Genomic DNA, 57,127 nt, shown 5'->3' with positions numbered 1-57,127 from the left:
AGTGCCCGGAGGGACGTGCCTTCACATGCTCGGCGACCAGCGGCTCCTTGAGCAGGACGTTGTCCCGCAAGTGCAGCTGGCAGACCGAGGCGTAGACGGTCGCCCGCCACAGAGCATCGGCCAGAAGGGCGGTCTCGGTCACCGCGCACCGACCAGGAGCTCTTCAGCGAAGGTGAAGTACCACAGGGGCCGGTAGCACTCCCATGCGGCGGGCCGCAGCCCAGTGGGACCCATGATGTCCTCGATCACCACGCGGGCCTGCAAGTAGTGCTCCAGGTCCTGGGCTCCGGGGGTACGCAGGCCGGCCATGACTGAGTTGTGGGCCTGGTAGACCTGGAAGTTGGGGAACTCGGAGACGTATGGAGCCAGCGCACCGACGCCCGCGTGCAGAGCCTCAAGTCCGTCCAACCCCACGATGTAGGTGAACGAGGTGCCGTGACCGGCTTCCAACGCGCGCCGGAGCACTCCCGGCATCTGCGATGCGACGAGTACGGCCTTGCTGGCCTTCAGCAGCAGATCCCGGCGAGTGAAGCACTCAGCGGTGAGCCGCAGAACGAAGGGTGTCACGTCCTGGGCGAGTTGATCAAAGGCGTACCTGGATCCCAGCACTGAGGTCAGGAAGCCGATTCGTGCTTTGACACCATGTTCGTCGAGCACAGACCGCAGAGTGCGAAGGTGATACACCGCCGCCGCCTCCCGTTCGAAGCAACCCGTTGAAACGGTCACCTCACGCAGTTCCGTCAGGTCTCGGCGCGGGTGCTGCTCCCGCAGAGCGGAGAGGAGCTCCCGCAGGTCCCGCTCCTCCGAGAGCCGAGGGTCAGCGGCGGCTTCAAGGGTGTTCGGGCAGAAGGCACACCCCACACAACGGCTGCGAGCATTCGGGTTGAGGGTGAGAGCCACGCCGCCATCGCGGAAGTACCCGCCGACCGCCTCGTCCGCATCGATGCGCTCAACGGTTCCGACTGGCGCGCCGCCCAGCGTGAGGCGCTCGCCCCTGAGCCGGAACGGAGAGTCCGTGACGTTCAAGGGGACTATGAGCTGCCAGGGCACCGATGGCGCGCTCAACAGTCGGACCTGGACGCGGGCCCGGTGGCGCGGCAGATCGGAGTCGATGCCGTGCAGATTGACCGCGATGAGCAGCGCGTCCTCGACGGGCACGCGGTACTTGGCTGCGAGCCGTTCCACCGCTCTGAGCGTGGAGGTCGTGCTGGTCTGTCCGCTGAGTAGTGCCGTCATGCGCGTGCTCCGTCCAGTCAGCCGGAGGGGGTGATGCGCCGGCGGCCCGTGGAGAGGTCAGCTGCCGACGACACGCAGAGACTGTCGTGGAACACGAGGACGCCGAACGCCGTCCTGGGACCTCTCGGGGACGTCCTGGGACGTTTTCAGTCGCTGCCCTCGGCCAGCGAGCGCAGATGACTCACCAGAGCGGCGACACCCCGCAGATCAGAGAGAACCACCGCTGCCCCGGCGGCCCTCAGCTCTTCGACGCTGTGGATGCCAGACGCCACGGCGACGACATGAGCCTCGGAGTCGAGGGCGGCCTGGACGTCGCGAGGGGTGTCACCGATCAGCACGACGGGCGTGTCTTGCGGAAGGCCATGGGTCTGCTGAATGTGCTCTCGAGCCACCTTCACGAGGGCGGCACGGTCCTCCGAGTGTTCTCCGTACGCACCGCACTCCATGTCCAGGAGCACATCGAGCCCAAAGGCGCGCAGCTTCACACGGGCGTTGGCGGCAATGTTCCCTGTGAGCACCGAGGAGATCATGTCCGGTTCCGCGGCCACCGCCGCGAGCGCCTCCCGCACACCGGGAAGAGCGGAGCCACGCGCCGAGAGCTCCGCTCCGCGCCTCGCGCCCGCGGCCTCCAGGGCGAGCGCGATCCGCTCCCAGGCCGGTGGTTCCAACCCGTGGTCCCGGAACATGTCGGCGAGGATCAAGCGGTCCGTCCGCCCTTCCGTACGGGCGGGACGGTCAGGCGCGCGGCCGGCGACCGTCGCGAAAGCCGCCGCGTAGATTTCCTTGCTGACGCCCGAGTTTTCGATGAGCGTGTGGTCGATGTCCCAAAGCACGATGAGTGGCACACCACCAGCGTAGGCAGACGCGCAGCCCCCGCCGTTCCACGGTGATGTCGGAAGATGCTCTTGCCGCGGGCAGTGCGGTCCGGTTGGCTTACCTGAGTGAATGAGCGACTTCGTTCCGCACTCGTGCAACGCAGCCTTACCGTGGATGAGGTGGCCGAAGCCTGCTCCGTCGACCCCAAGACCGCAAGTCGCTGGGTCAGCGGCCGGGTCCCTCACCGTCGACACCGCTGGGCCGTCGCCAACCTGTTACGGGTGGACGAGACGTACCTGTGGCCCGAGGCAGGCGAGAAGACGTCTCGCTTCGGTGCCGCGCAGTCCGAGATCGCGGACACGTACCCAAACCGCGCGAGCGTCCCCCGCGATGTCTGGATCTCCCTGCTGCTAGGGGCCATGAAGCAGATCGACGTCCTGGTCTTCTCCGGCACCTTCTTCGCACAGAGCAACCCTCACATCGCTCGCATGCTCCAGGAACGTGCCCAGGCCGGCGTGCGTGTGCGGCTTTGCTTCGGCGATCCGGCAGGAGAAGCAGTACGCGTCCGCGGTAACGAGGAAGGTATCGGCGACACCCTGGCCGCCAAGGGCAGGGCTTCACTCACCTACTACCGCACTCTCGTCGGCCACCCGGGATGCGAGGTACGCCTGCACGACACGACGCTCTACAACTCCCTTTTCCGCTATGACGACCACCTTCTGGTCAACACCCACATCTGGGGTCAGCCGGCCAGCGCGAACCCGCTCTTCCAGCTCCGCCGCACCGCCAACGCAGAATGGTTCGACCGGTACGACGAGAGCTTCGAAGCGGTCTGGAAGACAGCGCGCCCTTGGGCGCCCGACAGGCAGGAGCACCACCGCAGTGGGCAGGACTGAGTACTACTACGACCCCAAGGCTCCCAAGGCCAACACTCTGATCCCCGCCAGCAACCTGCTCGTCGTGAACGACGACGGGGAGATCCTCCTGCAGCGACGCCGCGACACCGGCCAGTGGGCCCTGCCCGGAGGCGCCCAGGACATCGGCGAGAGCCCCGCCCAGTGCGCGGTACGCGAATGCGAGGAGGAGACCGGCATCGTCGCGGAGGTCACCGGATTCCTCGGCGTCTACTCGAACCCGTCGCACATCGTCGCGTACAGCGACGGAGAGACCCGCCAGCAGTTCGAGGTCGCGTACATAGGACGCCCCACCGGTGGCACCCCCACGGTCAACGACGAGGCGGACGGAGTGCGTTGGGTACACCCAGATGACCTCGGCGCCCTCGACATCCACCCGAGCATGCACGAACAGATCGGCCACTACCTGGCCGGCACCTACCCCTACCTCGGATAGCCGTTCAGAGCACGAGGCCCACTTCATCCGCTGCGGCCCGGACCCTCCCGACACTGGCGTGGATCTCAGGCGCGGCCCGGCGGATGAACCGTCCCACGATGCTGTCCGCGCCGTAGCGGCCCAGGATCTCGCCCACCCGCTCCTCGGACGTCGTACGTCCGCCGTCCGGCGTCGTGGTCATGTCGCAGTACACCAACGCGTCCACCAGCAGGGGCTCGTCGAGCAACGGGAACTCGTCGGCTAGATCTTCCCTCAGCCCGCGCTCCTCAGCCTCTAGGAGCGCGAAGGAGTGGTTCGCCACCAGACGTACGACTCGATCGCCGACCGCGTCGAGCGCCCGTAGATGGCGTGCACCATCGAGTGGGTGGAAGCCGGTGTCGACAAGGGACGGCGCGTACCCGATGTCATGCAACACGGCCGCCGCCTCCAGGACCCCGGCTCCTTCGTCCAGCAGGGGCGCGAGCTCCCTGGCGCAGGCAGCCACACCCTGCGTGTGTGCCCACCTTCTCGGCAGGCTCTCACGCAGCAGCGCTCCCGCCAGCTCGTACGTGTACCCGACTGTCGTCACGCGGGGAGGATACGGCTGAAGCAGCGCGCGGCGATACAGCAAGTCGACACGGCTCCGGCGTCGGCAGGTAGAAGGGCGTGGGGGCTCAGTGGCCGAGGTGGCGCAGGCCCTCTTCGAGGGTGGGGTGATAGCGGTCGACCGGGCCGGAGTTGCGGTTGTACCAGGCCGCGTCCAGGCTCGATTCCTTGGTCTCGTGGCCGGCCCGGCAGCGCAGCCATACCGAGTCGTCGCGCATGCAGAAGACGATCCAGTCCCGGTACGCGCCACACTGCGGGCATGTACGGACCTCCTCGTCGATGACGAGCGGCTGGTCCCAGCGCATCATGAACCCGTCGACGTCCTGACGAGAGGGTGCTCGCAGCTCGACTGGGAGGTAGTCCGATACGACCGCCTCGGAGTCCAGTCCGTCTGGCGCAGGCGCCTCGGCCTGGACGGTCTCGAACGGCGACGGCTCCTGAGCAAGCTGCTGCAGCAGCGCGAATCCCTCACGCTGGGCCTCCCGGAACTCGCGGTCGGCGCGAGCACGGCGTCGGAAGAACATGCAGACTCCATTTCTCTCATCAGGCGGGCGTCGAGAACGGACACCCCGGGGAAAGCCAGCCACGAGCAGCACAACGGCGGCCCCTCGTGGTGTGTCAGCTGCGGTGGACGACAGTGAGCTGGCCCTCTGCGCTCTTGGGCAGAGTGCGGCGGGGCACCGGGACCAATGAGGCAAGCGAGGAGGCGAACGCCGCGACCAGGTCGTGGGGGACGCTGGCGCTGAAGCTGGCGCACCACAGATACGGGGCGCCGAGCACGGGTTCCGCCCACGCCTGCCAACCCACCAGGTCAGGGTGTGGATCGGCGTCCTGAACGAGTGACGGCAGCAACTCCAGGGAGAAGCTGGCGGAGAAAGTGGGGCCCATGGCGGTGGTGCGAGGCCGGTCCGCGTCACGGAGCCAGCCCCGGGCACCGAGCGCGGTCAGGACCCTCTCGGGTTCCTCGAAGCCGGCGTCGGGTGCCTCACGGGCGCCGATCGCGACGAGGAGATCGGCGAGCGCCTCGTGCGGGACACCGGCGGTGAAGTACGCGTTCCACTCGGTCATGGCAGAGGCGGCATGCTGGCGGGCGCTGAGCTGCCAGGCGACAGGCAGACCGCCCAGCTCGAACGAGTAGGCCGCGAGGATCCACTCGGCACCGCGCAGCTCGTCCGGGCTCGATACAGCACGGTGTTGCGGGAAGTCGGCCACATGCGCCAGCCGAGGCCGGCCAGGACATCACCCATCCGCTCGGCTAGATCGCCGTCGTCACCGGCCAGGTGGCGCGGGGTGACCCAATACACCGGGTCCTGCGCGTCGGGACAGGAGGGCTCGATGGGATGGTACGGGTACAGGGGCGCCTCCGTGGGTTCGGGGCTGGTTCTCCAGCAGGGCGTTGTACATTCACATGCGTTGCGGCCGCGCACCAGCCCCTTCCGGGATCTTTCCTGTCTGCCCCCGGCGAACTGGCGTCTGCCGTACGGGGGAACACACGCCGAGCACCGCCCTCAATCGCACGGCCTCTGGCCAACCAGTCGCGACAATCGCGCTCATGACATCGATGACGGAGACCTTCCGCCAGGCCCTGCAAAATGCGCTGGCCGGTCGGAACACAGTCAGCATCCGCAGCATCCTGATCGAGGTGTTGGAGCGGGACCCCTCCAAGGGAGAAATCTCGGCAGCCAACAAAGCGGCCCGAAGGATCGCCGAGGACGGAGACGCGGTACTCATCTCGTTGCTTCCTGACCAGGCCGGCACTGACGCCTACGTGCCCACGGCCCGTGGGACCGTGAGGCGGGCGTCGAACTATCTGACCGTGGACGAGGAGATCATCAAGGACTTGCCCTGCCGCGTCGAGCTCGCCACGAAGAAGTGGGACGCGCTCATCGACGAAGGCATGCGGCTTACCCAGCAAAAGATCGAAAGCGACCCGATGCTGTCGGCGCTCCTGCCGGGCTGGAAGGCCGAACCGCGTGCTGAGAAGCGGGCTCGCGTCACGGCAGAGGCAGCAGCCAGCTGACTCAGCTTTCAACACAGCCAGCGCACAAGGCTGGGAGCGTGGCGGCCCCGACGGTTCTTGGACATGCTCGCCGGGAACGTTGCGACACACGTATATTTCGTTGTTCGATTGCATCTGACGTTGCGACCGAGCAAAATCATTCTGCGCTGGAGTGCCCACCCGGGGCTCTGGCGCTGGCTCAGTAGGGTGGGGGGGCATGGGCACGGATAGCCGGACTTTTGGATCTTGGCGCTTGCGAGGCGGACGTTACGAGCGAGCGGGCCTGCCCGTTGAAGTCCTGGCGGAGTTCGCTAGGTACGAGCGCTTGGTTGTGGACGTGGCCCGAGGTCTCTATAAGCAGCGCCATGCGGCGCGCCAACGCGTCCCCAGGGGGTTCGCCTCGTCCTTTTCGCTTCGCCTATCCGACATTCAGCGTGGCAGCGTCATTCCCGTTCTAGAGCGGACCGTTGTCGACGCGGATGCCCTCTTTGACGATCGCGATGCGGGCATCTTCGAAGAAGCCAGGGTGGTAATTCAGGATGCACTCCGTTCGATCCAGGAAGGGTTCGGCATTCCTCGAACCTTCCCCCCGCACGCGCTGCGCGAGTTTTCCAGTTTCGGGAGAACTCTACAAGGCGACGAGTTCATCGAGTTCGATAGCGGAACCCCTAATTCCGTAATCTACTCACAGTCCGTTCGCCGCAAGATCCAGGAACAAGCGCGCCTCGAAAGATTCGAAATTGAGACGCTCGTCTTGGGGCAAATCACCGGCGTTAGCGCGGATAGAGGCACCTTTGAATTCCGTTTGACTCGGGGCGATAAGGCAATCCTTGGTCGTTTTTCTTCAGATGACATCGTCGCGGATCTGAGGCAGTATCTTGATCGCTCGACAATGGCGCCTACCGTGGCTATCAGCGCTGTGGCTATTCAGTCCATGGACGAAGAGATCATCGAGATCCAGGATGTTCTTTCTATTGAACCCGTGCTACCCGCCGATTGGTCCGATCGCCTTAGTGAGCTGCACGACCTTGAGGCAGGATGGCTAGACGGAGTCGGGCGACAGGTAAGTCGGAAAGTTCTTCGTGAGGTTGAGTCGCTCCTGCTCGAATTTCTCGATGCGCAGGTGCAGCGCCCTTACATCTACCCGACGGAAGATGGTGGCGTACAGCTTGAGTGGCCCTACTCCGCAGGCGAAGTAACGCTGACCGTCACGGCGGATGAAAAAATCGAAGCTTACGCATTCTCGAAGTCGAATGACCAAGAAGATGATAAGACGTATCACTGGCGGCAGCTGAGCGAGATTACAGAGTTCGTGATCGGGGGGATCGCAAGGTATGCCGACTGATGGCTCGAACCTTCGACCTAGTGAATTCGAGATAACGGATCAGGAAGAGAGGCTTTGGCGCCAAGTTCACCCGATCTGGATTCATGAAGGTCGCGTCACCAGTCAACTCTTCAGCCCCACACCGAAGGACTCAGGTGAGGTATCTGTAACCAGAGCTTCGCTCGTTAGTCCCGAAGACGCCCACCAGTATCACACCGAGACGCTAGAACTGAAGTCGATTGGCGTTTATTGCGTCGCCGTCACAGAGGTTCAAGAGGTAGACCTCAGAGCCGTTGACGATTCCCAAGTTGAGGACGGCGAAGAGCGGCCACCGGCACATGCCTTCGTTGACTTCAAGGCCGTTGCGAGTCCCAAGCAGCGGAAGAAGCGCGCGAGTCTCTTGCGCGACAAGGCTGAGAAGCACGGATGGCAGTACGGGCCGACAGCCTGAGGACAGTTCCTCGGCGACCTGCCGACGGTCCCGAGTCATGCCCGCGCCTTAGCCTCCTGGCACGGCCGCGGGGGGGCCATCGGTCGCGCAGCGTCTCTGTCTGCTCTCACTCTTCGCTTCTCGACACCATCTTGGTTAACCGCCGCGGGGCCTGGAGGACTGGGCCAGCCGTAGCTTGTGGTCTCACTTCTGGTCTCATTCGTCTCCGTCCAGCCCCGTCCGTGCGGAGGCACCCCGAACACTTCGCCACAGGTCAGGACCCTTACAGCCCACCCGGCCGCCGACTCTCGTCGTGGCCAGTCACCTCGTGTACGTCTTCTGCCTGCTGCACCACCAGGACAAGCAGACTCTCGATCCCCTGGACCTCGACCAGTGGACCTTCTACGTCCTGCCCACCCGCGTCCTGGACGAACACTGCCCGAGCCGGCGAACCATCAGCCTCGCCAGCCTCCGCTGCCTCGACCCACTGGAGACCGGCTTCTCCGGCCTGCGGAAGGCAGTCGCCTCATGCGCCGAAGGAACCGCATAGCCCTCAAGGGATATGCGGTTCCTTCGAGATGGCGATCAAGACGAGGCCGTTCGCCCCGTGCGACCATCGCTGCGACACCCCGACACGGGGCACCGAGAGCAGGGCCCGTCGGGTTTCTCGGCCGGCCAGGACGGGCGTGGGCGTGTGATCTCACGGGCTGCCGGAGTCGGAGATGTTCTCGACGTCGCCCAGGACATTGACGATTTCTGGCTGAACTCGGTCGGTGCGATCAGTACGCCGAAGACCAGCACGATCGACACGGTCAGCCACTGGTTGGCCTTGCTCTGGAACTGGCCTTTGCGGCCTATTCGGAAGTAGATGAGCACGGCCAGCAGGACCGCCACGCTGAGCGTCAGGGTCACTGGACCAACTTCCCCTCCTGATCAGGACAGTGCCGTCGGTCGACGCGGCGGCGGTAGGCGGTTGAGCAGGTCCCACAGCGGCCGTGATCCAGCAGCCCATTCGCCCAGGGCGCGGCGGTCGACGAGGTGGATTCGGTGTTCCCTGCCCCAGGGGATCGCCTTCGAGGAAACGACCGTTGGTGAGCACGACCGCGATGTCCGCGCCGTGGACCTGCCGGGCGGCGCCGTTGACCTGCTGCAGCACGCCCACGCCGATGGCCGAGCCGCGGCCGCCATCGCGACGGTGCTTGCACTGGATCGCCCAGACGCGGCCCGCTGGGTCGGTGGCCCGTACGTCGCAGGCGTTGTCGCCAGCGCCGCCGATCCGCTCTGCCGTGCAGCCGTCGCGGCGCATCAAGTCCCGTATGGAGAACTCGAATGCGCGGTGGTCCGGTGCGTCAATTTCTGCGATGCGCAGCCTCAGGGCCTGAGTCCGGACGCGTTTCCACTCGGCTCGCTGCCGGGCCTGCTGGAGCCAGAAGCCACCCGCGACCGAGGCGACCACGGCCGCGAGGACGAGGAGCCACCAGTGAGCGAGCAGCCACTGCACGGCGGCGATCACCAGGCCAGCCGCTACCACGGCACCGACCAGCAGAGCGATCTGCTCGTCGTGCTTCTGGCATCGGCCGCGTAACCAGGCGCACCGGCTCTTCATCCACCCGCCACAACCCGAACTCCAGCGGCACCGTGTACGCCCCAACCGATCCGACACACTCAGAAGGGCAAGCAGACCTTGCGGACAGCGAGGTCTTCAAGTCAGCCTCCGTGCCCCGCCCATGAGCGCGTCGTCGGTGGTTCACACCGTGCGGAGGCCAATGGAGTCGCACCCTGCCCGCCGCCCTCCGCCGAGGGTGCCAGTGGCACAGTGAGCGCATGCGACCGCCTGCCTGGGCGGGGAACGTGGATACCCCGCTATCCGCACCCGACGCCTTCGACGTCCCCGTGTTCCTCCGCCGTAGCTCACCACTGGCCCCCGCGCCGCGGCCCACTCCCGTGATGGTGGCTTTGGCCCACCAACCATTGCCCCAGGGCGCTGGCATACCTGCAGACGGCGCGTATCTGGTCGGCACGACGTGGCGTGCGCTCCTGGATGCCACGATCGCGGTGGGACGGGACATCAGCTCCTGGATCACCGCTACGCCCCGTCTCGCACGCCACGAGATCAAGGCACGCCGGTACCCCCTCTCCGCCTACCTGGTACGGGCCGGGCGCGAGGTCGTACCCAGCGTCGTCTACACCCACGGAACGGAGAGCTCGACCCGTACCGCCTTCGGCTATCACGTGGGCATGACGATGGCCCAGTGGGCCTGTCAGACGATGGGGCTCGGCCCCACCACACACGCTGAGAGCGCGATTCCACAAGGCGCGGCGCCCGGCTGGGACAAGACGCGCAGTCTGCCGGACCTGTTCGGCACGCACCCGGCCACGTCCGAGCTGTGGCTGATCGAGGCAAAGGGGAGCCGTCGGCTCGGCATGGGGCCCAGGATCAAGGGGGCGCAGCAATTGGACGTCGGCGCTCTCGTCCCCGTTGCGCATCAGAAGGTGCTGTGCGGGACCAGTTTGGAGCGGCGCCTGTTCATGATGATCGACGTCGAGGGTGACCCGCCGGCCGGGGACCCCAGCAACACCTCCGACGAGGAAACGCTGCAGCAGGACGACGAGGCTCTCCTGGAGCTCGCTCGATCGCGCATGCTGACGTATCTGGCACTTTCGTCGTTGCCGCGGGACGGGTTGCGCGTCACGGCGATCGGCAGGCCCGAGGAGGAGGCAGCAACGCGAAGGGTCCCGATCCGACTGTTGGAGAGCGACGGGCCCACAGCCGAGCTGCGTCGCCAAGTCGCACCAGATTCCAGGGACGCGGACATCAGGCAACAGCACGGCCTGGACATGCTGACGGGACGGATTCCGGGCACGGATCTGATGCTGGGGATGTCCCGACGTCTGTACGGCGCGTGCCGCGAGCTGGCCTATGCAGAGCGTCGCGTCATCGCGCGGGTCCGGGAAGAACGACCCATGTACATGGACGAGCTGCCCCGTGCGGTTCAGCGCCCGGAGAACGCGGTAGCGCGGCGGCCCGAAGGGCAGATGAGCGATCGCGCGCGCGAGGAAAGAGCCGCTGCTGCTCAGGAGTACGCGCGCAGAGTTCGAGCGGAACAGCGAGACGATCAGCTCCGCTCCGTACGTGAAGGTTTCACGATGGGAGACAGCGGCTCCTGGATGCACCTCATCGATCTGGCTCCGCGTCTCGCGCTCCCCAGCGAGGAGGGTTTCCTGGAGGCAGCAACCTCGGACACCTACCTCGCGGTCGAAGAGGAGGCACTCGACCTGGATACCGACGTCGAGTAGCGATGGTCGACCAGAGCTGATGGGTCGGCCTCCAGCAGTGGTCCGGCGCGGACTGGCCATCGACTCGAACGACTCCCTCAGCGCGAAGCTTGGATGCCCCGATCAGCCGCGTTTCCTTGGTTGCAGTTCTGGTTGCATTCACCGGCGTACAGCACCGTTCAAAAGCCCCGCTCGACTTGGCTGCACCGCAGGTCAGGACGCCCACGTACGCACCAGAACCCCCAGACGAAGACTTGGAAAGCGTGTTATTCGAATCTCGTATCCTCCACACCCGCCCATCAGGACAAACGAAGGACCCAACCGCACTGCGGCCGGGTCCTTCGTCCTTCCGTGGTTGTAGTTACGACTATTACCCGTAGTCCCGCATCAGCTGGCCGTAGCCGTCGCACAGCCCGAGCCCCCACGGCGGGCATCCCAGTGCGGCGAAGGCAGCGCGCTCTACAGCGGTCATTCGCGTCGGGTCGAAGGAACGCCGGACTGGCCCGTGGGGCAAGGTGAAGCCGCCGGGCAGCTGGCCGAGATCAGAGGGACCGGACACCGCTGCCGCCCAGCCCTCTTCTCCCGCCCGGCAGGAGCGGTCGACCTGCTGTTCAGAGAGGGCGATCACGTTCGTCCTCGTCGTCGGCCGGAGCTACAGGGCGACGGGCCGTTCTCCACCGCGTTGACCGAGCTCCGGTGCGGCGCCGCCGGCGCTGAGGTGGTGGTACTGGAATCTCCCAGCCAATGGTGATGCCACCGTGCCCGGTGGCGTCGATGTCCGAGACGCTGCGGCGCTGCGTTCCCGAGCAAAGTGTCAGTGCCACCTGGAAGGATGTCTACGTGACACGCGACAACAAGGAAGCCCAGCGGGCTGAGCTGCACCGGACCATCTGGCGGATTGCTAACGACCTGCGCGGCAGCGTCGACGGCTGGGACTTCAAGGCCTACGTCCTGGGGATCCTGTTCTACCGATACGTCTCCGAGAACCTGACGGCCTACATCAACGAGCAGGAACGCCAGGCCACCGGAGATCCGGACTTCGACTATGCCGACCTGCACGACTCCGAGGCCGAGTTCGGCCGTGACGGGACGGTCGAGGAGAAGGGCTTCTACATCCTGCCCTCGGACCTGTTCGCCAACGTGCGTGCGCGTGCCGCCAAGGACGAGAACCTCAACAAAACCCTGTTCGAGGTCTTCAAGAACATCGAGGGTTCGGCCCAGGGCACCGCCAGCGAGGACGACCTCAAGGGCTTGTTCGCCGACCTAGACGTTAACAGCCCCAAGCTTGGCCCGACCGTGGCCAAGCGCAACGAGCAACTCCGCAAGCTCCTGAACGCCATTGGCAGCCTGAACCTCGGCTCGTTCGCCGACAACACCATCGACGCGTTCGGCGATGCATACGAGTACCTCATGATGATGTACGCCTCCAACGCGGGTAAGTCCGGCGGTGAGTTCTTCACCCCGCAGGAGGTCTCCGAGTTGTTGGCACGCATCACTGTGGTCGGCAAGAGAGAGGTCAACAAGGTCTACGACCCTGCCTGCGGATCCGGGTCACTCCTGCTTAAGTTTGCCAAGGTGCTCGGCAAGGACAACGTCCGCCAGGGATTCTACGGCCAGGAAATCAACCTGGCGACCTACAACTTGTGCCGGATCAACATGTTCCTGCACGACATCAACTACGAGAAATTCGACATCGCCCACGGCGACACTCTCATCGACCCCGCCCATATGGACGACGAGCCCTTCGAAGCTATCGTCTCCAACCCGCCTTACTCCACCAAGTGGGAGGGCGATTCCAACCCGCTGCTAATCAATGATGAGCGGTACAAACCAGCTGGCGTGCTGGCCCCCAAGTCGAAGGCCGACCTGGCCTTCACCATGCATATCCTGTCGTGGCTAGCCGAGAACGGCACCGCAGCGATCGTCGAGTACCCCGGAGTTCTCTACCGCGGCGGCGCAGAGAAGAAGATCCGCAAGTACCTCATCGACAACAACTTCGTCGACACGATCATCCAGCTGCCACCAGACCTCTTCTTTGGCACCACCATCAGCACCTGCATCATCGTGCTCAAAAAGGCCAAGACCGACAACAAGACGCTGTTCATCGACGCCTCCGCCGAGTTCGTGCGCCAGGGCAGCAAGAACAAGCTGTCCGAGGCCAACGGCATCAAGATCCTGCAGGCTTACGTCACGCGTCAGAACGTCGAGCACTTCGCCCGACTGGTCGACAATTCCAAGATCGCCGACCAGCATGACTACAACATCTCAGTGTCCTCATACGTCGAGGAGAAAGACACCCGCGAGGCTGTCGACGCCACAGCACTGAACGCCGAGATCCAGCAGATCGCGACCCGCCAGTCCGCCTTGCGCTCGCAGATCGACACCATCGTCGCCGACCTCGAGGGAACAGCCAAGTGAGCCGCATCGAAGAGCTGTTCAAGCAGCACTGCCCTGACGGAGTTGAGTACAGTCCGCTAGGTGAGGTCGGAGATTTCATTCGTGGACGCCGGTTCACCAAGAACGACTACGTCGAGTCGGGACTGGGGTGTATTCACTATGGGCAAATCTACACCGACTACGACACTGCAGCGAACTCGACGGTAACTTTCCTCAATCCAGACCTTCGAAATTCGCTCCGACTTGCCTGCAAGAACGACCTTGTCATTGCGGCAACTGGCGAGAATATTGAAGACGTCTGCAAGGCTGTGGCATGGCTCGGCGAGGAAGAGGTCGCAGTTCACGACGACTGCTACATCTACCGTCATTCTTTCGACCCGATGTTTGCCTCCTTCCTGTTCCAGTCTTCCACCTTCCAGGAACAGAAGGCCCGGTATGTAAGCGAGTCCAAGGTGGTCCGAGTATCTGGCACCAACTTGTCGAAGATCAGGGTCCCAGTTCCACCCCTGGAAGTTCAGCGCGAAATCGTTAAGGTTCTCACGCTGATGGCGTCGCTGAAGTCCGAGCTGGAGGCTGAACTGAGGGCAGAGCTGGAAGCTAGACAGCGTCAGTATGTGCATTATCGCGACGTCTTGCTTACCTTCCCCGAGACGGAGAAGTCCAAGCAGTTGACCTAGGCGAACTTGGTATAAAGCGCCGAAGTTTTTCCAGCCGATATCACCGCACGTCATCAGCACTTCCTTCCGTGACCACCTCCTGACCTAAGAGGGGAAGACCACAGCATGGCCACCCGACCTGGCACCGCTTGCAATATCGACCCGATCTCGGTAAGCGATGAATCGACCGTCGTCGCCGAGTATGAGCCTGATCCTGCAACCTCAGAGCGGTACCAGAGCGAGGCTGAGCTCGAGACGGAATTAATCACGCAGCTACGCGGGCAAGGGTATGAGCTTCTGACCATCACCAGCGAGGCCGACCTGGTGGCCAACCTGCGTGCCCAGCTGGAGGCGCTGAACGGGATCACGTTCACCGACGCGGAGTGGAAGAGATTCTTCTCCGAGCGGATTACCAGCGCCAACGACAGCATCGTGGCGAAGACAGCGCGCATCCAGGAGAATCACGTCCAGATCCTTAGCCGGGAGGACGGGTCCTTCGAGAACGTTGCGCTGATCGACAAATCCAATGTCCACAACAACCGGCTGCAGGTCATCAACCAGTACGAGTCCGAAGGCACCCGGGCTAACCGGTACGACGTGACGATCCTGGTCAACGGCCTGCCCGTGGTCCACGTCGAGCTCAAGCGGCGCGGTGTGGACATCCGCGAGGCGTTCAACCAGATCAACCGATACCAGCGAGATTCATTCTGGGCCGGCTCGGGCTTGTTCGAGTACGTGCAGTTGTTCGTCGTCAGCAACGGCACCTTGACGAAGTACTACTCGAACACCACTCGCGACCGGCACGTCGGCGAGGCGGCAGGTAGGCGCCGCCGCAAGCAGACATCGAACTCGTTCGAGTTCACCAGCTGGTGGGCCGACGCCAACAACAATCGGATCGCAGACCTACGCGGGTTCACCCGAACGTTCCTGTCCAAGCGCACCCTGCTGAACGTCCTGACCCGGTACTGCGTGCTCGACGTCGACCGCAACCTGCTGGTCATGCGGCCCTACCAGATTGTGGCCACCGAGCGGATTCTGCAGCGGATCGAAACGTCCACGAACTACCGGCGCACCGGCACCATCGACGCCGGCGGGTACGTGTGGCACACCACCGGGTCGGGCAAGACCCTGACCAGCTTCAAGACCGCGCAGCTGGCGACCCGCATGGACGGTGTCGACAAGGTCCTGTTCGTCGTGGACCGCAAGGACCTCGACTACCAGACCATGCGCGAGTACGAGCGCTTCCAGAAAGGCGCGGCCAACTCCAACGCATCCACCGCCGTGCTCAAGAAGCAGCTGGAGGACCCCGACTCCCGGATCATCATCACCACGATCCAGAAGCTGTCCAGCTTCGTGAAGCGCAATAGACAGCACCCGGTCTTTGGCAAGCACGTGGTGATCGTGTTCGACGAGTGCCACCGCTCTCAGTTCGGCGACATGCACACCATGATCACCAAAGCGTTCAAGCGCTACCACTTGTTCGGGTTCACCGGAACGCCGATCTTCGCCGACAACGCTGGCACCAGCGGCAACCCGAAGCGTCGCACCACCAGTCAGACCTTCGGGGACAAGCTGCACACGTACACGATCGTGGACGCCATCGGCGACAAGAACGTCCTGCCGTTCCGCATCGACTACGTCAACACCATCAAGGTCGCCCCTCAGGCCCCCGACAAACAGGTGACCGCGATCGACACCGAGTCCGCACTGCTACACCCCGATCGGGTGCGCATGGTGGCCGGGTACATCATGGAACATTTTGACCAGAAAACCCGACGTGGCGAGGGGTATGTCCTCAAGGACAAGCGCGTGCGCGGGTTCAATTCGATGTTCGCCACGGCTTCCATCGATGCCGCCAAGCGGTACTACAACGTCATCGAGAAGCTGCAGTGTGAGCGGGAGCAAGCAGCTCAGGCCGCGAGCAAGCGGTACGAGCGCCTCAAGGTCGCGCTGATCTACTCCTTCGCCCCCAACGAGGACGCGCCCGACGGTCTGCTGGGCGAGGAAGACTTCGAGCCCGACGGCCTGGATACGGCCTCGCGCGACTTCCTCGAGGACGCGATCCAGGATTACAACGACATGTTCGGCACCTCGTACGACACCTCGTCGGTGAAGTTCGAGAACTACTACAAGGACCTGTCCGGTCGGCTCAGGAACCGTGAGGTCGACCTGGTCATCGTGGTCAACATGTTCCTGACGGGCTTCGATGCCACCACCCTCAACACCCTGTGGGTGGACAAGAATCTCAAGCACCACGGCCTGATCCAGGCGTTCTCCCGCACCAACCGCATCCTCAACTCGGTCAAGAGCTACGGCAACATCGTCTGCTTCCGCGACCTTGAGGATGAGGTCGACGACGCCTTGGCGCTGTTCGGGAACAAGGACGCGGCGAGCATCGTCAAGATCGCTCCCTACGGGGAGCATTACGCTAAGTACCAGCAGAAGACCGCCGACCTACTCGACCGATTTCCTCTGGACAAGGAGATCGCTGGGGAACAGGCCCAGAAGGACTTCATCACCCTGTTCGGCGCGATCTTGAGCCTGCGTAACATCCTGGTCGTATTCGACGAGTTCGCTGGCCATGAGCTCCTCTCTCCGCGGCAGATGCAGGACTACCAGTCGGTCTACCTGGACCTGTACGAGGACTTCCGCCGAACCGCTGACGGGGACAAAGAGTCCATAGGTGAGGACGTCGTCTTCGAGATCGAGCTGGTCAAGCAAGTCGAGGTTGGCGTTGATTACATCCTGATGCTGGTGCGCGAGTACCAGAGTCAGAAGGGCAACGGCGTCAACAAGGAGCTCGAGGCCCGCGAGAACATTGCCCGCGCCCTGGACGCCAGCGCGTCACTGCGCAACAAGAAGGATCTGGTCATGGAGTTCGTCGACTCCATCTCCGCCGGCACCGACACCGACGACGCCTGGCAGGCCTACATCGCCCAGAAGAAGCACGACGAACTCGAGCGGATCATCGCCGAAGAGAACCTGAAGCCTGAGCCCGCCCGTTCCTTCATCGAAGGCGCCTTCCGCAACGGCGAGATCCCCACCAGCGGCACCGCGATCACCAAGATCCTGCCCCCGGTCTCCCGGTTCGCCCATGCCAACAACCACGGCACCAAGAAGGCGGTCGTGTTGGAGAAGCTCAAGGCCTTCTTCGACCGTTTCTCCAGCCTGTCGTGATCCTGCGCGTCCGACCTCCCGTGACGAGGGCCGCCGAAGACCATGCCTTCGGCGGTCGGAGAATCTTCAGGACTGTCCCCACGGAACCAGTCCCTCAGAGATGTAGGTGGCAGACGCCTGGAAGCAGGCTCAGAGTGGCGCGCACACGGCAGCGGCGCGGCGGCTTGGTCGAGGCCGCCGCGCCGCTGAGGCACGCTGGCTTCTCGGCTGACGTCGTGGTCCGCCACGGCCCCAGCCCCTGAGCTGGCCCTGGGGCCCTGGACCGGTTTCAGTTCCGGTCTTTCGTACCCCTCCAGGGCCATCCGGCGAAGCCTCCTTAGGTTCCTCCCCAGGTCAAGACAGGTACGACCCCAGCCGGACGGGCATACGAGGATTGGGAAAGCGCGTTGGGACAATCTCTGCGGAGATCCCGCCGCACGCCCTGTTGGCCATCGCTTCGATGGCCAACAGGGCGACAGAAGGCCGTCTCGTCAACTGACGGTCGAGGCTGTAGCCATGTCTCGCAGAGTTTCCCTCGGATGCTGTCCAAGCGACGGTGTCATGGGAGCAGCAAACTCGTTGCACGGAAAGGCGCTCAGGGTGTGCTCCGCAAGCGGAGCGCACCCTCGCCCATGCGCGTCTTCAAGACGCTATGCTTCGGTCAGGCGACCACGCTCGCCGTTACGTCGGACCTGGGTTCCTCCCGCAACTACCCAGGGGTGAGGGCGCAAAGTGCCGTCGGGCGCGCGTGATTGAAGACTGGCGTTTCTCCTATGGGGCGCAGTGGGCGGGAGCACTGAGGCACGCCCACCGGGAGCCGGACATGACGCTCGACAGGGATATCGCCACACTCGCACGCCGTATCCGACGCGAGTCCGGGGACATCATCCCCTTCCAACAGGCACGGTTGACCGCCGCGCGCGAGTTGGGCGGGTTGCCCGTCCACACCATGGCACCCGAGGAGCGCATCTCGCTCCGCGTCCAGTACACCGGGGAGAGCGAAGCCGCCGCCCGATCCGCGATCAGCAGCGACACCCGCGGACTGGGCCTGGACCACTGCTCGGACGACCAGCGCGCCTTCCGGGCCCTATTAGCACTCGCGCTTTTCAACGGCAGCGTGTACACCGGTCCGACGGCGAGGTGGAACTACTCGGTTGTCGCCTCGTATGACCCGGTGATGTCGCCCCGCAGGGAACAGTTGGTGATGGTGGCGGAGCGCGCCCCGGAGAACGTAGCCACCCGGCTGCTGGCTACCGAGGGGGTCGACTCACGCGGTGTCCCCGGACTACGACACGAGGTCAGCTACACATGCCATGGTCAGAGCTCCGTCTGTCTGCGCCATCTGCCCACCGGTGCGCTGCTGACCATCACCGGTGACCCGGCCGGATGCAAGCGCGGCAACAGGCGCAAGCACGTGCCCCGGCGCCCCTATCTCACGCTGGACACCGACCTCACCGCGCACGAGCGCCGCGCACTGGCAGCGGTGCCCCCGATCTCAAGGGAAGCAACCACTCTGCTGGCAGGTCTCGTTTCCCGCTACAACATGGTTGACCGGCGTGGCCACTGGGCGACCAGCCTGTCCTGGGACCCTCTGGAGCGCCCCGGGGTCGAACGCCGGAAGGAACCGGAAGTGATCCGGCACGGTGCTGTACATCGGCTCTGGGGCGTCGGCGACTCATGGGAGTTCCGCTGGACCGGCTATCCCGAACCCCGCGACCTGGCTCTGGCACTGACCCACCGGGAGGCCGGGGTCAAAGGCTCGGAATTTACCCGCCAGGGTGACACCTATCGGGTGCTGCTAGGCACCGCGTCGCTCGACCTGTGCGATAGGAAGGGCTGATCCATGCCGTTCCTCACCGACCATCCGGGGTCCATACCCGTGCTGGTGGCTGCCGTTGTCCTCGGAGCCCTCCGCTTCACGTTGCCGAAGGATTCTCGCCATCGCCTGGAACTGTGGAAGGCCGTCCTCGAACACCGACGTCAGCGTTGGCAGGTGACGGAGCACCGCCGCACGATTGCAAGGTCCGGCGAGACCGGCCAACCGGACCTCCCTGCTGAACCGGAGCAAGGCGGCGGTCACCGAACAGCTCGGCGGGGGCGAGTGCGGGACTGAGGTCCGGGAATGAGGCTGACGCCGCGGCCCTATTGCACGAGCTGAGCTTAGTGCCGGTCTGTAAGCAGCACGAGAGGCCCCTCAGCAACCAGCCTGGCACCTCTGCCACCCCATCGTCCGGTCAGCTGAGGTTCACGGCCAAGGGAGGGCTGTCTTCGGCGCATCACGTGGGAGCCATCTGGGAGCCGACCCGCTCCCCAAACCTTCCCGAAACCATGCGAGGCCCACCGAGCCCAACGCCCTGACCTGCGGAAAAGCCAAACAGACCGGTAACGGTCTTCACCGAACCTCATTCGGGACGAAGAGGTCGTGGGTTCAAATCCCGCCACCCCGACAGCTGAAGCATCAGGTGAGGCACCTAGGAACGTTCCTAGGTGCCTCACCTGTTTCGTGTGCGTGTCTATCTGCGTGACTACGGCTGCGGAGGCGGGGGCGCGGGCGGGGGCGGGGGCGTGCCGAAGATGCCGTCCATGGCGACGGCGACTGGCCAAGTAGCGTCGAAAGCCCATCGGCCAGAGCGGCGATCAGCGATTGCACTCCTCCTCGTCGTGGGGGGGTGCGCTCTGGATGCAGCAACCTACTGCGGCACCCCCGAACTCAGGAGTGGTTTCGCGGAGCGTGGATACGCTGGCGTGCTGAGTTGATCGAAGTGGTGGCTCCGAGGGTGCGATCTCGAAGAAAGCGCCCCCGCGCAACCGGGCACCGTTGCGCCTCCACCTCTTCGGCTGTTCGGGCGCCGATCTGGCAAGTAGCCTGCGGGCGGAAGAAGGTGGTGAAGCGGTTGCCAAGCACCCATGGGCATGCTAGGAAGCTCGCCGGGAGCCGGGAGCCGGGAGCCGGGAGCCGGGAGCCGGGAGCCGGGAGCCGGGAGCCGGGAGCCGGGAGCCGTAAGGCCGTCTGACCTGGTTGTGTGCGATCCTGCCCTCGGGCGGAGGTACGCGATGGAGTCCGACGAGCGCATTCTCGTCCCCGTGGGCCCCGACGCCGCACGCTGGCGGACCTTCGGTGGCGAGCGGACGGTCGTGGTCGCGGCGCGGACGGTGACGTCGCTGGTGCGTGCGCTGGACGTGGTGCCCGAGGTCCTTCACGACGATCCCCGGGTCACCGTGGTGTTCGCGTACGACCCGACATCCGCGTTCAACGACGGTGTGCTCGACCTGCTCCGCTCCCTGGGCTGCCGTACGCTGCCGTGGCCGCAGCTCGCGGAGATCGCGCCCGACCTGTTGATCTCCGCTTCCGAGAACATCAAGGTGCCGCCCGGCGACTATCCGGTGCTGGTGCTGCCGCACGGGGTCGGGTTCCACAAGCGGGTTCCCGATTCCGCCGGGCCCGGCACGCGGCTCTCCGGGCTGGTCCACGACGATCTGCTGGCCGCCCGGCGGGCCTGGCTCGCCGTGTCCCATCCCGACCAGGAGACCCAGCTGGCAGCCGCCCATCCCAGCACGGCCGGGAGGACGGTGCTGGTCGGCGACCCGTGCCTCGACCGGCTCCGGGCGAGCGTCCGGTGGCGGGAGCGCTACCGTTCCGCCCTCGGTCTGGTTCCGGGGCAGCAATTGGTGCTGGTGAGTTCGACCTGGGGCGAGGAATCGCTGGCGGGAGCGTTGCCGGGGCTTCCGGCGGATCTGCTGGCCCAGCTGCCGGCCGACGAGTTCCGGGTGGCGCTGGTGCTGCACCCGAATGTCTGGTCGGGGCATGGCGCATGGCAGGTCCGGGTCATGCAGCAGAGCGCCCTGGAGGCCGGCCTCATCGCCGTCGACCCCACGGACGGCTGGCAGCAGGCCCTGGTGGCTTCGGACCTGGTGATCGGTGATCACGGGTCCGTGACGTTGTACGGGGCGGCGCTCGAACGTCCCGTACTGCTCGGCGCGTTCGGGTCGGAGGCTGTTCCGGGGACGGCCGGGTACGCGCTGCGTACGGCCGCGGGGCGGCTGGAGGCGGGCCGGCCGCTGCGGGCGCAACTGGAGGCGGCGGTGGCCGGTCACCGGCCGGACCGGTACGCCGCGGTCAGCGCGGCGGCCTTCGCCGAGCCCGGCCAGGCCCTGCCCAGGCTGCGGGAGTTGGTCTACGGCCTCCTCGGCATTCCGCAGCCGAAGCAGCCGGGTCGTGGTCCGCGTGCCTTCCCGATTCCGGCTCCGCACACGAGGCGGGCGCGGTCGCTGATGGTGCGCACCTCCGTCGTACGGGATGCCGAGGGTGGACTCCGGGTCGAGGTCCGCCGTTTTCCTGCCGCACTGGCCGGGGAGACGGCTGAGAGCGAGACCGTGTTCTGGCACCTGGCCTGCGATGTCGACGAGCCGGACACCCGTCTCACCGAGAGCGCCGCTGTCGTCTGCTCGGCGTCGGACGTCCTTCCGGCCGAGGCGGGGCGGCAGCGCCTGGGCGCCCTCCTTGAGGACTTCCCCGGGGCCCGGATCGCCGCGCTGTCCGGGGAGGACGGGTGCATCATCAGGGTGCGCGACGGGCGGCCTGTGCGCGACGGGCGGCTTGTGCACGTCTGCACCGCGGAGCCGCCGAGTGCGGAGGAGGCGGTTGCGGTTGCGGAAGAGGTGGGTGTTGATCCCGGTGCGGCCGCGGCAGCGGTCTACGCGTGCCTGCGGCTCGGCGTTCCGTTGGACGCCACCGCCACTCCGTTGGTCCTGGTCCTCGGCGCGCGGCGGCACAGGCTGTCGCTCCGTACGGTGCCGCCGGGCGGAGATCAGGCGGCGGTGAGCCGGGCCAGGACCGCCGTCGCCCGGGGGCTGCCGCCCTCTTCGTAGACCGCGAGGGCACGGCGCAAGCAGCTCCTGATCTCTTCGGGGTCGTCCAGCAGGTCCGCCAGGTCTTCCAGGGCGCGGGCTTCGTAGTGCGAGGCGTCGCCCTTCTTCAGGTCGTCGGCGGCCCGGGAGAGGGCGGCTGCCGCCTCCGCGCGCGCACCGGTACGGGCCAGTACCCGGCCGGTGTCGGCCAGCGTCCGCGCCGCCATCCGGTCATCGCCCAGGGATACGAGCGTCTCCCGGGCCCGGGCGAGGGCGGCCAGGGCCGTCGCGTGGTCGCCGGCCGCGCTCTGCGCGCAGCCCAGGAAGTAGCGGGCCAGGGCCTCGCCCCGCCTCTCCCCGGCCTCGGTGTTGAGCGCGAGCGACGTGCGGTACGCGTCCACCGCACGGGCCGCGTCGTGCCCGTCCCAGTAGCGGCCGAGGAACTCCTGGACCGAGGCTTGCAGTACGAGATGTCCCGACTCCACGGCGAGTTGCTCGGCCCTGTCCAGTTCCGCCTTCGCCTGTTCGTCCTGCCCGAGGTCGAGCAGCGGTCGGGACAGGAGGCTGCGCAGCCGGGCCTCGGCGGCCGGATTGCCGTCGCGCCGGGCCGCTTCGGCACCCAGTTCAAGAGATTCGCGCCAGTCCGCGAGGTGGCGATGGTGGAGGAAGAGGACGGTGAACGCCTCGGCCGTCTGCCAGACAGGGCGGTCGAGGCCGAAGCCGGACGCCGCCCGGAGCACGGCGAGGATGTTGGCTCGTTCGGCCTCCAGCCAGCTGATCGCGTCACGGCCGGGGTCGGCCGCGCCGGCGAACGGCCCGGCGGCGGAGTCGGCATGGGCATTGGCATGGGCATGGACATGGGCATGGCTGTCGGCGAACGGCTCGGTGGCAGCACTCGGGCCGGATGTGCCGCCACCCGGGCCGCATGCGCCGGCGCCCTGGCCGCACGTGCTGGTCGGCCGGGCGATCCGGAGTCGGTCGACCCGCACCGCGCGGTCTGCCGCCGCGGTCAACGTGAGGTAGTGGGCGGACACTCTGCGGACCGTTTCCCGCTCCGCGTCGGGCGGATCGGCGGCACGGGCGGTCTCCCGGGCGTGCAGCCGGACCAGACTGTGCAGGGCGTATCTGCCGTCGTCCGCCACCGTGAGCAGACTGGCGGCCTCCAGTACGTCCAGCGCCTCCTGCGCCTGGCTTGTCGTGCGCAGCCCGGCCGCCACCGCGGCGACGGCGGTGTCGAAGCTCAGGCCGGGGACATGGCCGAGGGCCCGGTACATGCGGGCGGCGGGTTCCGGTAGGTCCCGGTAGGCCAGTTCGAGGGCTGCGGACACGGTGCGCTCCTCGTGGGCTGACGACACGGCGATACGGCTGAGGCGGCTCTGTTCGTCGGACAGTTCGGTGACCAGCGCGCCGATCGTGAGGCGCCGGTGGGTGAGCAACCGCGCGCCGCAGATGCGCAGGGCGACCGGCAGGCCGCCGCACAGTTCAACCAGTCGGGCCGCGGACTCGGCTTCGTCGGCGATCCGCTGCGGGCCGCAGAGAACCGACAACAGCTCCAGGGCGCTGTGGGCGTCGAGGACGTCGAGCTGGAGCAGGGACGCGCCGTCCAGGGCGAGTTCGCCCAGGCGCCATGTGCTGGTCGCCAGGACGGCGCTTCCCCGCCCTTGCGGCAGGAGGGCGGTGACCTGGGCCGGGCGCGTCACGTCGTCCAGCACCACCAGCATCCGGTGCTTGGCGGACAGATCCCGATAGAGGGCCGTACGGTCGGCGAGTCCTGCGGGAAGGTATTGGTCGCGTACGCCGAGGGCACGCAGGCAGATGGCGAGAGCTTCGGAGACGTCCCCACCGGCGCCGGCACGCAGCGCGGCGAAGTCGACGAAGATCTGTCCGCCGGGGAAGCGCGGCTGGTTGCTGTGGGCCCATTGGCAGGCGGCGGCCGTCTTGCCGATTCCGGGGAGGCCGCTGAAGACGCCGATCGGGCAGCCCGCGGGGTCGCCGAGCGCGAGTAAGTCGTCCAGGGCGGCGAGCAGTTGGCGGCGGTTGACGAAGCCGCGCGGTGGCCGCGGGACCTGGTCGGGGCGCCGGTCCGGCGGCGCCTCCTGCCCTGCGTGGTGATGGACGGTGCTGTGGTAGTTGAAGGTGATGCCGCCGTGGACGACACCGGCCTGAGCCAGCTGCCCGTCGACGTGGCCGGGGAGGCTGTTGGTGATCCCCGCCGACTCCGGGCGTTCCGAACCGTCCTGCGCCCTCATGAACCACCGCCTTCCGGGATCTCCGATCCGTGGTCACCGTACTGGACCCGGGGCGAGGAAGGGGGCGTTCCGAGCCCCGCTGCGATCAGGTGCATGACGCGCGAGGCTGCCTCCCGCATCCCTGAGCCAGCCGCCTCCCGCGTCCCTGAGCCAGCCGCCTCCTGCACCCCTGAGCCACCCTTCCGATCCACGTCCCATCAGACACCCGCCGACACCCGCCACCGGTGGTATCGACAAGTTGCCGGACAGCGGACAGACAGCGGACAGCAGACAGCCGACAGCGGGCCGTGCTCGTCGCCTCGTACGTTCGGCGGGGCCCTGTACTACATGACGATGCGTGCGCCACGGCAGCCGACCTAAGGTGGGATGGCCCGCCGTCACCGACCGAGGGAGTCCCGGCATGGATCCGATCACCGCAGCGGCCCTCGCCGCGCTGGCCGGCAGTATCGGCGGCGAAGCCGGCCGCCAGGCGTGGCAAGGACTCACGGCGCTGGTGCGGCGCCCGTTCGGGCGAGCTACGGCAGAGGGAACGGAAGACGGCGGGGCGCGCCCGGTCAGCTCCGGCGAACTGGAAGTGGCCGCGCTGGCGGGAGATCCCGCCGACCCGGTGCGCGCGCAGGCACTGGCCACCGCCCTCGGCGTACGAGCGGCCCTGGACGGAGAGTTCCGCGCATCGCTGGACGAGTGGTGGCAGCGGGTACAGGCCGGTTCCGCGGGCGGCGACGTGCACAACAGCATCAGCGGCGGCACTCAGAATGGCCCGGTGCTCCAAGGCCGGGACTTCTCGGCCCTCACCTTCAACATGACACGCACCCCGTCCGTCTCCGAAACGGACTGAATCGGCAGCTCGGCAGCTCGGTAGATCGGCAGCTCGGCAACTCGGAGCAGGCCCGCCAAAATGCGGGGGAGCTTCAATGTCTGTGCTCGCCGCGTGAGAGTTTAGGGAACCACGCGAGAAGGGTTTTTTCGCGCGCCGAGTGGGGCGGAATTATTGGACCGGCACCGGCCACCATGACGTGCTACTGTCGTCTTAGTTGCAGTTGTGGTTCCCGAAACTTCAAGTGCTCCTGGTCGCATACTGCGGCCGGAGCGCTTTTGTATTACCGGTCATTTCCGGCGGGGTAATCATCGCGGCGACACGGTTTCCGCACAGTGTGGATACCGATGTACTGCCCCAAAGGAGATAGACATGGCTACTGGTACCGTGAAGTGGTTCAACGCGGAAAAGGGTTTCGGCTTCATCGAGCAGGACGGTGGCGGCGCTGACGTGTTCGCCCACTACTCGAACATCGCCGCCCAGGGCTTCCGCGAGCTGCTCGAAGGCCAGAAGGTGAACTTCGACATCGCGCAGGGCCAGAAGGGCCCGACGGCCGAGAACATCGTTCCCGCCTGACGCGTACGCACACTTGCAGCTGGGGCCCGCATCCTTCGGGGTGCGGGCCCCAGCTGCATGCTTTTCCCGCAGTGATCTCGCCTGCGGGGTGACGTGACCCGGACGTTCTCCGTGGTCACACCTGCCGACGCTCGGGGTTCTACACCCTTGCCGCGTCCCATCGTCTCAGCGCCGTCTGCGCCCGCCTGTTCCGCTTGGATTATTCGCCGGGCAGCCAGATTCGCTTCTCGCTTTTACTATCGGTCCATTCTTGTAATTCTCTGCGCGGCTCATCGCTGCGGGAATTCCTTGATATGCGCCGCATCGAGGAAGGTTCCCGCATGAACCGCACACGTACGAATGACCGTTTCTCCCGCACCCGCAACGGCGGTCCCGACGCCGGAAAGGGCGGCAACCGGTTCGGCTCGTCGGCCCCGCGCCGCTCGGGAAGTTCCGGCGGCTCCGGCGGTTACGGCCGTCGGCCCGCCGCGCGACAGGGTGAGTTCGCTCTCCCCAAGACCGTCACCCCGGCTCTTCCCGCCGTGGAGGCCTTCGCCGACCTCGGCATGCCGGCACCGCTGCTCGCCGAGCTCGGCAGGCAGGGCGTCGCCGTCCCCTTCCCGATCCAGGGAGCGACGCTGCCGAACTCCCTCGCGGGCCGTGACGTCCTCGGCCGCGGGCGTACCGGCTCCGGCAAGACGCTCGCCTTCGGCCTCGCCCTGCTCGCCCGGACGGCCGGGCAGCGCGCCGAGCCCCGCCAGCCGCTGGGGCTCATCCTCGTACCCACCCGGGAGCTCGCGCAGCAGGTGACCGACGCGCTCACCCCGTACGCCCGTTCCGTACGCCTTCGCCTGACCACGGTCGTGGGCGGGATGTCGATCGGCAGGCAGGCCAACGCGCTGCGCGGCGGGGCCGAGGTCGTCGTCGCGACCCCCGGCCGCCTCAAGGACCTCATCGACCGCGGTGACTGCCGCCTCGACCAGGTGGGCATCACCGTGCTGGACGAGGCCGACCAGATGGCGGACATGGGGTTCATGCCGCAGGTCACCGCGCTCCTGGACCAGGTACGCCCCGAGGGGCAGCGGATGCTCTTCTCCGCCACCCTGGACCGCAACGTCGACCTGCTGGTGCGCCGTTACCTGACGGACCCCGTCGTCCACTCCGTCGACCCCTCGGCCGGTGCGGTCACGACGATGGAGCACCACGTCCTCCACGTCCAGGGCGCAGACAAGCACACGGCCACCACGGAGATCGCCGCCCGTGACGGCCGCGTGATCATGTTCCTGGACACCAAGCACGCCGTCGACCGGTTGACGCAGGACCTGCTCAACAGCGGAGTACGGGCCGCCGCGCTGCACGGCGGCAAGTCACAGCCGCAGCGCAACCGCACCCTGACGCAGTTCAAGTCCGGGCACGTCACCGTGCTCGTCGCCACGAACGTCGCCGCCCGCGGCATTCACGTGGACAACCTCGACCTCGTCGTCAACGTCGATCCGCCGACCGACCACAAGGACTACCTCCACCGCGGCGGTCGTACCGCACGCGCCGGTGAGTCCGGGAGCGTCGTCACGCTGGTCACCCCCAACCAGCGCCGCGGCATGGTCCGCCTGATGTCGGACGCCGGGATCAGCCCGCAGGTCACGCAGGTCCGTTCCGGCGAGGAGGCGCTCAGCCGGATCACCGGCTCCCAGGCGCCCTCCGGCATCCCGGTCGTCATCACCGCGCCGGTGGCCGAACGCCCCAAGCGCGGCGGCACCTCACGCGGCCGTCGCCGTCCCGCCTCCGCGGCGCGGCGTGCGTCTGTACCGCGCCAGGCCGCTGTGGACACGGCGGCCTGAAGCCCGGCCCGAGGCTCCGGCTCCGGCCCGAGGCCCCGGTTCAGGTTTCGGCTCCGGTTCCGGCTCCGGCCCTAGCCATTCAGAAGCTGCCCCATCGTTGCAGGCCCGCAGGAGGCTCCCTTTGACGCACGCTCAGACCCAGGTCCGCTCGACGGGCGTCGGCCCCGCGCCCATGGCGGTGGACGGCTCCACGGAGGAGACCGAGCCGCGCGTATGGGCCGACATGACCGTTGAGGTCGCCCTGTCCGTCATGGCCGGCGCTCGCGTCAGTCACCTGCTCGTCTGCGACGAGGACGGCAGGCGCATCGGTCGGGTCTCCCGGCCCGGACTCACCGCCGTCCGCGACGGCTCCGGATACACGGACCGGGTCCGCCTGCGCGACATCAGTGGCGTCAATGGCGTCAATGGCGTCAATGGCGTCAATGGCGTCAGTGGCGTCAGTGGCGTCAGTTCCATCGGTGACAGCAGCGCTGTCACCGACATCAGCGGCGGCACATCGCCCTGTGCCACGGGTGGCGAGCACGGCGGTTCCCCGGCCGCCCTCGCCCTCGCCGGCTCCCGCTGAATCAACTCACCGCAGTCGCTCATCCTGGTCGTTCCTCTTCTCCCCGCGAGGTCTCATGCGCTGTGTCATCGCTCGCTTCCCGTTCGACCTCACCAAGAGCGGCGTGCTCGAAACGATGAAGGGCGTCAAACCCGAACCCGTCACCGGGCAGTCCGTGATCATCGGACGGCGCCACTACCCCGTCAAGCAGGTCGGCCGGGTCATCACCCGCCAGGACCCCCGTGACTTCAGTGCGGGCGAGGTCCTCAGGTCCATGGCCCAGCTCGGCTTCACCTGCCGTACGGGGCCGGCTCCCGCCCCCGTGGCCGCGCGCCCGGCCGTCCTCAGCCCGGTCCAGCGGGCCTCCGCCATGCTGGGCGCTCCCCTGGCCGCCTGATCGTGGGGGCAGGCGCGAGCCGCCAACAGCGGAACAACACGGGGCCGCCGTAGAAGGCCGTGAGCGCGCGGTGACGTGTCGCCATGTCCGGGAACCCGCGCAGCCAGACGAAGCGGTCCGGATCGTCGAGGTCCCGGAACTGGCCGAGTACGTCCATCCCCACCTCCTCCTGCGGCTCGATGAACTCCCGGTCGAACAACTCGATGAGTTCGTCGCGGCGGCCGGGACGCAGCGTGTACTGGCGAAGCTCGATCACGGCGGGCGGGGCGAGAGGACCGGTGGGTCGCATGGCAGGACTCCTGTTCGACGCGGAGACCGACGGTAGGGGCCGAGCACGGCCCCCGGGCGAACGACACCATGCTCGACTCCGACGACGTACTCCTCCTGCGCCCCGAGCCGACCGCGTGCCGCTTCGCCGCCTCCCCTCCCGGGCGGCCCCCGGTCGGCGCTCCGGCACCGGACCGCTTCGTGGCCGCCACCATGTGGTCCTTCCCGCCGGGGTACGAGGGCGTCGCGCCGATCCGGGACGGCCTCCTGCCCGTGCTCCGGGAGACGGGGCCGGCGCCCTTCGCCCTCCTCGTGACCGAGCACGCGCACAACACGTTCCCCCGGCTGCCGGTCCGCACCGGCGAGAACGTCGTCGCGATCTTCACCTCGTACGCCGATGAAGACGCGCACCGAGGACACCTCGCCGAAGTCCACGCCCATCCCCTGGTCCGCGACGAGATCCTGCCGGGCATCGAGCGAGTGCAGGCGGCCGCCCCTCAGCGTCTCCGGCTGGCGCCGACCGGCCGCTCGCGCTCTTAGGCCGACCGGTCGCGCCACGGGGGCGGGGCGGGGGAGAGTGCGGTTACAGCAGCGGGCGGTCCAGGCGAGCCTGCGTTCCGGGCGTCCCTGCGGCAGAAGTTTCCCCGCAACCCACACAGGAAATCTCATCCAGCGGAGGTAGACATTCCTCGCTACCGGGGTTAGTGTTCTCTCGATCTCAACGAGTCACAGAAGGCGCGGCAGAGACGAACTGCCGCGCGGAGAAGACGGAACGGCAGCGGAGTGGCGGGGCCGGAAATGGTGGGCCCCGCCACTGGTTGCCGGGCCGGGCCTGCCCAGGGGCCGCATGCGGTACCCGCGGAATCAGCAGTACACGCAGCACCTGTAGTACACGCAGTACGCAGCACCCGAAGTACAAGCAGTACGCAGTACACGCAGTAACCGGTCACGCAACCGCGATCCCGCGGCTTCACGCTCGCTCCCAGGTGGGCTCGCGGAACATGAAGACCGGCGCCTTCAGCCGGTAGACGGCGCTGAAGGCCAGGGCCCGGATGCCAGTACGGCATCCGGGCCTCTCGACGTGCTCGCGAAAGCGGCCTCAGCAACCGCAACAGCCGTCCCCCCGCCACGCGTCCCGCCCCTCCTTGACCGCGAGCGCCGCGATGACCAGGGCCACCGCCGGGTCCGCCCAGGTGAGCCCGAACAGGCTGTTGGCCAGGAGGCCCACCAGAAGTACCCCCGAGAGATACGTGCACAGCAGGGTCTGCTTGGAGTCGGCGACGGCGGAGGCGGAGCCCAGTGCGCGCCCGGCCCCGCGCTGGGCAGCGGACAGAAACGGCATGACCACCAGTGAGAGCGCGGCGAGCACGATCCCGGTCGGCGAGTGCTCGGCCTCGCCGGAGCCGGCCAGCGCACGGACGGCGTCGACGGTGACGTACGCGGCGAGCGCGAAGAACGAGCACGCGATGATCCGCAACGCCCTCCTCTCCCGCGCCTCGCGCACGGCGTGCTCGGTGGCGGAGAACTGCCAGGCCACCGCGGCGGCGGAGGACACCTCGATCACGGAGTCGAGGCCGAAGCCGACGAGCGCGGTGGAGGAGGCGAGGGTACCGGCGGTGATCGCGACGACCGCCTCGACGAGGTTGTACGCGATCGTGGCGGCCACCAGCAGCCGTATGCGACGCGCGAGCACGTCCCGCCGAGCGGGGTCAGGGCCGGAGCCAGGGCCGGGGGCGGAAGTGGCGCCGGGGACAAGGGACTTATCATCACGCGACGTCGGCGTGGACGTCATCAGCAGCAGCCCTTCTCTTCCGCGTCCGGGCAGGTGCGGTCCGTCTCCACGGCCACCACCGCGGCCCGCAGGTCGTCCAGGGCGTGCCCGAGCCGCTGATCGGCGAGTTCGTAGCGCGTACGCCGCCCGACCGGCACCGCCACGACGAGCCCGCAGTCACGCAGGCAGGCCAGGTGGTTGGAGAGCCGGGTCCGCGAGACGCCGAGCCGGTCGGCGAGGTCCGCGGGATGCGCGGGCGCCGCACGGAGTTCCAGGAGGACCCGGCAGCGGATGGGGTCGGCGAGAGCACGGCCGAAGCGGGCGAGCACCTCGACGTCGGGGACGTCGGGGACGGCAGCAACGGCATCGGCAGGGGCGGCATCAGCAGTCAGCATGAAGCTGACAGTACAGACGTCTCTGAATTCAGGGAAGGCTGAACCAAAAACGGGCGGATCCGTCGAGGCTCTGGATCATGAACACCAGCCCAAACAGTCCCCCTCCCCCTCATGACGAACGCCGAAGCCCCCACAAGCCCCGATTCCCCCATACGAGAGACAGGGCCGACAGCAAGTGAGTGAAAAGCGCCCCCGGCGGCTGACCGGGTCGTTCCGTGAGGCATTTGTACGTCGTTGAGTCCGGCATGGCAGTTTCTGACGACGATCTCCCCGGCACGACGCGCTGGCCGGTCGACCCCGACGGGGGCCTCGACTACTGCCAGTGGTGCGCGCAGTTGCAGCAGGCGGACGGCCTCGCCGAACTGTCCGCACGCGTGGAAGCGGCGAGGAGAAACGATTCCGTCCCCCTGCGGCGCGCGTGGGGTGGCCTGTGGCGCGGGCGCGGCGCCCCCCGGGGACGCCCCCGGCTACGCCTCGTCCCCGGACGCAGAGGGAAGCACCCCTGGGGCACTTCCCTCTGACTCCGACCTGACCTGGCCCGACCCGCGGTCTTCAGTGGCCCGGGCCCTGCTTCCGGTCGCGCCACGACTCGCCCTTCATGCCACCCCTCATGCCGCCGCGCTCGCCCCTGATGCCCTTGGCGTCGTCGTCGAACTCGATCTGCTCCTTGCGGACGGTGTCGGAGACCTCGCGGGTCTCGGTGACCTTCTCCGTCTCCAGGTGCACGCGTTCGACGGGCACGGTCTCCTTGCTCACCACGGCCTTCTCGGCGTGGAGGGTCACCTCGGTCTCGCCCTCGCCGATGGTGCCGCGTACCCGGTCGCCCTCGGCGATCGGCTCCCGTACGACCCGGACCTCCTCGTGGGAGAGAGGGACGGACGTCGTGACGTCCTCGGTCACGACCGTCTTCCGCAGCCGGGCGTGCCCGACCTCTTCCTCCTCCGTGCCGATCCGCAGCCGCTCCTCGGAGCGCACGAGTTCTTCCCGCGCCTTCTCGTCCTTGCCCATCCCGGCGCGGGTGGCGAACTCCCGCTTGCCCGCACCGGCACCCACGCCGGTGCCGGCGGATCCGGTGAGCGGGTGCTCCTGGGTGCCCGCGGTGCCGGTGCCGGTCGGCGGCGCCATGCCGGGGGCGGTGCCGGGCCGGGCCAGCCCGTAGTGGGCGTAGAGCTCGTGCTCCTGGCCAGGGTCGAGGTGCTGGTCGGCATCCACCCGCGGGGCCTCCTTCACGGCCTCCTTGGTGGCCGTGACGTGCAGGTCGTCTCCCCTCAGCCGCGCCCCCGCCAGCGGCACGAAGCTTTCCTTCATGCCGAACAGGCCGGTCTTGACGGTCACCCACTCGGGGCGGCCGGTGCGGTCGTCGAGGTAGACGCGTTCGATGCTGCCGATCTTTTCGCCGGTCCGGTCGTAGGCTGTCAGGCCCTTGAGCGCGTCGGGGTTGGTGAAGGCCTCGCCCTGCGTCATGGGTGATCACTCCCTTGGAGCATGCGACGGGCAGAAACCAATCCGCCACGGGACGACGCACGCCTCATGTCCATCGCGCGCCGCCGAGGCCCGCCCCGCAAGGCGAAGAATCACGCAGCGTACGGGGGACGCTCGTCAGGAGTACGTCATGCCGGGGCCGACGGCGGTCCGGCCGCCCCCATCCGCCACGGCACCGATAGGGCCATTCGGGTGAACGCGTGGCCGCTGCACCGACCCGGCCCGGCTCAGGCCGGAGGCCGCCTGCCTTGGAGGGCGCGCGCCAGGCGCGGCCCGAGGCTCTGCTTGAGCCGGCGCAGGGAGGGCAGACGGCCGACGGTCTGGTCCAGGTGGTAGTAGAGCTGCGGCGGCACATAGGGCAGCAGCGGGGAGTGGCGCTGGCCGAGCAGCGCGAACATCCGGCGGGGCTCCAGGCCGATGTACCGGGGCAGGTTCTCGTACCACTGGGCGCTGTGCCGGGCCGCGCTCTGCACCGAGAGCAGGGCCTGCTTGCGTTCCCGCTCGTAGCGCGCGAGGGCGGCGGGGAGCCCGGCCGCGTCCGTATTGGCCAACTGCCGGGCCAGGCATACGGCGTCCCGCAGGGCGAGGCTCGTGCCGGCGCCGATCGAGTAGTGCGTGGTGTGCGCGGCGTCGCCGATCAGGGTGAGGTTGCCGTGGGACCAGGTCTCGTTGGTGACGGTCGGGAAGGCCTGCCAGCGGGCGTGGCTGTCGATGCCGGTGCGGCCGAGGAGCGGATGGCCGTCGAGCATCGTGGCGAAGAGCTTCTCCAGCAGGCGCAGGGCGTCGCCGTGGCCGAGCCGGTCGAGGCCGAGGCCGGTCCAGGTGGCCTCGGAGCACTCCACCACGCAGGTGCTGTGCTCGCCGCTGTAGCCATAGGCGTAGCACCAGATCCAGCCGTGCGCGCTCTCCACGAAGGAGAAGGTGAACGCGGTGAAGACGCGGGTCGTGCCGAGCCAGACGAAGCGGTTGGCGCCGGTCGTCACGCGCGTCCCGAAGTGGGCGGCGCTCTGCGTGCGGAGCCTGCTGTGCGCGCCGTCGCCCGCCACGACGAGGTCCGCGTCCGGCAGGTCCGCACGGCCGCCGATCTCGACGCCGTACTCCAGGCGGACACCCAGCTCCCGGGCGCGGTCCGCGAGGATGGTCCGCAGGCGGTGGCGTCCGATGGCGTGGCCGACGTCGCCGTCGTGGGCGGTGGTCCTGTCGCCCACGTACGCGAAGCCGCCGCGCCAGCTCACCGACTGCTCGGCGATGGCGCGCGCGGACTCGGGGTCGTGGCCGCGGAGTTCCTCCAGGAGGTCGGGCCAGTACGTGACGCCCCAGCCGTGGCTGGCGCCGGCCGCGTGCCGCTCGTGGACGGTGACCTGGTGGGCCGGATCTCGGAGCTTGGCGAGGATGGCCAGGTACAGGGAGGCGGGGCCGCCACCGACGCAATCGATCTTCACGCCGACCAACGTAGGCGCCGCCCGCCGCGTTACAGCCGAACAGCGGCGCTGTGTCGCCCCGGCCGCCGCGCCTCTCCCCCACTCAGGCGAGCGGCGACCACCGTCGGCCACCACTGCCCCCTACTCCGACAGTCGTCACCCTCCGCGACGGAATAGCGATCATGGGTGACATCTGGGCAGGATCGTCAGGTCTCGGGATACGACGATCACGAGGAGAACGGACGTGTCGGTTCACCTCAGACTGTTTCTGTCGCTGGCCCTGGCGCTCGTCCCACTGCTGGCGTTCAGCCCCGCCGCCGCCGCGCCCACGGGCCCGGCCGGCCCTCCCGACTCCCTCGTCCACCAGGTCGAGTGCGACTGGAAGTACGGCAGATCCTGCGTCGTGGGCGGCGGCATGTCGTTCATGTGACAGCCGGGGCGAGGCGTGCGGAATGCGTTGTCGATTCCACCGCCTGGCGTAGTCGGGGCGGCCACGGGATGCGTGTCGTGCCCACCCCTAGTGAGGTGGCGGGCATGGACCACGACATAGCAAAGGCGCCCGAGGCGCCTCCCACGCGGCGTGACGCCCTGCGGGTCGCCGCCGGACTCCTGGCCGTCGGAGCGGTCCCGCTGACCGCGTCCCGGGCCGCCGCGCACGCAGATGACGCCGACGTCTGCGCGGGCGGGTACGACGCCGAGTTCGAGGCCGCCCTCGCCGAGGCGGAGGCCCTGTTCGAGGCCGACGGGAACCGGGCCGTCGCCCCCGAACGGCCGCCCGGCCGGTACACCCTCCCGCTGCGCCGCGGCTTCCGGGTCTCCGCGCGCTACGGCGTCCGCGGCGACTGGCTCGCCGGGCACCACACGGGCATCGACCTGGCGGTGCCGACCGGGACGCCCGTGTACGCCGTGGGCTCCGGCGTCGTCGTACTGGCGCGCCGGTCGGGGGCGTACGGCAAGGCGGTGACGGTGCGGATGCGGGACGGCCACTACGCCGTCTACGCCCACTTGTCCCGCATCAAGGTCCGACAGGGCGCCGCCCTCCGTGCCGGGGCGCGCGTCGGGAGCAGCGGGGCCACGGGGCGGGCCACCGGGCCCCATCTCCACTTGGAGATACGGTCCCGCCGCCGCTACGGCTCGGACATCGACCCGGTCCGCTATCTGGCCAGAAGAGGGGCGCGGCTTCTTTGACAGCCCTCAGCTGGTCCAGAAGTCCCACCAGCGCGTCAGGACGAGCATGGCGATGGCGCCCAGATGCAGGGTGGGAAGAGCCCACGTGAACTCGTTCAGGAAAGCGCGCGGGCCGCGCGGGGCGGGGAGGAAACCGCGTCGCACATTGTGTGACGTCACGTACCAGAACAGGAGAGTGGTGGCGACCCAGGCGAGGCAGCACCACAGGCAGAGCGAATTGATGCGGTACAGGGACTGGAATTGCAGCCACGTGCAGAACGCGACGCCGAAGAGTGTGCCCGCGTTGAACGTCAGCCAGTACCAGCGCGGAAAGCGGGCGCCCGCCAGCACGCTCACCCCTGCGCCGATGACGACGGCGTAGGCGGCCAGGCCCAGCAGGGGGTTGGGGAAACCGAAGGCCGACGCCTGGGCGCTCTTCATGATGTTGCCGCACGCCACCACCGGGTTGATGCTGCACCCCGGCGTGTAGTGCGGGTCCTGGAGGAGCTTGAACTTGTCGAGCGTGATGACCCAGGACGCCAGTAGTCCCGCCGCGCCGGTGCCGACCAGGAGCAGGCCGAACCACCGGCCCCCCTCGGGCCGGTGGGTGCCTTCCGGTGGCGTCGCGCCGTCCGCGCGGGGCGCCCCGGCCGCCTGGCGCGGTACGCGGCGCGGCAGGTCCGTGGTGCTCATCAGCGCGGATCCGTTCCGGGGGCGGTCGCTGGGGAGGGTCGCTGTTCACCGGCTGCTGAGGTCATGGAGGGAACCGTATAGACGCCCGAGGGCCGGTCCCGCTCCGTTGTCACCCATGTGGTCGATCACGGAACCGTCATCACACGATGGGGTCACCCGCAGCGGTCCGCGGACGCCCACCGGTCGAACTGGCCTTCCCCAGAGAGTGGCGGCGTACGGATGTGGACACGCGCGAGGGCCGGCCCGTGGAAGAGGTGGCCGGCCCTCGCGGGGAGCGGGAGTGACCCGCGCGTCACCGGGCGGCGGGCAGCCCGCCGATGAGCTTCGTGGGGCCGCCGGTGGTGTTCACGCTGCTCGCGGTGTCCGAGACGGTGTTGACGACGGACGCGCCCTTCTGGGTGTCGATCAGGTTCGCGTCCCCCGGCTTGGGGTCCAGCAGGGGCTGGGTGGCGAGGGACTCGACCTCGGTGGTCAGGCGGGTGGGCGTCAGGTCGCCGGCGAAGGCGGGCGCGGCGGAACCGGCGACGGCGATCGAACCGGCAAGGACAGCAGCAGCCTTCAGGGCCTTCATCATGTTCCTTTCTTCGGCAACGCGTGTCGCCTATGGGGCTCCGTTCAGGCATCGATTGCCTGGCGTCTCACTTCACCGGGCCCAACGAGCACGGGCGGGTACGGAAACCCCCGGGTCCACAAACTTCCCCGGAGCCCACTCGAATGAAGAACGGTCCCATTCTCATATCAACTGGCCGCCGACCGACCCTTGTTGCCGCTTCGTCAGGGCGCGGGGACCTCCGGCACGGCCGGGGTCTGCGGCAGGGTCCCGGTGGGCATGCCCTGGGGCGCGGGCGCCTTCGGCAGCGGCGGCAGGCCCGGCAGGCTGGGGGCGGGCATGCCGCCGCCGAGCAGGGTGGCGGCGGTCACGTTGACCATGCCGGTGACGACGGCGGGGGCCTCGGCCCGCACGGCCGCGGCGTCGCCCGACCCGGCCGCCTTGAGCAGCTTGGCGTCCGCCTTCTGGAGCGCGGTCAGGGCGCTCGCCCTGGGGTCGGCCGGTGCCTTGGGCGCGGTGACCTCGGCCGCGTGGGCGCCGGTGGCCTCGATGGCCCGCTTCATGGCCTCGCTGTGCTTCTTGACGTCGGCCGGGGAGAGCTTGTGGCCGGGTGCCGTGAGCACCGCGGTGAGCAGCTCCGAGGCAGGGGTGATGACTCCGGCCGCGTCGTGGAGCTGTTTGGCCTGGGCCAGCATCGTCTCCGGGGTGGGGGCGGGCGCGCGGTGCGCGTTCCGGGTCTCGTCGCGGTCGCGGGGTGTGTCGTCGTCGGCGAGGGCGAAGGCGGTGCCGGCCGTGCCGAGCATCAGCGTCGCGCACAGAGCGGAGGTCGCGATACGCCGTACGGGCAGAGCGCGCATAGGTGAGTCCCTTTCGGTGATGCGTCGGATCTTGTGATCACCGTGGAAGCGGTGAACGCCGACCGCAACCCAACGGCCCCTGTTCGGGGCACGGACACCGACACGCGTGTCGCCCCTCCGACACGCCGAACGGCCGCCCCCGCCGAGGCGGGGACGGCCGTTCGGACGGACGACCTGTCAGGTGTTGGCGCAGGTGTTGCCGAACGCCGGGTTCAGCAGAGCGATGACGTTCACGGTGTTGCCGCAGACGTTCACGGGCACGTGGACCGGCACCTGGGCGACGTTGCCCGAGACCACGCCCGGGGAGTGGGCGGCGGCGCCGTGCGCGCCGGCGTCGGCGGTGGCGACGCCCGCGCCCGCGGCCACCGCGGCGGCGGCGACAGCGGACAGGGCAAAGGCCTTGGTGGTACGCGACATGGAGTACTGCTCCTTGTGAGGGTGTGCCGTACGGGCCGTGTGCCCGTACGTGGGATCAACTGCCGATCAGCACGGTGAGTTGTGCGCCCGGTCGAGTGATGTGCGACCGCGCTGATTGCCGTGACGGCAGCGCCGGTTGACGCGCCGGCCGGGGACCGCGCCGGCTCACCGGAGGCCGTGTGTCGCGCCCACGGCCCCCCGCTCGCCCCGCCCTTCACGAATCCGACACACGTACACGGGTTGACGGGGCGGCCCCGCGCAGCCGTTACAGTTGCCATCCTCTATACGGATATTTCAGTCATACGCAGTGAAAGCGCGTATTCAATACGAACCTCTCATCTCCGCTGTGGTCAGAGCTCTTCACACTTCGGAAGGCCAAACGCCGTCATGCGCCACTCCCCGGGCCCGCGTCGCGTGTTCGTCCCGCTCCCCGTCCGCCGCCGCGTGGCCCTCGACGCCGTCGACGCCAAGCGCTAGCGCGCACTGCTCCGCACCGACTCCAGGGAGTTGCGCATGCCTCTGCCGTCAGCACCCCTCTCGCCACGGATCCTGCACATCAGCCAGCCCGTGGACGGCGGTGTGGCACGAGTCGTCGCCGAACTGGCCCGCGCCCAGGCGGCGGCGGGCCTGGACGTCCACGTGGCCTGCCCGGACGAGGGCCTCCTGCCGCGGGCGCTGAGCGGCGCCGGAAGCGGGGTGCGCGGCCACCCCTGGCCGGCGTCGCGCTCCCCCGGTTCCCGTCTGCGCGCCGAGGTCCGGGAGCTGCGCCGCGTCATCGACGCCGTACGGCCGACGCTCGTCCACGCCCACAGTGCCAAGGCCGGACTCGCCGCCCGGCTCGCCCTGCGCGGCCGTGTCCCGACCGTCTTCCAGCCGCACGCCTGGTCCTTCGAGGCGGTCGGCGGGGCCACCGCGCTGCTGGCCCGGCGCTGGGAGCGCCACGCGGCCCGCTGGGCGACACGCATCGTCTGCGTCAGCGAGGCCGAACGGGCCACCGGCCGCCGGGCGGGCGTCGACGGCGCCTTCTCGGTGGTCCCCAACGGCGTGGACGTCGACCACTTCGGGCCCGGCGCGCCGCACGAGGCCCGCGAGCGGCTGCTGCCCGCCCCCATCGCGGGCGCCCCCCTCGTGGTGTGCGTCGGCAGGCTGTGCCGGCAGAAGGGGCAGGACGTCCTGCTGCGCGCCTGGCCGGCGGTGACCGAACGGGTGCCCGGTGCCCGCCTGGTCCTCGTGGGGACGGGCCGGACGCCGCCCGGCTGCGCGCGGCGGCGGACCCGTCCGTGGTGTTCGCCGGGGCGGCGCGGGACGCCGCCGACTGGTACCGGGCGGCCGACGTGGTGGTGCTGCCCTCCCGGTGGGAGGGCATGGCCCTGGCCCCGCTGGAGGCCATGGCCTGCGCACGGCCGGTCGTCGTCACCGACGTGGACGGGGCCCGGGAGAGCCTGCCGCGGGACGGCCGCGCGCACGCGCTCGTACCGCCACAGGACCCGGCCGCGCTGGCCCGGGCCCTCGTCGCCCTGCTGCGGGACGCGGCCCTGCGCGACGCGCTCGGCAGGCGAGGCCGCCGGCATGTCCTGGACCACCACGACGCTCGGCGCACCGCGGACGCGATCGGCGCGGTGTACCGCGAGCTTCTGGACGCGGCGCCCACCAAGGCCGCCGAAGCCGACAGAGCCGCCAAGGCCACCAAGTGCAGGGAGTGCACCACCACGTGAGTGCGGAACGAACCGTCGCCTCCTCGTCAGGTCAGTCCCGGCAGGACACCCAGGCCCCGCCCGGCCCCTTCGTCGTCGCCCCGCGCGGAGCGGTGGGCGCGCGCGCCGACGCCCGCCCGCGGCCCCCGTCCCGCCGTCGGCGCTCGGTGGCCGCCCTGGTCGGTGCCGACTGCGCCGCCGCGCTGCTCGCCCCGCTGCTCCTCGACGATCCGCGGGCGTACGCGTCGCTGGCGCCGCTGCTGCTCGCCGTCGTCCTGGTCCTGAACGCGCAGGGGCGGCTGTACGCGTACACCGCGCTGCCCGCCACCCTCGACGAGGTGCCCTCGCTCGCCGGGCGGATCGCGCTCGGCTGGGCCCTCACCGCCGTTCTCGCCCCGGCCCTGCCCGCCCCGGTGCCACCGCTCCCGCTGTCCACGCTGGCCACGCTCGGCGCGGCCCAGTGCCTGCTCGCCGTCGCGGGGCGGGCCCTGGTGCACCGGCAGCGGCGGGCGAGCGCCGCGCGAAGACCCCGGCCGGTGCTGGTGCTCGGGCCATGCGGTGAGGCGCGGGCCGTGGCGGCCGCGCTGCTGCGGCGTCCCCGCTGCGGGATGCGGCCGGTGGGCGTGGTCAGCGAGGCCGAGCGGCGGCCCGACCCGGAGGCCGCGGAGACGGAGGCGGCGGGTGACGCCGCCGAGCCGTCCGCCGGGCCCGCCCCCGAACTGCCCGTGCTCGGCACCGAGGACGAACTCCACCGGGCCGTCATCCAGAACGACGTACGCACCGTGCTGCTGCTCAGCGGCCGCGGCCCCGCGCTCGCGGGCATGGTGCCGGTGCTCGGCGGTCTCGGCTGCGACCTGTGGGAGATCGACCCGCACCCCGCCGAGGCCCCGCCACGCCAGGACGCCCGGCAGCGCGTCGCCGGGTTCGCCTGCCGCCCGCTGGCGTTCGCCGGGCACCGCGGGACGAGCTTCGGCAAGCGGCTGCTGGACGTCACGGTGGCGGTGGTGCTGCTGCTCGCGGCCGCCCCGGTGCTGCTGGCCTGCGCCCTGGTGCTGCGGGCCGTGGAGGGGCCCGGCGTCATCTTCCGGCAGGAACGCGTCGGCAAGGACGGGCGGTTGTTCACGCTGCTGAAGTTCCGCACCCACCGGCCCGCCGACTCCCAGGAGGCGGCCACCCGGTGGAGCGTCGCCGACGAGCACCGCATGAACGCCTTCTGCCGCTTCCTGCGCAGCACCTCGCTGGACGAGCTGCCGCAGCTGTGGAACGTGCTGCGCGGCGACATGAGCCTGGTCGGGCCACGCCCCGAACGCCCCTTCTTCGTGGCGCAGTTCAGCCAGACCTATCCGGACTACGCGCGGCGGCACCGGATGCCGACCGGCATCACCGGGCTGGCCCAGATCCACGGGCTGCGCGGGGACACCTCCATCGAGGACCGGTGCCGCTTCGACAACGCCTACATCGACAGCTGGTCCTTCTGGCAGGACATGTGCATCCTGCTGCGCACCCTCGGCTGTCTCGTCCGCCGCACGGGGAGCTGAGCGCGGTGACCCCACGCGACGTCGTCCTGCGTGAGCTCGGGCGCAGCGCCCCGGTCCTGCCGGTGGTCCTGGTGATCGCCCTGCTCGCGCTGCCCGTGCCGGAAGCCGGTGGCGAGGCGTCGGGCGGCGGGACCGGAACGGTGGCCGACGCCGCCTCGGCGCTCCTCGTCGGCCTCTGCGCCGTCCATCTCGTACGCACCCGGCGGCGCCCGCTGAGCCGGACCGCCGCCGTGCTCCTCGGACTTCCGGTCGTCGGGGTCACCGTGGCCGCCTGCGGGGCCGCCGACGCCGCGACCGGTGTCGCCGGGGCCGCGCGGTACCTCCAGATCTTCGTGCTGGTGCCCGCGGCCGTGCTCATCCTGGTCCGCGACGCGCGCCACTTCCGGGTCATCGCCTGGGCGTTCGTGGCGCTGGCGCTGTGGCAGGGCGCCCTCGGCGTGCACCAGAACCTGACCGGCACCGGGGCCTCGTACATGGGTGAGGACATCCGCGCCGTCGGGACGTTCGGCTCCACGGACGTCATGGGGATGGCCACGGTCGTCTCCTACGGGATCGTCAGCGCCCTCGCGCTGGCGTTCCGCCCGCACGCCCCGCGCCAGCGGTGGACGGCGGCGGTGTGCGCGGCCCTGCTGACCGTGCCGCTCGCCCTGTCCTTCAGCCGCGGGGCGTGGATCGCGACGGCGGCGGCCTGCCTCGGCGTGCTGCTGCTCGCGGGGGCGCGCCGCGCGGGCCGGGTGCTGCTGGCCGGGGGCGCGGCGGCCGTGGTCCTGGTCGCGGGGCTCGGCGTGGGCTCGGCGATGCTCCAGCAACGGCTGAGCAGCATCAGCCAGGTCACGGGGGCGCCCGACCAGTCGGTCACCGACCGGTACACGATGTGGGCGGCGTCGGCGGACATGTGGCGCGAGCGCCCGGTGACCGGCGTCGGCCTGAAGGGCTTCCCCGACCACCGCGACAGCCACGCCTCGCTGGCCCTGTCGTCCGGCAGCGACACCGCGGGGGCGGGCAGCGGCTTCGTACGCCAGCCGCTCCTGTCGCCGCACAACATGTACCTGCTCGTGCTCGGCGAGCAGGGGCTGCTCGGCCTCGTCACGCTGGCCGGCGGCTGGACGGCGCTGCTCGTGTGCGGGCTGCGACGGTGGAAGCGCCGGTGCGCCCGGCCGGACGGGCCCGGCGGTCCGGAACTGGACTGCGCGCTGCTGGCCTGCGGCCTGCTGATCTGGCAGCTCGTCGACTTCGTGTACGCCGACATCGGCGGGCCGACCACCGTGCTGACGGCGGTCGCGTTCGGCGTCGCGGCGTGGTGGGCGGTCGGCTCGCGCGGGCTGCCGGAGGAGGCGGGCGCGCGATGACGACCGTGCCGCCCGCGGTGGCCGCGGAGCAGGCTCCGCGCCCGCCCGGGGCGGGGAAACCGGCCGCGAAGAGCGGCGGGTCGTTCCTCGCCAAGGCCTGGCTGGTCACCGCCGCGCTGTCGGTGGCAGGTTCCCTCCTCGGGCTCGTACGCGACCAGGCGCTGGCCCACTTCTTCGGCGCCGGGACCGACACCGACGCCTTCCTCGTGGCGTGGACCATCCCGGAGCTGGCGGCGACGCTGCTCATCGAGGACGGCCTTGCCTTCTTCCTCGTACCGGCGTTCAGCCTGGCACTCGCCCGGCGCGCGGACGACGCCGCCGGGGACCCGGTGCGGGCGCTCGTACGGGCGTCGCTGCCGCGGATGTCGCTGTGGTTCACCGCCGCGTCACTGGTGCTCATGGCGGCGGCGCCGTACGTGGTGGCGCTGCTGGCGCCGGGGCTGCCCGACCGGCAGGCGGCCGTGGACTGCACGCGGCTGACCGCCACCTGCGCCTTCACCTTCGGGCTCACCGGCTATTGCAGCGCGGCGCTGCGGGCGCACCACCGGTTCGTGGCGCCCGCGACCGTGTACGTCGCCTACAACGCGGCCATCATCACCGCCCTGTTCGTCCTCGCGGCGCCCTGGGGTGTGCGGGCCGCGGCGGCGGGGGTCGCGGTGGGCGGCGCGCTGATGGTGGTCGTACAAGCGCCTGCTCTGTGGCGGGAGTTGCGGCGCGGGCCCACCGCCACCCCGGCCGCCGCCGAAGGGCCGGTGGCGGCCGCGACGCTCCAGACGGCGATCATCTGGACGGTCCTGCTGTTCGCGCTCTGCCGACAGTCGCAGGTCCTCATCGAACGCTTCCTCGCCTCGTCGCTGCCCGCCGGGGCCATCTCGCACCTGAACTACGCGCAGAAGGTCGCGCAGATGCCGATGGTCCTCTCCCTGATGCTGTGCACCGTCACCTTCCCCGTGGTCGCCCGCGCCCTCGCGGCCGGGGAGACCGAGCGGGCCCGGGACCGCGTCGAGCGCGACGTCGTCCTCGCGGGCTGCGTGGTGCTGCTCGGCACGGCCGCCGTCATCGCCTCCGCTCCCGCGCTCATCGAACTGCTCTTCCAGCGCGGCGCGTTCACCGCGCGGGACACCGCCACCACCGCGTCCGTCATGCGCGTCTACGCCCTCGGGCTGCTCGGCCACACGCTGGTGGGCGCGCTCGCCCGCGCCCACTTCTCCCTCGCCAGGACCACCTGGATCCCCTGCTACGCGATGTTCACCGGCATCGTCACCACCGCGGGCATCGGCTTCCTCACCGTCGGCACCTGGGGCGTCCACGGCATCGCCGCGGCCAACGCCACCGGCATCTGCGTCAGCGCGCTGCTCCTGCTGCGCGGCATGGGCCCGGACACCGTGCCCATCAGGACGCGGACGCTCGCCGGGCAGCTGGGCCGCCTCGTGGCCGCCGCCGGGGGCGCCACCGCGCTGGGCGCCCTGTGCGTGGAACGGGTGGGGCAGCCCGCCCTCGCCGTCCTGGCGTCCGGCGCGGTGGTCACCGTCTCCTTCGTGCTGCTCGGCCTGCTCCTGCGCGCCCAGCCCTGGCCGTCCGCCCTCCGTCACGTCACAGGAAAGCTGCGTCATGCCCGTTGAACTCACCCCGTCCGCCTCCCCCACCGCCGGCGAGCCCTTCCTGCGGGCCACCCCGCCCCGGTCGTCCGCGTGGATCGCGATGTACCACTCCGTCGCGTCCGTCGCGGACCCCGCCGACGACCCGTACCGCATCACCGTCTCCCCCGACCGCCTCGCCGAACAGCTGCGGTGGCTGCGCCACCAGGGCCTGCGCGGTGTGTCGATGCGCCACCTCCTGGACGCGTGCGCGCGGGGCGAGGAACGCGGCCTGGTGGGCCTCACCTTCGACGACGGCTACCGCGACTTCGTCGACCACGCCCTGCCGCTGCTGCGCCATTACGACTGCACGGCCACCTTGTTCGTGCTGCCGGGCCGCCTCGACGGCGACAACGCCTGGGACCCGCTCGGCCCCCGCAAGCCGCTCCTGGGCGCCGACGGCATCCGGCAGGCCGCCGCGAGCGGCGTCGAGGTCGCCTCGCACGGGCTGACCCACGTCGACCTGACCACCGCCGACGAGGAGACCCTGCACCGCGAGGTCAGCGGCAGCCGGGCGGCGCTGACCGGCCTGACCGGCACCGAGGTGCGGGGCTTCTGCTATCCGTACGGCCGGGTCGACGAGCGGGTGATCACCGCCGTGCGCTGCGCCGGATATCAGTACGCCTGCGCCATCGCGCCCGGCCCCCTCGCCGGACCGTATGCGCTGCCCCGCGTCCACATCGGCCAGAGCGACTCGGCCGCGCGCCTGCGCCTGAAGGTGTGGACGAACCGGCTCCGGCACCGCGTCCTGGACCGCTCGGCGGTCACCGGATGAAGGTCCTGCACGTCATCACCGGCCTCGGCGTCGGCGGCGCCGAACAGCAACTGCGGCTGCTGCTGCGCCACGTGCCGGTGGAGTGCGACGTCGTGACGCTGACCAACGCGGGCGCCGTGGCACGCGGGATCGTCGCCGACGGCACACGCGTGACCGACCTCGGCATGGCCGGCAACCAGGACGTGACGGCGCTGCCCCGGCTGGCCCGCCTCATCAGGGCGGGCCGGTACGACGCGGTCCACACTCACCTCTACCGCGCCTGCCTGTACGGGCGCGTCGCGGCCCGCCTGGCCGGGGTGCGCGCGGTGGTGGCCACCGAACACTCCCTGGGCGACTCGCAGATGGAGGGGCGGCCCCTGACGGCGGGCGTCCGCGCGCTGTACCTCGCCGGGGAGCGGCTCGGGCGGATGACGGTCGCCGTCTCCCCCGCCGTCGGACGGCGGCTGCACCGCTGGGGCGTGCCGCGCCGGCGCATCCGGGTGGTGCCCAACGGCATCGACGTGGACCGCTTCCGGTTCGCCCCCGAGGCCCGCGCCCGCGCCCGGCGGCGCCTCGACCTGCCCGACACCGCGTACGTCGTCGGGGGCGTCGGCCGGCTGACCGGCGGCAAGCGGTTCGACGTACTCCTGCACGCGGCGGCCCAGCTGCCCGAGGACGTCGCCGTCCTGCTGGTCGGCGCGGGGCCCCAGGAGCAGGAGCTGCGGCAGCTGGCCCACCGGCTCGGCCTCGCCGACCGGGTGCGGTTCGCCGGGGAGGCCGCCCACGAGGAGAGCGAGGGCGAGGACGGCGCCCCGGCCCTGCCCTCGCTCCTGTCCGCCATGGACGCGCTGGCCTCCCCCTCCCCCGAGGAGGCCTTCGGGCTCGCGCTCGTGGAGGGCCTGGCCTGCGGGCTTCCCGTGCTCTACGCCTCGTGCCCCGCCCTCGACGACCTGCCCGCCGACGCGCGGACCAACGCCTCGTACCGCCCGAGCGACCCGGACTCCTTCGCGCAGGCCCTCTACGGCCTGCGCGGCGCCCGCCCCTCGGGCCGCTCCGCGCCCGCCTCGGTGGAGCACTACAGCATCACCCGAAGCGCCGACCAGCTGATGCGCGTCTACGCGTCCGTTGTGCCCGGCCCGACCCTGGAGGTGAACCCTCGATGAGCGACTGTGAGAACGAGCGGTCGCGCGCCGACGCCCTGCGCGCCCGCCTGGCCCGGCTGCCCCGCTGGTGGCCCCTGCCCGCCTGCGCGGCGGCCGGCGTCCTGGTGGGCGGCGGGTACGGCGTGTTCCAGACGCCGCAGTACACCGCCACCAGTTACGTCGTCGCCGTACCGCAGGCCAAGGCGGACCCGGCGACGGCGCTCGGGTTCGCCCAGGCGTACGGCCGCGTGGCCGCCCAGGTGGCCGTGCTGGGCGACGCGCAGGTGGAGGCGGGCATGACGCCCGCGCAGCTGCGGGACAGCGTGCAGGTGGCCACGTCCCCCGACGCGCCGATGATCTCGATCTCCGCGCGGTCGGACCGGCCCTCGGCGGCCGCCCTGACCGCCAACGCGGTCGCCAGGTCGCTCGCCACGAACGCCAACCACGCCAAGGACAGCACCCAGGTCAAACTGCTGACGTTCTCGCGTGCGCTTGAGCCGACCGAGCCGTCCTCGCTCTCCACCGGGGTGACGACCCTGGTCGGCGGCTGCGCGGGCGGCCTGCTCGGCGGCCTCGCCCTCCTGGTACGTCCACGGGGCCGTACGGAGGCGCCCGCCGCCGCCTCGGTCCCGGGCCCGGCGTCCGCCCTGGCCCGGAGCGCGACGTGAGCACGGCGGCGAACACGGCCGCGGGCACGGGTCTCCTCGTCACCCGGGTCTGCGCCGACGAGGACGAGTTCGAGGCGCTGGCCGGCCAGTGGGCGCGGCTGCACCGGTCCTGCGAGGCGGCCACGCCGTTCCAGAGCCACGCGTGGCTCACCTCCTGGTGGCGGTCCTACGGGCGGCGCGGGCGGCTGCGGGTGCTCCTGGTCCACGAGGGCGAGCGGCTCGTCGCCGCCGCCCCGATGATGCGGGTGAGCCGTCCGCTGCCGGCGCTGAAGCCGCTCGGCGGCGCGATCTCCGACTTCTCGGACGTCCTGGTGGACGGCGCCCTGCGCGAGGCCGGGACGGAGGCGCTGGTGGCGGGGCTGCGCGCGCCGGCCTCGACCGCGCTGATCGACTTCGGGGAGGTCCGCCCCGGTGCCTGTGTCGAGGCGGTCCACGAGCGGTGGCCCGGGCCGAAGCGGGCGCTGGCCGACTCGCCCTGCCTGGAGCTGCCCCCGCTGCCCATGGAGGAGCTGCTCCAGCGGCTGCCGACGCCGCGGGCCCAGCGCACCCGGGCCAAGATGCGCAAGCTGACGGCGCTGGGCGTGCAGGCGCGCACCGTGCCCCTGGAGGAGGTGGAGGCGTCGGTGCGGACCCTGCTGCGTCTGCACGAATTGCAGTGGCAGGGCCGCAAGGTGACCTCCGAGCACCTCCAGCCGCGGTTCCGCGAGCACCTGCTGCGCTCGATGCGGCCCATGGTCGCGGCCGGCGAGGCCGTGGTGACCGAGTTCCGCCTGGACGGCGAGGTGTTGGCCGCCGACCTGACCCTGCTCTCCGGCACGCTGGCCGGCGGCTACCTGTACGGCGCGCATCCGCGCCTGCGGGAGCGCAAGGTGGACGTGGCGACGATGCTCCTGAACGCGTGCACCCGCCACACCGGCGGCGAACAGCGGCGCGCGCTGAGCCTGTTGCGCGGCGACGAGCCCTACAAGCACCACTGGCGGCCCGAACCGGTCACCAACCAGCGCTTCCTGCTGGCCCGCAGGCGGACGGCGCCCCTGCTGGCCGCGGCTCTCGGGGACGCGTCGGCCCGACGGTGGGCGAAGGAACGGATGCGCGCGCGGGAGGAGCGGTCGCGGGACGGGCATTCCAGGGAGGGGCGGTCGCGGGGGCGGGAGGCGAAGGGCGCGCGGGAGGCGGACCGTGGCGGCGGGGGCCCCTCGTGAGGGCCCGCACCGCCTGTCCCCGCCTCAGCCGCGCCGCGCCCCCTGCCACCAGTCGAGCCGCACGCACAGCTTCCCGCCGAGCCAGTACTCGACCCAGTCGCCGAGGTCCAGCGGTGAACACTCGGGCGGCCTCACCGGATCGGTCGGCTCGGTCGGCTCGGTGGGTACGGTCGGCACCGTCGGTGTGCTGTCGCGCCCGGAGAGCAGATCGCGGTAGACCGCCGAGGCCCCGGGGTTCTCCTTGCACTGCCATACGCCATGCGGGCAGTAGTCGGTGACGGTGTTGTACAAGGGCTTCTTCTCGTCCATCCATTGCAGCATGCGGCGCATGTATTCTTCGTTGTCGCCGTTGCGGAACAGCCCCCATTCGGGATAAGAGATGGGTTTCTTGTGCGCCGCCGCGAAATCGACGTGGTCCTGGAGTCCGTAAGGCTCCGCCACCTGTTCGTCGAATGACATGCCGCGCGGCTGGTCGTACGAGTCCATGCCGATGATGTCGACCACGTCGTCACCGGGATAGCACCGCGTCCAAGGAACGGCGTCACGCCCTCTGCTGGGCGTGAAGTCGAACCGAAACTCCTGTCCGGCCACCGAGCGCATCGTGGTGACGATCCTGTTCCAGTACTTCTTCCAGGACTCCGGGTCCGGGCCACAGCGATGGGTGTAGGTCGTGCCGTTCATCTCCCAGCCCGGCACGATCACCGTGTCGGGCACGCCGAGGTCGACCAGGCGTTCGGCGAGCACCCGGAAGTGGCGGTCGAAGCGGCCCGCGGCGCCCTGCCGCAGCAGCCCGGCGACCTCCCGGTCGCTCACGCCTTCTTCGTTGCGTTCGAGCATCGGGACGTTGAGGACGAAGAGCCTGTCGTCCTTCTCCTTGCGCCAGGCGGCCCAGGCCTCCAGGAAGCGCGGGGCGCCCTCGATGTTGCTCCAGCGGTCGCCGGGGAGATAGGTGTGGCCGACCCGCAGCTCGGCCCCGCCGAGCCACTCGCTCAGCTCGCCCATGCGCTCGACACCGCGCGGGCCGTAGTCGAGATACGCGCCGAAGGCAGGGGCCTTGCCGGTGGGAGGCCCGGGAGCCGGGGGCGCCGCGGGGATCACCGGGCCCACGGAGGACACCGGGGGCGGCGGCAGGGCGTCCGTCGTACGGGCCGGTGACGCGGCGGTGAGGGTCACCGCCGACATGGCCCCGGCCACGAGAAAGGAAAGCCGCGCACCGCGCCGCCGAAGCCCTGGACCCATAACCGCTCCTCTTTCTCGGCCCCACCCGCTGACACTCCGTCATACATATTCCTATTACGCCAATCGAGTTTCTAATCCCGCGTTCCGCCACATCGCCCATATGGACGATCGAGCAGCGAGGTCGAATGTGACTCCCCTCGATACACGAATCCCCGCGGTCCTCCTCAGGATCGACCGCAATCCCTTCCACCACGGGACGCTGGGCGCCGTACGCTCCCTGGGGCGCGCGGGAGTGCGGGTGCACCTGGTGGCCGACGACCACGAGAGCCCCGTACGCCACTCCCGGCATCTGCACCGGCTGCACCCGGCGCCCGCCCCGGGCGCCCCGCTCGCCGAGGTGGCCGCCACGCTGCGCCGGGTCACACGCCACTTCACCGCGCCCGCCGTACTGATCCCCCTGGACGACGCCAGCGCCCTCGCGATCAGCGCCCTGCACGCCGATCTGAGCGACCGCTACCTGCTGCCCCGCCCGACGGGCGACACGGCCGAGCGCGTCGCCGACAAGGAGAGTCTGGCGCGGGTGTGCGCGCGGGCCGGTGTCGCGCATCCGACGACGCTGGCGCCGGAGTCGGCCGCCGACGCCGTGGGCGCCGTCGCCCGGCTCGGCATCCCCACCGTGGCGAAGTGGAGCCGCCCCTGGCTGCTCCCCCAGGGCGCGGGCCTGCGCAGCACCACCCTGATCGGCTCCCCGCACGAGGCGGCGGCCCTGTTCGAACGCGGGGCCGAGGCCGGCAGCCGCCTGTTGCTCCAGGCCTTCGTGCCCGGTGCCCGGGACGCGGACTGGTTCGTCCACGGGTACGCCGGCCGGGACGGCGTCGTACGCGGTGGCGGCACCGGCCGCAAGCACCGCTCCTGGCCGCGCTCCGCAGGCCTGACGGTCAGCGGGGAGTGGACCCACCAACCGGCACTGTGGGCGTCCGCACGGCAGTTGGTCACGGCTCTGGGCTACCGGGGCGTGTTCGACCTGGACTTCCGCAGGGACACCGCGACCGGGGCGTTCCATCTCATCGACTTCAACCCGCGCCCCGGGGCCCAGTTCCGGCTCTTCGCCGACGGCGCGGGCATGGACGTGGTGCGTGCGCTGCACCTGGACCTCACGCATCGGCCCGTGCCCGCCCCGCACCCCCTTGAGGGCCGTGCCTTCGTGGTGGAGAACTATGCCCCGCTGACCGCGCTGCGGGTCCGGCCCCGTCCCTGGCCATCGCTCCGGCCCGGCAGGCCCGTGCCGTCCCCGCCCGGCGAACTCGCCTGGCACGCGGGCGACGACCCGGCCCCCGGGGCGGCCATGCGCCGCCTGTGGCTGCGCCATGTGACGCGCCGCCTGCGGGACGGTGCGGGCCGCCTGGTGCGCAGGGCGCTGGCCGTCTTCTCCCGTGGGACCCGACAGGACGGGCGCACTCCCGCGGTCGTGCCCGGCCAGTCGACCCGGGAGCGGGCATCCACCGACGCGTGACCATGCCCCGTGCCCCCGCCGGTGGCGGGCGCGGCCGCGCTGATCGGGTGGAACCGGGGCCGCCGCCAGGCGTGGCACGCCGCCGCGCGGCCCGGGGCCCCTACTGTCGCCTCAGGTGACGCGGAGACGGCACCCGGCCCGGCCGCCGTGCATGCGATGGTCCACGGCGGCCGGGCCACCAAGGCCCGGGCGCTCTTCCGAGTGACGTGGCGGGCGAACGGGTGAAGGTCGCGCACCGCGCGACCCGTCAGGTGGTGCACTGAAAGCGCTTCATGGGACGGACCGGGTCGCTTCCCCGCCAGCCGTCGGCAGCCATGCCGTGGGTGAGCGACGTTCCCCGACAGGCCGGCCGCCCTTCCTCCCGCGCCGGCGGGGAAGCGATCGCGTCCAGACTTCCCCGTCGGCGGCTGCCGCTCCGGACAACTCCTCGACGCACGCACAACGCCGCGAGCGCGCACAGCTCTTGACTCACGCACCACTCTCGATTCACGCACAGCCCTCATTTCACGCACAGCTCTCCTTTCACGCAGGAGCCCCGCTACCTGGCAGGTAGCGGGGCTCTTGTGCGTGACACGCGACGCGGCCGGCATGCCCCTCCGGGGCGGGCGGTCTACTGCCGGGCCGACGCGGTGAGTCCGCGGCGCCGGTAGAGGATCGCGCCGCCGAGCAGCAGCCCGGCACTCGCGGCGGCCGCGCCCAGGAGCGCCTGGTCCGTACCCGTCTCGGCCAACTCGCCCTCAGGGGCGGCCGCCCGCGCGGGACGGTCGGGCCGGGGCGTCTGCGGCTCGTGCTTCGGGTCCCGCGGCGGCACCACCTTGGAGGGCGCCTTGGGGCCGGGCTCGGTCCGGGGCCGGGGCTCCGGCTTCGGGTCCGGCTTGCCGGCCTCGGGCGGCGGTCCGTCGTCGTGCCGCGAGGACACGTTGGCGCACTTGTTGCCCATGGACGGGTTGGCCACGGACACGACGCCCGCGGTGTTGCCGCAGGCGTTGACCGGGACGTGGACGGGCGCCTGCACGTTGTTGCCCGACAGAATGCCGGGCGACTTGGCCGCCACCGCGTGCGCGGTGGCGCCGCCGCCGGAGGAGGAGCGATGCTCGCCCGGGCCCCCGTGTGAAGGGTGGGAGTGGTGCTTCGCGGGCGGCGCCTTCGAGACGTTGGCGCACTTGTTGCCCATGGACGGGTTGGCGACACCGACACCGTTCACGGTGTTGCCGCAGGCGTTGACCGGAACGTGGACGGGCGCCTGCACGTTGTTGCCCGACAGAATGCCGGGCGAGCCCACCGCCCGGCCGTCCGCCTCGGCGTCCGCGAACGCGGCGGTGCCGGACAGGGACAGGATGCTCGTGGCAGCCGCGGCGGAGAGCATTCCTTTACTGAGAGCCTGTCGCAATTGAGTGGTCTTTCTCTGTGCGAGGGGGAGCCGGCCCCACGGCCGGGTGCCGCAGGGGGCGGCCGGACACGACTGGGACAGCCGGGCCCTACGTCAGTCGTTGACGCACTTGTTGCCCATGGCCGGGTTGAAGAGCCCGACGACGTTGATGGTGTTGCCACAGACGTTCACCGGCACGTGGACGGGGATCTGGGTGACGTTGCCGGAGACCGTGCCCTCGGAGCCGATGGCTTTGCCCTGCGCCCCGGCGTCCGCGAAAGCCGGAGCGCCCATGCCCAGGGCCGCGACGGCACCGGCGACGATCGTCGCGCTCTTCTTCAGCTTCACAGCTTTTCCCTTCTTTCGGGTCACGCCTAAACGGCGGCCGCGGCCGGGCGGGGAGTTCCTTTCCCGCACCGTGACCTGAGCTCTGCTTAACGAGTGAAGGGAGGAGAGGAAACCGAGCCGTTGACGCCCCGGGGAAGTTCACCCGAATGCCACGTGGATTTGTCAGCCGCGGGGCCAGGGGTCGCGCTCGACCAGGCTGCGCCACTCGGGGTCGGGCCGGCCGGGGATTGTCCTGCCCTGCTCGCGCCAGCTCAGGAGCACGGAATGAAAGAGAGGATCTGTACCGTAATGAGGATCAGTACGGTAATCGGTGCGGTTTTCCGGTGGCCGTCTGCTCGCGGGGATGACGCCTTGCCGCTTCCAGGGGCCTGTGTGGTCAGCCATGATTCCTCGTTCGGCTCATTGAGAGGACGGCACCATTTAGATCTCTGTTCCTTTCGGCATCGCGAATGAAACAGCACCATGGGCAGGACCCCTTTCATTCGCGCGCGCCGCGGCAGCCGTCCGGAGATCGACCCCCCGACGCCCCGTTCCGTCGGCCCTTCCGTACTGTCACCATGCGGAGTCCGGAGTGCAGGGGGAGTCGTTCCCCTTCGGGGCGGGGCGGGAGGCGTACATGACCGAGGTGTTTCTGCGGCGACTGAGCCGTTGGCAGGCGGAGCAGCAGCGCGAGGCCGTCGCCAACCTCTACGTCGAGGCCTATCGGGGAACAGCCGGCGCCGAGTACCGCGACCGGCAGGGCTTCTTGCGGCGCTTCGAACACGACGTGCAGCAGCTCGACTTCGACATGGTCGTCGCCGACTCCGGAGGTCTGGTCGGCTGCCTCTACGGCTACCGCGCGGCGTCCACCGGCGAGTGGTGGGAAGGCTTCCGCGGCATCCTGCCGGTGGGCGTCGAGGAGCAGACCGCTTCGGGGCGGGTGTTCCTACTGAGCGAGCTGATGGTGGCGCCCGCCCGGCGCGGGGCGGGCGTCGCCACCCGCCTGCGGACACTGCTGCTCTCCCGGCACACCGCCGACACCGTCGTCGCCGTCATCAGGCGGGACGACGATCAGGGGCGGGAGGTGCTGCGGGCCTGGGACTGGGTGAAGCTGGGCGAGTTCGATCCCGGCCGGGAGGGGTGGCTGCGGCCGCCTTCACCGTCGGCCTGAGCCGGGCCCGTCGTACCGCACCCGTGGTCAGCCGGTCCTGCTCGCCTTGAGGGAGTACATGAGCGGGATGCGCGGGCGGTCGGCCGGGAAGCGGTAGATGCCGTCGCGGCCTTCGAGCGCGCCGAAGCGGGCGAAGAGCGTCGTGTCGTGCTCGCGCAGGAACTCGATGCGCAGCCCCGCGGCGGCCAGCGCGGAGACGACGTCACCGAGGGGGTGCTGCCACTCGACGCTGCGGTTGTGGACGGTGGCCGTGCCCGTCCCTGTGGCCGTACCTGTGGCGGTGGCCGCGTCGCCTGCGTCCATGTCCGCGTAACCGGTGGGATCGTCCTCGACCCAGGCGTCGCTCGCGAAGTAGTCGTGCTCGATACGGGAGCCCGTCGCGTCGTCCAGGATGTCGGTGAGCGGGTGGAACTCGGCGAGGTAGAGGAAACCGCCGGGCTTGACGAGCGAGGCCGCGGTCTCGGCCCAGCGCCGGATGTCGGGGAGCCAGCAGAGCGCGCCCACTCCGGTGTAGACGATGTCGTACGAGGTGTCGGGCACCGCTTCCGCGGCGTCGTACACGTCGGCGGTGACGAAGGCCGCCCGCTCGGGGCCGAGGCCGAGCTCGGCGGCGAGCTCGCGGGCCGCTTCGACGGCGCGCTCGGAGAAGTCGAGCCCGACGACACGGGACGCGCCGTGCCGGGCCCAGGAGAGCGTGTCCATGCCGATGTGGCACTGGAGGTGCAGCAGGGACTTGCCGTGTACGTCGCCCACCTCGGCGCGCTCGAAGTCGCGCAGGGCGCTCTCGCCCGCGCGGAAGGCGTCCACGTCGTAGAAGTCGCTCGCGAGGTGCAGCGGGACGCGCTCGTCCCAGCGCCTGCGGTTGGTCTCGCGCCAGTCGGCGGGCGTCGCGGAGTACATGAGCGGAAAGTTATCCACAGGCTGGGGACCCTCGCCAGCGGATTGTGGGCGGGGACAGGCACTATGGGGGCATGAGCGAGACGGGTGCCGAGAAGGCCACGGGGTCGGAGTCCATGCCGGACTGGGAGAAGCGGTTCAGGGCGCCGCGGGTGTCGCTGCCGGACTGGGCGGAGGACGCGCCGCAGCGCTCCCTGTTCGTGTCGAACGCGACGGGGACGTACGAGTTGTACGCGTGGGACAGGCAGACCGGCGTCCAACGCCAGGTGACCGACAGGGCGAACGGCACGACGGACGGCGTCCTGTCGCCCGACGGCGAGTGGGTCTGGTGGTTCGACGACAAGGACGGCGACGAGTTCGGCATATGGATGCGCCAGCCCTTCGCCGGCGGCCCGGACGAGCCCGCCGTGCCGGGTCTCGACGCCTCGTACCCCGCGGGTCTGGCGCTCGGCAGGGACGGCCGGACGGTGGTCGTCGGCCGCTCCACGGACGAGGACGGCACGACGATCCATGTCGTACGACCGCGGGGCGCGGGCGGGCAGGGAGCGGAGCCCGTCGAGGTGTACCGCCACCGGGAGTCGGCGGGCGTGGGGGACCTCTCGCACGACGGCACGCTGATCGCCGTCGAGCACACGGAGCACGGCGACGCGATGCACTCCGCGCTGCGCGTGATCGGGCCGGACGGTTCCACGGTCGCCGAGCTGGATGACACCGAGGGCGGCACGGTCGAGCTGGGCCTTGAGGTCCTCGGCTTCGCGCCGGTCGCCGGGGACCCGCGGCTGCTGGTCGGGCATCAGCGGCGCGGCCGCTGGGAGCCGATGGTGTGGGACATCGTGTCGGGCGAGGAGAGCGACCTCGACCTCGGTCTGCCGGGCGACGTGAGCGCCGAGTGGTATCCGGACGGCTCCGCGCTGCTCGTCGCGCACGGTTTCGAGGCGCGGGGCGAGCTGTTCCGCTACGACCTCGCCTCGCGGGAGCTGGAGCGCATCGAGACGCCCGCGGGCTCGGTGTCGGGCGCGACGGCCCGCCCGGACGGCACCGTGGAGTACATGTGGTCGTCGGCCGCCGAGCCGCCGGTCGTGCGGTCGACGTCGGGCCGTGTCGTCCTCGATCCGCCCGGCATGAAGGCGCCGAAGTCCGTCCCGGTGGAGGACGTGTGGGTGGAGGGGCCGGGCGGCCGCGTCCACGCCCTCGTCCAGCGGCCCGCAGGGGCTTCCGGTCCGCTTCCCACCGTCTTCGAGGTGCACGGCGGGCCCACGTGGCACGACAGCGACTCCTTCGCGGCGGGCCCGGCGGCCTGGGTCGACCACGGGTACGCGGTGGTGCGGGTCAACTACCGCGGCTCCACGGGGTACGGCCGTGAGTGGACGGACGCCCTGAAGCACCGCGTGGGCCTCATCGAGCTGGAGGACATCGCGGCGGTGCGGGAGTGGGCGGTGACGTCGGGCCTCGCCGACCCGGAGCGGCTGGTCCTCTCGGGCGGCTCCTGGGGCGGCTACCTCACGCTGCTCGGCCTCGGCACGCAGCCCGAGGCGTGGGCGGTGGGCCTGGCCGCGGTGCCCGTCGCGGACTACGTGACGGCGTACCACGACGAGATGGAGGCCCTCAAGGCCATGGACCGCACGCTGCTCGGTGGCACGCCGGAGGAGGTCCCGGAGCGCTTCGCCACCTCGTCCCCCCTGACGTACGTGGACCAGGTCAAGGCCCCGGTGTACATCTCGGCGGGCGTCAACGACCCCCGCTGCCCGATCCGCCAGGTCGACAACTACGTGGACCGACTGGCCGCGCGGGGCGCGGTGCACGAGGTGTACCGGTACGACGCTGGCCACGGGTCACTGGTCGTGGACGAACGGATCAAGCAGGTGGCCCTGGAGCTGGACTTCGCGGCGCGACACCTTCCGGAGCGGCGGGTGTCCTGAACCGCCGCTTCGCCCCACCCGCCCGCGGGCCCGCCTTGTACCGCCGGGCAACGGGCGGGTGGGTGGGTGGGTGAGCCGCCGCGGAGCGGCGGAATCCGCGGCACGAAGCCACGGAGCCGTCGGCCCGGCAGGCGGCCACCCCTGCAGGGGCCCTACCCCACGGCTCAGCCCCCCGCAGGGGCCCCGTACCGTGGGGGTGTGTACCGGTTTCTGCTGACGCCCCGCTGGTGGGGGATCAACGTCTTCGTCGTGCTGGCCATCCCCGTCTGCATCTTCATGGGTTCCTGGCAGCTCGGCCGCTTCGAGGACCGCGTACAGGACCACGAGTCCGCCAAGGCGCAGGCCCGGGCCCAGGCCGACGAGCAGGGCGCGGGCGGTCGGCACACCAAGGCCAGGCCCCTCGACGCGCTGCTGCCCGTCGATCAGGAGACCTCGGGCGAGCAGGCCACGGCCACCGGCCGGTACGGCGAGCAACTCCTGGTCCCCGACCGGCAGTTGGACGACAAGCGCGGCTTCTACGTCCTGACCCTGCTGCGCACCGACGACGGCAAGTCGCTGCCGGTGGTCCGCGGCTGGCTCCCGGGAGACGCGGACACCGCCAAGGCCCCGGCCGCCCCCAAGGGCGAGGTCACGGTGACGGGCGCGCTCCAGGCCTCCGAGAGCCCCGGCTCCAACGGGGTCAGCGCCGCCGGCGGCCTGCCCCGGGGTCAGCTGGGCGCGATCAGCTCGGCGTCGCTGGTCAACCTCGTACGCGACGACGTGTACGACGCGTGGGTCACGCTCGCCAAGGCCGATGCCGGGATGAAGGCGGTCCCGGCGGCCGCGCCGAGCAACACCGGCCTGGACCTGAAGGCCTTCCAGAACCTCGGCTACACCGGCGAGTGGTTCGTCTTCGCCGGCTTCGTCCTCTTCATGTGGTTCCGTCTCTTCCGGCGCGAGGCGGAGGTCGCCCGCGACGCGCGGCTCGGCCTGCTGCCCGACGCGGCACAAGCCGCACCGAAGGCCTAGCCGGGCCCGGGCCCGCCGGGGCACAGGGCCGAGGCGGGCTTCAGGGCACTCAGGACGTTCAGGACGCGGGCAGGATCCCGGTCCGGTAGACCGTACCCGCGCACGCGTTGGGGACCGTCGCTCCCGCCGAGGGCGAGCCCGCCTCCGCGGTCAGGGTGACCACGACACTGCCGTCGGCGACCGCGCCGTCCGTCCGTCCCAGCTGGGCCTCCATGCCCTCGGAGCCGCCCTCCGGCGTGGTGCCGCCTTCGGTGGGCGTCGGGTCGG

The 57,127-nt window shown here is 69.9% G+C and carries 51 protein-coding genes and 3 pseudogenes (2 of these 54 cut by a window edge); 32 read left to right on the top strand and 22 right to left on the bottom strand.

Annotation, left to right across the window (positions count from 1 at the left end; genetic code table 11):
• From ACOBQB_RS30105 to ACOBQB_RS30095, 3 genes are all read right to left on the bottom strand, one after another.
• Positions 1-142: the 5' end (the start) of a hypothetical protein gene (locus ACOBQB_RS30105; RefSeq protein WP_423596091.1), read on the bottom strand. The gene continues 1,910 nt to the left of window position 1, outside the view; the window shows 142 of its 2,052 coding nt (coding positions 1-142); its start codon is at positions 140-142; its stop codon lies off the left edge, out of view.
• On the bottom strand, positions 139-1,158 hold the full coding sequence (locus ACOBQB_RS30100; protein WP_423596089.1) for a hypothetical protein: 1,020 nt from the start codon (positions 1,156-1,158) through the stop codon (positions 139-141). Before ACOBQB_RS30100 ends, ACOBQB_RS30105 begins: the two co-directional genes overlap by 4 nt.
• A 224-nt stretch (positions 1,159-1,382) precedes the next feature.
• Complete coding sequence (locus ACOBQB_RS30095; RefSeq protein ID WP_423596087.1) at positions 1,383-2,081, bottom strand: HAD family hydrolase; 699 nt, start codon at positions 2,079-2,081, stop codon at positions 1,383-1,385.
• 96 nt (positions 2,082-2,177) lie between these two features.
• On the opposite strand from ACOBQB_RS30095, the gene ACOBQB_RS30090 reads away from it, so the two are divergent.
• Positions 2,178-2,948: an XRE family transcriptional regulator gene (locus ACOBQB_RS30090; protein ID WP_423596085.1), complete on the top strand. Its 771-nt coding sequence runs from the start codon at positions 2,178-2,180 to the stop codon at positions 2,946-2,948.
• Positions 2,935-3,402 carry an NUDIX hydrolase gene (locus ACOBQB_RS30085; protein WP_365366041.1) on the top strand — a complete coding sequence of 156 codons (468 nt, stop codon included), beginning with the start codon at positions 2,935-2,937 and terminating at the stop codon, positions 3,400-3,402. The genes ACOBQB_RS30090 and ACOBQB_RS30085 overlap by 14 nt, the downstream gene beginning before the upstream one ends.
• Positions 3,403-3,406: 4 nt before the next feature.
• Here ACOBQB_RS30085 and ACOBQB_RS30080 read toward each other — a convergent pair whose 3' ends face one another.
• The 3 genes and pseudogenes from ACOBQB_RS30080 to ACOBQB_RS30070 all read right to left on the bottom strand — a co-directional run bounded on the left by ACOBQB_RS30080 (position 3,407) and on the right by ACOBQB_RS30070 (position 5,291).
• A complete protein-coding gene (locus ACOBQB_RS30080) occupies positions 3,407-3,970 on the bottom strand; it encodes an HD domain-containing protein (protein WP_423596082.1) in 564 nt (187 codons plus the stop codon).
• 85 nt (positions 3,971-4,055) lie between these two features.
• Complete coding sequence (locus ACOBQB_RS30075) at positions 4,056-4,511, bottom strand: hypothetical protein (RefSeq protein WP_423596080.1); 456 nt, start codon at positions 4,509-4,511, stop codon at positions 4,056-4,058.
• Between the two features lie 94 nt (positions 4,512-4,605).
• A pseudogene (locus ACOBQB_RS30070) lies at positions 4,606-5,291 on the bottom strand (DUF317 domain-containing protein).
• A gap of 248 nt (positions 5,292-5,539) precedes the next feature.
• Here ACOBQB_RS30070 and ACOBQB_RS30065 point away from each other — a divergent pair.
• From ACOBQB_RS30065 to ACOBQB_RS30055, 3 genes are all read left to right on the top strand, one after another.
• Entirely contained in the window at positions 5,540-6,007 is a 468-nt protein-coding gene (locus tag ACOBQB_RS30065) for a hypothetical protein (RefSeq protein ID WP_423596078.1), read from the top strand.
• A gap of 196 nt (positions 6,008-6,203) precedes the next feature.
• Positions 6,204-7,331: a hypothetical protein gene (locus ACOBQB_RS30060; RefSeq protein ID WP_365366051.1), complete on the top strand. Its 1,128-nt coding sequence runs from the start codon at positions 6,204-6,206 to the stop codon at positions 7,329-7,331.
• Positions 7,332-8,053: 722 nt separating this feature from the next.
• A complete protein-coding gene (locus ACOBQB_RS30055) occupies positions 8,054-8,290 on the top strand; it encodes a hypothetical protein (protein ID WP_423596076.1) in 237 nt (78 codons plus the stop codon).
• Positions 8,291-8,440: 150 nt separating this feature from the next.
• On the opposite strand, the gene ACOBQB_RS30050 is transcribed toward ACOBQB_RS30055, so the two are convergent.
• Positions 8,441-9,046: a restriction endonuclease gene (locus ACOBQB_RS30050; protein ID WP_423598847.1), complete on the bottom strand. Its 606-nt coding sequence runs from the start codon at positions 9,044-9,046 to the stop codon at positions 8,441-8,443.
• Between the two features lie 518 nt (positions 9,047-9,564).
• Here ACOBQB_RS30050 and ACOBQB_RS30045 point away from each other — a divergent pair.
• The 6 genes from ACOBQB_RS30045 to ACOBQB_RS30020 all read left to right on the top strand — a co-directional run bounded on the left by ACOBQB_RS30045 (position 9,565) and on the right by ACOBQB_RS30020 (position 22,094).
• Positions 9,565-11,037: a hypothetical protein gene (locus ACOBQB_RS30045; protein WP_423596074.1), complete on the top strand. Its 1,473-nt coding sequence runs from the start codon at positions 9,565-9,567 to the stop codon at positions 11,035-11,037.
• A gap of 753 nt (positions 11,038-11,790) precedes the next feature.
• Complete coding sequence (locus tag ACOBQB_RS30040) at positions 11,791-13,434, top strand: type I restriction-modification system subunit M (protein ID WP_423596072.1); 1,644 nt, start codon at positions 11,791-11,793, stop codon at positions 13,432-13,434.
• Positions 13,431-14,090 (top strand): restriction endonuclease subunit S, encoded by a 660-nt coding sequence (locus tag ACOBQB_RS30035; protein WP_423596070.1) that lies wholly within the window; start codon positions 13,431-13,433, stop codon positions 14,088-14,090. The genes ACOBQB_RS30040 and ACOBQB_RS30035 overlap by 4 nt, the downstream gene beginning before the upstream one ends.
• Positions 14,091-14,195: 105 nt before the next feature.
• Complete coding sequence (locus tag ACOBQB_RS30030) at positions 14,196-17,246, top strand: type I restriction endonuclease subunit R (RefSeq protein WP_423596068.1); 3,051 nt, start codon at positions 14,196-14,198, stop codon at positions 17,244-17,246.
• Between the two features lie 802 nt (positions 17,247-18,048).
• The gene (locus ACOBQB_RS30025) at positions 18,049-19,065 is read left to right on the top strand and encodes a hypothetical protein (protein ID WP_423596066.1); all 1,017 of its coding nucleotides are present in this window, start codon (positions 18,049-18,051) and stop codon (positions 19,063-19,065) included.
• Positions 19,066-20,279: 1,214 nt separating this feature from the next.
• Complete coding sequence (locus tag ACOBQB_RS30020) at positions 20,280-22,094, top strand: hypothetical protein (RefSeq protein ID WP_423596064.1); 1,815 nt, start codon at positions 20,280-20,282, stop codon at positions 22,092-22,094.
• On the opposite strand, the gene ACOBQB_RS30015 is transcribed toward ACOBQB_RS30020, so the two are convergent.
• Positions 22,034-24,322 (bottom strand): NB-ARC domain-containing protein, encoded by a 2,289-nt coding sequence (locus ACOBQB_RS30015; protein WP_423596062.1) that lies wholly within the window; start codon positions 24,320-24,322, stop codon positions 22,034-22,036. The genes ACOBQB_RS30020 and ACOBQB_RS30015 overlap by 61 nt on opposite strands.
• Before the next feature lie 400 nt (positions 24,323-24,722).
• Here ACOBQB_RS30015 and ACOBQB_RS30010 point away from each other — a divergent pair, with 400 nt between their 5' ends.
• The 5 genes from ACOBQB_RS30010 (at position 24,723) to ACOBQB_RS29990 (ending at position 28,473) form a co-directional block, all read left to right on the top strand.
• Positions 24,723-25,160, top strand: coding sequence for a hypothetical protein (locus tag ACOBQB_RS30010; RefSeq protein ID WP_423596060.1), 438 nt, complete (start codon positions 24,723-24,725; stop codon positions 25,158-25,160).
• Between the two features lie 351 nt (positions 25,161-25,511).
• Positions 25,512-25,715 carry a cold-shock protein gene (locus ACOBQB_RS30005; protein ID WP_042169227.1) on the top strand — a complete coding sequence of 68 codons (204 nt, stop codon included), beginning with the start codon at positions 25,512-25,514 and terminating at the stop codon, positions 25,713-25,715.
• A 320-nt stretch (positions 25,716-26,035) separates the two neighbouring features.
• Entirely contained in the window at positions 26,036-27,532 is a 1,497-nt protein-coding gene (locus ACOBQB_RS30000) for a DEAD/DEAH box helicase (RefSeq protein WP_423596057.1), read from the top strand.
• A gap of 121 nt (positions 27,533-27,653) precedes the next feature.
• Positions 27,654-28,097, top strand: coding sequence for a CBS domain-containing protein (locus ACOBQB_RS29995; RefSeq protein WP_423596055.1), 444 nt, complete (start codon positions 27,654-27,656; stop codon positions 28,095-28,097).
• A 55-nt stretch (positions 28,098-28,152) separates the two neighbouring features.
• On the top strand, positions 28,153-28,473 hold the full coding sequence (locus tag ACOBQB_RS29990; RefSeq protein WP_423596053.1) for an SCO5918 family protein: 321 nt from the start codon (positions 28,153-28,155) through the stop codon (positions 28,471-28,473).
• A 37-nt stretch (positions 28,474-28,510) separates the two neighbouring features.
• On the opposite strand, the pseudogene ACOBQB_RS29985 reads toward ACOBQB_RS29990, so the two are convergent.
• Positions 28,511-28,762, bottom strand: a pseudogene (locus ACOBQB_RS29985) (NIPSNAP family protein); the annotation flags it as partial.
• 68 nt (positions 28,763-28,830) lie between these two features.
• On the opposite strand from ACOBQB_RS29985, the gene ACOBQB_RS29980 reads away from it, so the two are divergent.
• On the top strand, positions 28,831-29,280 hold the full coding sequence (locus tag ACOBQB_RS29980) for an NIPSNAP family protein (RefSeq protein WP_423596051.1): 450 nt from the start codon (positions 28,831-28,833) through the stop codon (positions 29,278-29,280).
• 559 nt (positions 29,281-29,839) lie between these two features.
• Here ACOBQB_RS29980 and ACOBQB_RS29975 read toward each other — a convergent pair.
• Positions 29,840-30,433 (bottom strand): cation transporter, encoded by a 594-nt coding sequence (locus tag ACOBQB_RS29975; protein WP_423596049.1) that lies wholly within the window; start codon positions 30,431-30,433, stop codon positions 29,840-29,842.
• Positions 30,434-30,531: 98 nt separating this feature from the next.
• On the bottom strand, positions 30,532-30,906 hold the full coding sequence (locus ACOBQB_RS29970) for an ArsR/SmtB family transcription factor (RefSeq protein WP_423596047.1): 375 nt from the start codon (positions 30,904-30,906) through the stop codon (positions 30,532-30,534).
• A gap of 245 nt (positions 30,907-31,151) precedes the next feature.
• Here ACOBQB_RS29970 and ACOBQB_RS29965 point away from each other — a divergent pair, with 245 nt between their 5' ends.
• Positions 31,152-31,427 carry a hypothetical protein gene (locus ACOBQB_RS29965; protein ID WP_423596045.1) on the top strand — a complete coding sequence of 92 codons (276 nt, stop codon included), beginning with the start codon at positions 31,152-31,154 and terminating at the stop codon, positions 31,425-31,427.
• A 31-nt stretch (positions 31,428-31,458) separates the two neighbouring features.
• Here the strand turns inward: ACOBQB_RS29965 and ACOBQB_RS29960 are convergent, their stop codons facing one another.
• Together ACOBQB_RS29960 and ACOBQB_RS29955 are read right to left on the bottom strand one after the other, a co-directional pair.
• Positions 31,459-32,370: a DUF2382 domain-containing protein gene (locus tag ACOBQB_RS29960; RefSeq protein ID WP_423596043.1), complete on the bottom strand. Its 912-nt coding sequence runs from the start codon at positions 32,368-32,370 to the stop codon at positions 31,459-31,461.
• A gap of 245 nt (positions 32,371-32,615) precedes the next feature.
• Entirely contained in the window at positions 32,616-33,830 is a 1,215-nt protein-coding gene (locus ACOBQB_RS29955; RefSeq protein WP_423596041.1) for an FAD-dependent monooxygenase, read from the bottom strand.
• 223 nt (positions 33,831-34,053) lie between these two features.
• On the opposite strand from ACOBQB_RS29955, the gene ACOBQB_RS29950 reads away from it, so the two are divergent.
• The gene (locus ACOBQB_RS29950; protein WP_423596039.1) at positions 34,054-34,239 is read left to right on the top strand and encodes a hypothetical protein; all 186 of its coding nucleotides are present in this window, start codon (positions 34,054-34,056) and stop codon (positions 34,237-34,239) included.
• 77 nt (positions 34,240-34,316) lie between these two features.
• Complete coding sequence (locus ACOBQB_RS29945; protein WP_423596037.1) at positions 34,317-34,997, top strand: M23 family metallopeptidase; 681 nt, start codon at positions 34,317-34,319, stop codon at positions 34,995-34,997.
• Between the two features lie 6 nt (positions 34,998-35,003).
• On the opposite strand, the gene ACOBQB_RS29940 is transcribed toward ACOBQB_RS29945, so the two are convergent.
• The 4 genes from ACOBQB_RS29940 to ACOBQB_RS29925 all read right to left on the bottom strand — a co-directional run bounded on the left by ACOBQB_RS29940 (position 35,004) and on the right by ACOBQB_RS29925 (position 37,493).
• On the bottom strand, positions 35,004-35,669 hold the full coding sequence (locus tag ACOBQB_RS29940) for a vitamin K epoxide reductase family protein (protein WP_423596035.1): 666 nt from the start codon (positions 35,667-35,669) through the stop codon (positions 35,004-35,006).
• 292 nt (positions 35,670-35,961) lie between these two features.
• Positions 35,962-36,243: a hypothetical protein gene (locus ACOBQB_RS29935; protein WP_423596033.1), complete on the bottom strand. Its 282-nt coding sequence runs from the start codon at positions 36,241-36,243 to the stop codon at positions 35,962-35,964.
• 200 nt (positions 36,244-36,443) lie between these two features.
• Positions 36,444-37,076, bottom strand: a complete 633-nt coding sequence (locus tag ACOBQB_RS29930) for a hypothetical protein (RefSeq protein ID WP_423596031.1) — start codon at positions 37,074-37,076, stop codon at positions 36,444-36,446.
• Between the two features lie 177 nt (positions 37,077-37,253).
• On the bottom strand, positions 37,254-37,493 hold the full coding sequence (locus ACOBQB_RS29925; protein ID WP_423596029.1) for a chaplin: 240 nt from the start codon (positions 37,491-37,493) through the stop codon (positions 37,254-37,256).
• 513 nt (positions 37,494-38,006) lie between these two features.
• Between ACOBQB_RS29925 and ACOBQB_RS29920 the strand changes: the two are divergent.
• The 8 genes and pseudogenes from ACOBQB_RS29920 (at position 38,007) to ACOBQB_RS29885 (ending at position 47,477) form a co-directional block, all read left to right on the top strand.
• A pseudogene (locus ACOBQB_RS29920) lies at positions 38,007-39,208 on the top strand (glycosyltransferase).
• Positions 39,205-40,725: a sugar transferase gene (locus tag ACOBQB_RS29915; protein ID WP_423596027.1), complete on the top strand. Its 1,521-nt coding sequence runs from the start codon at positions 39,205-39,207 to the stop codon at positions 40,723-40,725. The pseudogene ACOBQB_RS29920 and the gene ACOBQB_RS29915 overlap by 4 nt, the downstream one beginning before the upstream one ends.
• 5 nt (positions 40,726-40,730) lie before the next feature.
• On the top strand, positions 40,731-42,074 hold the full coding sequence (locus ACOBQB_RS29910) for an O-antigen ligase family protein (protein WP_423596025.1): 1,344 nt from the start codon (positions 40,731-40,733) through the stop codon (positions 42,072-42,074).
• Complete coding sequence (gene murJ, locus ACOBQB_RS29905) at positions 42,071-43,696, top strand: murein biosynthesis integral membrane protein MurJ (RefSeq protein ID WP_423596023.1); 1,626 nt, start codon at positions 42,071-42,073, stop codon at positions 43,694-43,696. Before ACOBQB_RS29910 ends, murJ begins: the two co-directional genes overlap by 4 nt.
• On the top strand, positions 43,686-44,486 hold the full coding sequence (locus ACOBQB_RS29900; RefSeq protein ID WP_423596021.1) for a polysaccharide deacetylase family protein: 801 nt from the start codon (positions 43,686-43,688) through the stop codon (positions 44,484-44,486). Before murJ ends, ACOBQB_RS29900 begins: the two co-directional genes overlap by 11 nt.
• A complete protein-coding gene (locus ACOBQB_RS29895; RefSeq protein ID WP_423596019.1) occupies positions 44,483-45,628 on the top strand; it encodes a glycosyltransferase in 1,146 nt (381 codons plus the stop codon). The genes ACOBQB_RS29900 and ACOBQB_RS29895 overlap by 4 nt, the downstream gene beginning before the upstream one ends.
• On the top strand, positions 45,625-46,275 hold the full coding sequence (locus ACOBQB_RS29890; protein WP_423596017.1) for a lipopolysaccharide biosynthesis protein: 651 nt from the start codon (positions 45,625-45,627) through the stop codon (positions 46,273-46,275). The genes ACOBQB_RS29895 and ACOBQB_RS29890 overlap by 4 nt, the downstream gene beginning before the upstream one ends.
• Positions 46,272-47,477, top strand: coding sequence for a GNAT family N-acetyltransferase (locus tag ACOBQB_RS29885; RefSeq protein ID WP_423596015.1), 1,206 nt, complete (start codon positions 46,272-46,274; stop codon positions 47,475-47,477). The genes ACOBQB_RS29890 and ACOBQB_RS29885 overlap by 4 nt, the downstream gene beginning before the upstream one ends.
• 24 nt (positions 47,478-47,501) lie before the next feature.
• On the opposite strand, the gene ACOBQB_RS29880 is transcribed toward ACOBQB_RS29885, so the two are convergent.
• On the bottom strand, positions 47,502-48,716 hold the full coding sequence (locus tag ACOBQB_RS29880) for a glycoside hydrolase family 26 protein (protein WP_423596013.1): 1,215 nt from the start codon (positions 48,714-48,716) through the stop codon (positions 47,502-47,504).
• 127 nt (positions 48,717-48,843) lie between these two features.
• Between ACOBQB_RS29880 and ACOBQB_RS29875 the strand changes: the two genes are divergently transcribed.
• Entirely contained in the window at positions 48,844-50,169 is a 1,326-nt protein-coding gene (locus ACOBQB_RS29875) for an ATP-grasp domain-containing protein (RefSeq protein WP_423596011.1), read from the top strand.
• 610 nt (positions 50,170-50,779) lie between these two features.
• Here ACOBQB_RS29875 and ACOBQB_RS29870 read toward each other — a convergent pair.
• Together ACOBQB_RS29870 and ACOBQB_RS29865 are read right to left on the bottom strand one after the other, a co-directional pair.
• Positions 50,780-51,535: a chaplin family protein gene (locus ACOBQB_RS29870; protein ID WP_423596009.1), complete on the bottom strand. Its 756-nt coding sequence runs from the start codon at positions 51,533-51,535 to the stop codon at positions 50,780-50,782.
• Between the two features lie 117 nt (positions 51,536-51,652).
• Complete coding sequence (locus ACOBQB_RS29865; RefSeq protein WP_423598845.1) at positions 51,653-51,880, bottom strand: chaplin; 228 nt, start codon at positions 51,878-51,880, stop codon at positions 51,653-51,655.
• Between the two features lie 622 nt (positions 51,881-52,502).
• Here ACOBQB_RS29865 and ACOBQB_RS29860 point away from each other — a divergent pair.
• On the top strand, positions 52,503-53,036 hold the full coding sequence (locus ACOBQB_RS29860; protein WP_423596008.1) for a hypothetical protein: 534 nt from the start codon (positions 52,503-52,505) through the stop codon (positions 53,034-53,036).
• A 27-nt stretch (positions 53,037-53,063) separates the two neighbouring features.
• Here ACOBQB_RS29860 and ACOBQB_RS29855 read toward each other — a convergent pair whose 3' ends face one another.
• A complete protein-coding gene (locus ACOBQB_RS29855) occupies positions 53,064-53,936 on the bottom strand; it encodes a class I SAM-dependent methyltransferase (RefSeq protein WP_423596006.1) in 873 nt (290 codons plus the stop codon).
• 71 nt (positions 53,937-54,007) lie between these two features.
• Between ACOBQB_RS29855 and ACOBQB_RS29850 the strand changes: the two genes are divergently transcribed.
• Positions 54,008-55,852 carry a prolyl oligopeptidase family serine peptidase gene (locus ACOBQB_RS29850; RefSeq protein WP_423596004.1) on the top strand — a complete coding sequence of 615 codons (1,845 nt, stop codon included), beginning with the start codon at positions 54,008-54,010 and terminating at the stop codon, positions 55,850-55,852.
• 198 nt (positions 55,853-56,050) lie between these two features.
• Positions 56,051-56,860: an SURF1 family protein gene (locus ACOBQB_RS29845; protein ID WP_423596002.1), complete on the top strand. Its 810-nt coding sequence runs from the start codon at positions 56,051-56,053 to the stop codon at positions 56,858-56,860.
• A 150-nt stretch (positions 56,861-57,010) separates the two neighbouring features.
• Here ACOBQB_RS29845 and ACOBQB_RS29840 read toward each other — a convergent pair whose 3' ends face one another.
• Positions 57,011-57,127, bottom strand: partial view of a hypothetical protein gene (locus ACOBQB_RS29840; RefSeq protein WP_423596000.1) — the 3' end only. Its footprint extends 942 nt past the window's final position; 117 of the gene's 1,059 nt are visible here — the last part of the coding sequence; the start codon falls outside the window, past its right edge; its stop codon occupies positions 57,011-57,013.

Origin of the sequence: Streptomyces sp. G5(2025), assembly GCF_049542075.1 — a bacterium.
Taxonomy (GTDB): domain Bacteria; phylum Actinomycetota; class Actinomycetes; order Streptomycetales; family Streptomycetaceae; genus Streptomyces.
This window is presented reverse-complemented; position numbering and strand designations above follow the sequence as displayed.

Coding starts and splice junctions, on each gene's coding strand:
- ACOBQB_RS30075 (WP_423596080.1), bottom strand. CDS start 4,511: ATGTTCTTCCGACGCCGTGCTCGCGCCGACCGCGAGTTCCGGGAGGCC.
- ACOBQB_RS30065 (WP_423596078.1), top strand. CDS start 5,540: ATGACATCGATGACGGAGACCTTCCGCCAGGCCCTGCAAAATGCGCTG.
- ACOBQB_RS30060 (WP_365366051.1), top strand. CDS start 6,204: ATGGGCACGGATAGCCGGACTTTTGGATCTTGGCGCTTGCGAGGCGGA.
- ACOBQB_RS30050 (WP_423598847.1), bottom strand. CDS start 9,046: ATGCGCCGCGACGGCTGCACGGCAGAGCGGATCGGCGGCGCTGGCGAC.
- ACOBQB_RS30045 (WP_423596074.1), top strand. CDS start 9,565: ATGCGACCGCCTGCCTGGGCGGGGAACGTGGATACCCCGCTATCCGCA.
- ACOBQB_RS30040 (WP_423596072.1), top strand. CDS start 11,791: ATGTCCGAGACGCTGCGGCGCTGCGTTCCCGAGCAAAGTGTCAGTGCC.
- ACOBQB_RS30030 (WP_423596068.1), top strand. CDS start 14,196: ATGGCCACCCGACCTGGCACCGCTTGCAATATCGACCCGATCTCGGTA.
- ACOBQB_RS30025 (WP_423596066.1), top strand. CDS start 18,049: ATGACGCTCGACAGGGATATCGCCACACTCGCACGCCGTATCCGACGC.
- ACOBQB_RS30020 (WP_423596064.1), top strand. CDS start 20,280: ATGGAGTCCGACGAGCGCATTCTCGTCCCCGTGGGCCCCGACGCCGCA.
- ACOBQB_RS30015 (WP_423596062.1), bottom strand. CDS start 24,322: ATGAGGGCGCAGGACGGTTCGGAACGCCCGGAGTCGGCGGGGATCACC.
- ACOBQB_RS30010 (WP_423596060.1), top strand. CDS start 24,723: ATGGATCCGATCACCGCAGCGGCCCTCGCCGCGCTGGCCGGCAGTATC.
- ACOBQB_RS30005 (WP_042169227.1), top strand. CDS start 25,512: ATGGCTACTGGTACCGTGAAGTGGTTCAACGCGGAAAAGGGTTTCGGC.
- ACOBQB_RS30000 (WP_423596057.1), top strand. CDS start 26,036: ATGAACCGCACACGTACGAATGACCGTTTCTCCCGCACCCGCAACGGC.
- ACOBQB_RS29990 (WP_423596053.1), top strand. CDS start 28,153: ATGCGCTGTGTCATCGCTCGCTTCCCGTTCGACCTCACCAAGAGCGGC.
- ACOBQB_RS29980 (WP_423596051.1), top strand. CDS start 28,831: ATGCTCGACTCCGACGACGTACTCCTCCTGCGCCCCGAGCCGACCGCG.
- ACOBQB_RS29970 (WP_423596047.1), bottom strand. CDS start 30,906: ATGCTGACTGCTGATGCCGCCCCTGCCGATGCCGTTGCTGCCGTCCCC.
- ACOBQB_RS29965 (WP_423596045.1), top strand. CDS start 31,152: ATGGCAGTTTCTGACGACGATCTCCCCGGCACGACGCGCTGGCCGGTC.
- ACOBQB_RS29960 (WP_423596043.1), bottom strand. CDS start 32,370: ATGACGCAGGGCGAGGCCTTCACCAACCCCGACGCGCTCAAGGGCCTG.
- ACOBQB_RS29940 (WP_423596035.1), bottom strand. CDS start 35,669: ATGAGCACCACGGACCTGCCGCGCCGCGTACCGCGCCAGGCGGCCGGG.
- ACOBQB_RS29935 (WP_423596033.1), bottom strand. CDS start 36,243: ATGATGAAGGCCCTGAAGGCTGCTGCTGTCCTTGCCGGTTCGATCGCC.
- ACOBQB_RS29930 (WP_423596031.1), bottom strand. CDS start 37,076: ATGCGCGCTCTGCCCGTACGGCGTATCGCGACCTCCGCTCTGTGCGCG.
- ACOBQB_RS29925 (WP_423596029.1), bottom strand. CDS start 37,493: ATGTCGCGTACCACCAAGGCCTTTGCCCTGTCCGCTGTCGCCGCCGCC.
- murJ (WP_423596023.1), top strand. CDS start 42,071: ATGACGACCGTGCCGCCCGCGGTGGCCGCGGAGCAGGCTCCGCGCCCG.
- ACOBQB_RS29900 (WP_423596021.1), top strand. CDS start 43,686: ATGCCCGTTGAACTCACCCCGTCCGCCTCCCCCACCGCCGGCGAGCCC.
- ACOBQB_RS29895 (WP_423596019.1), top strand. CDS start 44,483: ATGAAGGTCCTGCACGTCATCACCGGCCTCGGCGTCGGCGGCGCCGAA.
- ACOBQB_RS29890 (WP_423596017.1), top strand. CDS start 45,625: ATGAGCGACTGTGAGAACGAGCGGTCGCGCGCCGACGCCCTGCGCGCC.
- ACOBQB_RS29880 (WP_423596013.1), bottom strand. CDS start 48,716: ATGGGTCCAGGGCTTCGGCGGCGCGGTGCGCGGCTTTCCTTTCTCGTG.
- ACOBQB_RS29870 (WP_423596009.1), bottom strand. CDS start 51,535: ATGCTCTCCGCCGCGGCTGCCACGAGCATCCTGTCCCTGTCCGGCACC.
- ACOBQB_RS29860 (WP_423596008.1), top strand. CDS start 52,503: ATGACCGAGGTGTTTCTGCGGCGACTGAGCCGTTGGCAGGCGGAGCAG.
- ACOBQB_RS29855 (WP_423596006.1), bottom strand. CDS start 53,936: ATGTACTCCGCGACGCCCGCCGACTGGCGCGAGACCAACCGCAGGCGC.
- ACOBQB_RS29850 (WP_423596004.1), top strand. CDS start 54,008: ATGAGCGAGACGGGTGCCGAGAAGGCCACGGGGTCGGAGTCCATGCCG.